Origin of the sequence: Brevibacillus laterosporus, assembly GCF_030489605.1 — a bacterium.
Taxonomy (GTDB): domain Bacteria; phylum Bacillota; class Bacilli; order Brevibacillales; family Brevibacillaceae; genus Brevibacillus_B; species Brevibacillus_B laterosporus_E.
In genome coordinates this window covers 57,672-115,342 of record NZ_JAUKFY010000013.1, presented here as the reverse complement: position 1 = coordinate 115,342, position 57,671 = coordinate 57,672, and the positions used below count along the sequence as shown (strand labels likewise).

At 42.0% G+C, this 57,671-nt stretch carries 50 protein-coding genes (1 of these 50 only partly in view); 32 read left to right on the top strand and 18 right to left on the bottom strand.

The features are described 5' to 3' along the window. Positions 1–221 carry the end of an efflux RND transporter periplasmic adaptor subunit gene (locus tag QZ995_RS15180; RefSeq protein WP_301808450.1) on the top strand. 1,000 nt of this gene lie to the left of the window's left edge, so only the last 221 of its 1,221 coding nucleotides appear in the window; its start codon lies beyond the left edge, outside the window; the stop codon is at positions 219–221. Between the two features lie 12 nt (positions 222–233). Then, entirely contained in the window at positions 234–1,859 is a 1,626-nt protein-coding gene (locus QZ995_RS15175; protein ID WP_301808449.1) for a DHA2 family efflux MFS transporter permease subunit, read from the top strand. 199 nt (positions 1,860–2,058) lie between these two features. Here the strand turns inward: QZ995_RS15175 and QZ995_RS15170 are convergent, their stop codons facing one another. Together QZ995_RS15170 and QZ995_RS15165 are read right to left on the bottom strand one after the other, a co-directional pair. Next, entirely contained in the window at positions 2,059–2,838 is a 780-nt protein-coding gene (locus QZ995_RS15170) for an AIR synthase related protein (RefSeq protein WP_301808446.1), read from the bottom strand. A gap of 31 nt (positions 2,839–2,869) precedes the next feature. After that, a complete protein-coding gene (locus QZ995_RS15165) occupies positions 2,870–3,568 on the bottom strand; it encodes a class I SAM-dependent methyltransferase (RefSeq protein WP_301808445.1) in 699 nt (232 codons plus the stop codon). 186 nt (positions 3,569–3,754) lie between these two features. Here QZ995_RS15165 and hppD point away from each other — a divergent pair, with 186 nt between their 5' ends. The 3 genes from hppD to QZ995_RS15150 all read left to right on the top strand — a co-directional run bounded on the left by hppD (position 3,755) and on the right by QZ995_RS15150 (position 7,759). After that, entirely contained in the window at positions 3,755–4,846 is a 1,092-nt protein-coding gene (hppD, locus tag QZ995_RS15160; protein WP_301808443.1) for a 4-hydroxyphenylpyruvate dioxygenase, read from the top strand. Positions 4,847–5,074: 228 nt separating this feature from the next. Beyond that, the gene (locus QZ995_RS15155) at positions 5,075–7,159 is read left to right on the top strand and encodes a carbon starvation CstA family protein (protein WP_301808442.1); all 2,085 of its coding nucleotides are present in this window, start codon (positions 5,075–5,077) and stop codon (positions 7,157–7,159) included. 387 nt (positions 7,160–7,546) lie between these two features. After that, complete coding sequence (locus tag QZ995_RS15150) at positions 7,547–7,759, top strand: CstA-like transporter-associated (seleno)protein (RefSeq protein WP_031413057.1); 213 nt, start codon at positions 7,547–7,549, stop codon at positions 7,757–7,759. Between the two features lie 43 nt (positions 7,760–7,802). Here the strand turns inward: QZ995_RS15150 and QZ995_RS15145 are convergent, their stop codons facing one another. Next, entirely contained in the window at positions 7,803–8,096 is a 294-nt protein-coding gene (locus QZ995_RS15145) for a hypothetical protein (RefSeq protein ID WP_301808438.1), read from the bottom strand. Positions 8,097–8,262: 166 nt separating this feature from the next. On the opposite strand from QZ995_RS15145, the gene QZ995_RS15140 reads away from it, so the two are divergent. Continuing rightward, complete coding sequence (locus QZ995_RS15140; RefSeq protein WP_437124741.1) at positions 8,263–9,108, top strand: inositol monophosphatase family protein; 846 nt, start codon at positions 8,263–8,265, stop codon at positions 9,106–9,108. A gap of 302 nt (positions 9,109–9,410) precedes the next feature. On the opposite strand, the gene QZ995_RS15135 is transcribed toward QZ995_RS15140, so the two are convergent. Continuing rightward, positions 9,411–10,526: an FUSC family protein gene (locus QZ995_RS15135; protein WP_301808433.1), complete on the bottom strand. Its 1,116-nt coding sequence runs from the start codon at positions 10,524–10,526 to the stop codon at positions 9,411–9,413. A gap of 345 nt (positions 10,527–10,871) precedes the next feature. Between QZ995_RS15135 and QZ995_RS15130 the strand changes: the two genes are divergently transcribed. The 5 genes from QZ995_RS15130 (at position 10,872) to QZ995_RS15110 (ending at position 14,185) form a co-directional block, all read left to right on the top strand. Continuing rightward, positions 10,872–11,294 (top strand): hypothetical protein, encoded by a 423-nt coding sequence (locus QZ995_RS15130; RefSeq protein ID WP_301808431.1) that lies wholly within the window; start codon positions 10,872–10,874, stop codon positions 11,292–11,294. A gap of 425 nt (positions 11,295–11,719) precedes the next feature. Next, positions 11,720–11,983, top strand: coding sequence for a hypothetical protein (locus tag QZ995_RS15125; RefSeq protein WP_301808429.1), 264 nt, complete (start codon positions 11,720–11,722; stop codon positions 11,981–11,983). A gap of 57 nt (positions 11,984–12,040) precedes the next feature. Further along, entirely contained in the window at positions 12,041–12,169 is a 129-nt protein-coding gene (locus QZ995_RS15120; RefSeq protein WP_301808426.1) for a hypothetical protein, read from the top strand. Positions 12,170–12,518: 349 nt separating this feature from the next. After that, positions 12,519–13,145 carry a YitT family protein gene (locus QZ995_RS15115; RefSeq protein ID WP_064017268.1) on the top strand — a complete coding sequence of 209 codons (627 nt, stop codon included), beginning with the start codon at positions 12,519–12,521 and terminating at the stop codon, positions 13,143–13,145. Positions 13,146–13,318: 173 nt separating this feature from the next. Then, positions 13,319–14,185 (top strand): ABC transporter ATP-binding protein, encoded by an 867-nt coding sequence (locus tag QZ995_RS15110; protein WP_301808421.1) that lies wholly within the window; start codon positions 13,319–13,321, stop codon positions 14,183–14,185. A gap of 133 nt (positions 14,186–14,318) precedes the next feature. Here the strand turns inward: QZ995_RS15110 and QZ995_RS15105 are convergent, their stop codons facing one another. Then, positions 14,319–15,080 (bottom strand): DUF3050 domain-containing protein, encoded by a 762-nt coding sequence (locus tag QZ995_RS15105; protein ID WP_301808419.1) that lies wholly within the window; start codon positions 15,078–15,080, stop codon positions 14,319–14,321. A 305-nt stretch (positions 15,081–15,385) separates the two neighbouring features. Here QZ995_RS15105 and QZ995_RS15100 point away from each other — a divergent pair, with 305 nt between their 5' ends. Beyond that, on the top strand, positions 15,386–16,207 hold the full coding sequence (locus QZ995_RS15100; RefSeq protein ID WP_301808416.1) for a stalk domain-containing protein: 822 nt from the start codon (positions 15,386–15,388) through the stop codon (positions 16,205–16,207). Between the two features lie 52 nt (positions 16,208–16,259). On the opposite strand, the gene QZ995_RS15095 is transcribed toward QZ995_RS15100, so the two are convergent. Together QZ995_RS15095 and QZ995_RS15090 are read right to left on the bottom strand one after the other, a co-directional pair. Continuing rightward, entirely contained in the window at positions 16,260–17,291 is a 1,032-nt protein-coding gene (locus tag QZ995_RS15095) for a DUF418 domain-containing protein (RefSeq protein WP_301808413.1), read from the bottom strand. A gap of 169 nt (positions 17,292–17,460) precedes the next feature. Further along, positions 17,461–18,657: an MFS transporter gene (locus tag QZ995_RS15090; protein WP_301808410.1), complete on the bottom strand. Its 1,197-nt coding sequence runs from the start codon at positions 18,655–18,657 to the stop codon at positions 17,461–17,463. Positions 18,658–18,811: 154 nt separating this feature from the next. Between QZ995_RS15090 and QZ995_RS15085 the strand changes: the two genes are divergently transcribed. The 7 genes from QZ995_RS15085 to QZ995_RS15055 all read left to right on the top strand — a co-directional run bounded on the left by QZ995_RS15085 (position 18,812) and on the right by QZ995_RS15055 (position 26,836). Then, complete coding sequence (locus tag QZ995_RS15085; RefSeq protein WP_301808407.1) at positions 18,812–19,207, top strand: hypothetical protein; 396 nt, start codon at positions 18,812–18,814, stop codon at positions 19,205–19,207. Next, a complete protein-coding gene (locus QZ995_RS15080) occupies positions 19,208–19,417 on the top strand; it encodes a YqgQ family protein (RefSeq protein ID WP_301808405.1) in 210 nt (69 codons plus the stop codon). 189 nt (positions 19,418–19,606) lie between these two features. Next, positions 19,607–21,613, top strand: a complete 2,007-nt coding sequence (gene tkt, locus QZ995_RS15075; RefSeq protein ID WP_301808403.1) for a transketolase — start codon at positions 19,607–19,609, stop codon at positions 21,611–21,613. 329 nt (positions 21,614–21,942) lie between these two features. Then, on the top strand, positions 21,943–22,839 hold the full coding sequence (locus QZ995_RS15070) for an EamA family transporter (protein ID WP_301808399.1): 897 nt from the start codon (positions 21,943–21,945) through the stop codon (positions 22,837–22,839). 163 nt (positions 22,840–23,002) lie between these two features. Then, the gene (locus QZ995_RS15065; RefSeq protein ID WP_301808397.1) at positions 23,003–23,602 is read left to right on the top strand and encodes a DUF4269 domain-containing protein; all 600 of its coding nucleotides are present in this window, start codon (positions 23,003–23,005) and stop codon (positions 23,600–23,602) included. Between the two features lie 85 nt (positions 23,603–23,687). Then, on the top strand, positions 23,688–26,231 hold the full coding sequence (locus QZ995_RS15060) for a transglycosylase domain-containing protein (RefSeq protein WP_301808395.1): 2,544 nt from the start codon (positions 23,688–23,690) through the stop codon (positions 26,229–26,231). Between the two features lie 257 nt (positions 26,232–26,488). Next, positions 26,489–26,836: a hypothetical protein gene (locus QZ995_RS15055; RefSeq protein ID WP_003334785.1), complete on the top strand. Its 348-nt coding sequence runs from the start codon at positions 26,489–26,491 to the stop codon at positions 26,834–26,836. A 169-nt stretch (positions 26,837–27,005) separates the two neighbouring features. On the opposite strand, the gene QZ995_RS15050 is transcribed toward QZ995_RS15055, so the two are convergent. The 3 genes from QZ995_RS15050 to ilvD all read right to left on the bottom strand — a co-directional run bounded on the left by QZ995_RS15050 (position 27,006) and on the right by ilvD (position 30,335). After that, positions 27,006–27,338 carry a hypothetical protein gene (locus tag QZ995_RS15050; RefSeq protein ID WP_301808389.1) on the bottom strand — a complete coding sequence of 111 codons (333 nt, stop codon included), beginning with the start codon at positions 27,336–27,338 and terminating at the stop codon, positions 27,006–27,008. A gap of 497 nt (positions 27,339–27,835) precedes the next feature. Next, on the bottom strand, positions 27,836–28,510 hold the full coding sequence (gene trmB / locus QZ995_RS15045) for a tRNA (guanosine(46)-N7)-methyltransferase TrmB (RefSeq protein ID WP_301808386.1): 675 nt from the start codon (positions 28,508–28,510) through the stop codon (positions 27,836–27,838). 151 nt (positions 28,511–28,661) lie between these two features. Next, on the bottom strand, positions 28,662–30,335 hold the full coding sequence (gene ilvD / locus QZ995_RS15040) for a dihydroxy-acid dehydratase (protein ID WP_301808384.1): 1,674 nt from the start codon (positions 30,333–30,335) through the stop codon (positions 28,662–28,664). Between the two features lie 227 nt (positions 30,336–30,562). Here ilvD and lepB point away from each other — a divergent pair, with 227 nt between their 5' ends. From lepB to QZ995_RS15010, 6 genes are all read left to right on the top strand, one after another. Beyond that, complete coding sequence (gene lepB / locus QZ995_RS15035) at positions 30,563–31,081, top strand: signal peptidase I (RefSeq protein WP_301808382.1); 519 nt, start codon at positions 30,563–30,565, stop codon at positions 31,079–31,081. Positions 31,082–31,390: 309 nt separating this feature from the next. After that, the gene (locus tag QZ995_RS15030) at positions 31,391–32,344 is read left to right on the top strand and encodes a DMT family transporter (RefSeq protein ID WP_301808379.1); all 954 of its coding nucleotides are present in this window, start codon (positions 31,391–31,393) and stop codon (positions 32,342–32,344) included. Positions 32,345–32,569: 225 nt separating this feature from the next. Then, the gene (locus QZ995_RS15025; RefSeq protein ID WP_301808375.1) at positions 32,570–33,052 is read left to right on the top strand and encodes a PaaI family thioesterase; all 483 of its coding nucleotides are present in this window, start codon (positions 32,570–32,572) and stop codon (positions 33,050–33,052) included. Positions 33,053–33,128: 76 nt separating this feature from the next. Next, positions 33,129–33,911 (top strand): inositol monophosphatase family protein, encoded by a 783-nt coding sequence (locus QZ995_RS15020; RefSeq protein WP_301808372.1) that lies wholly within the window; start codon positions 33,129–33,131, stop codon positions 33,909–33,911. Between the two features lie 88 nt (positions 33,912–33,999). Beyond that, the gene (pyrH, locus tag QZ995_RS15015; protein WP_301808369.1) at positions 34,000–34,743 is read left to right on the top strand and encodes a UMP kinase; all 744 of its coding nucleotides are present in this window, start codon (positions 34,000–34,002) and stop codon (positions 34,741–34,743) included. A gap of 186 nt (positions 34,744–34,929) precedes the next feature. Beyond that, positions 34,930–35,538 carry an HD domain-containing protein gene (locus QZ995_RS15010; RefSeq protein WP_301808367.1) on the top strand — a complete coding sequence of 203 codons (609 nt, stop codon included), beginning with the start codon at positions 34,930–34,932 and terminating at the stop codon, positions 35,536–35,538. A gap of 56 nt (positions 35,539–35,594) precedes the next feature. Here QZ995_RS15010 and QZ995_RS15005 read toward each other — a convergent pair whose 3' ends face one another. Beyond that, entirely contained in the window at positions 35,595–36,926 is a 1,332-nt protein-coding gene (locus tag QZ995_RS15005; RefSeq protein WP_301808366.1) for a hypothetical protein, read from the bottom strand. Positions 36,927–37,254: 328 nt separating this feature from the next. Between QZ995_RS15005 and QZ995_RS15000 the strand changes: the two genes are divergently transcribed. The 3 genes from QZ995_RS15000 (at position 37,255) to QZ995_RS14990 (ending at position 41,605) form a co-directional block, all read left to right on the top strand. Continuing rightward, positions 37,255–40,248 carry a DNA translocase FtsK gene (locus QZ995_RS15000; RefSeq protein WP_301808365.1) on the top strand — a complete coding sequence of 998 codons (2,994 nt, stop codon included), beginning with the start codon at positions 37,255–37,257 and terminating at the stop codon, positions 40,246–40,248. A 40-nt stretch (positions 40,249–40,288) separates the two neighbouring features. Then, the gene (locus QZ995_RS14995) at positions 40,289–40,693 is read left to right on the top strand and encodes a hypothetical protein (protein ID WP_301808363.1); all 405 of its coding nucleotides are present in this window, start codon (positions 40,289–40,291) and stop codon (positions 40,691–40,693) included. 168 nt (positions 40,694–40,861) lie between these two features. Beyond that, positions 40,862–41,605, top strand: coding sequence for an IclR family transcriptional regulator (locus QZ995_RS14990; protein WP_301808358.1), 744 nt, complete (start codon positions 40,862–40,864; stop codon positions 41,603–41,605). Between the two features lie 68 nt (positions 41,606–41,673). Here the strand turns inward: QZ995_RS14990 and rsgA are convergent, their stop codons facing one another. The 4 genes from rsgA to moaD form a co-directional block, all read right to left on the bottom strand. Continuing rightward, positions 41,674–42,738, bottom strand: coding sequence for a ribosome small subunit-dependent GTPase A (rsgA, locus tag QZ995_RS14985; protein WP_301808356.1), 1,065 nt, complete (start codon positions 42,736–42,738; stop codon positions 41,674–41,676). A 347-nt stretch (positions 42,739–43,085) separates the two neighbouring features. After that, positions 43,086–45,803, bottom strand: a complete 2,718-nt coding sequence (gene acnA / locus QZ995_RS14980) for an aconitate hydratase AcnA (RefSeq protein ID WP_301808353.1) — start codon at positions 45,801–45,803, stop codon at positions 43,086–43,088. 159 nt (positions 45,804–45,962) lie between these two features. Beyond that, positions 45,963–46,991 (bottom strand): ThiF family adenylyltransferase, encoded by a 1,029-nt coding sequence (locus QZ995_RS14975; RefSeq protein ID WP_301808351.1) that lies wholly within the window; start codon positions 46,989–46,991, stop codon positions 45,963–45,965. A 39-nt stretch (positions 46,992–47,030) separates the two neighbouring features. Beyond that, positions 47,031–47,735 (bottom strand): molybdopterin converting factor subunit 1, encoded by a 705-nt coding sequence (moaD, locus tag QZ995_RS14970; RefSeq protein ID WP_301808348.1) that lies wholly within the window; start codon positions 47,733–47,735, stop codon positions 47,031–47,033. A gap of 255 nt (positions 47,736–47,990) precedes the next feature. On the opposite strand from moaD, the gene moaC reads away from it, so the two are divergent. After that, positions 47,991–48,479: a cyclic pyranopterin monophosphate synthase MoaC gene (gene moaC / locus QZ995_RS14965; RefSeq protein WP_301808347.1), complete on the top strand. Its 489-nt coding sequence runs from the start codon at positions 47,991–47,993 to the stop codon at positions 48,477–48,479. A 96-nt stretch (positions 48,480–48,575) separates the two neighbouring features. Here moaC and QZ995_RS14960 read toward each other — a convergent pair whose 3' ends face one another. From QZ995_RS14960 to QZ995_RS14950, 3 genes are all read right to left on the bottom strand, one after another. Beyond that, the gene (locus QZ995_RS14960; RefSeq protein ID WP_301808346.1) at positions 48,576–50,207 is read right to left on the bottom strand and encodes a YcdB/YcdC domain-containing protein; all 1,632 of its coding nucleotides are present in this window, start codon (positions 50,205–50,207) and stop codon (positions 48,576–48,578) included. Beyond that, positions 50,191–50,730, bottom strand: a complete 540-nt coding sequence (locus QZ995_RS14955) for an RNA polymerase sigma factor (protein WP_301808344.1) — start codon at positions 50,728–50,730, stop codon at positions 50,191–50,193. The genes QZ995_RS14960 and QZ995_RS14955 overlap by 17 nt, the downstream gene beginning before the upstream one ends. An 83-nt stretch (positions 50,731–50,813) precedes the next feature. Continuing rightward, positions 50,814–52,286: a YcdB/YcdC domain-containing protein gene (locus QZ995_RS14950; protein WP_301808342.1), complete on the bottom strand. Its 1,473-nt coding sequence runs from the start codon at positions 52,284–52,286 to the stop codon at positions 50,814–50,816. Positions 52,287–52,798: 512 nt separating this feature from the next. On the opposite strand from QZ995_RS14950, the gene QZ995_RS14945 reads away from it, so the two are divergent. The 3 genes from QZ995_RS14945 to QZ995_RS14935 are packed head-to-tail and all read left to right on the top strand — an operon-like array spanning position 52,799 to position 57,635. Continuing rightward, positions 52,799–53,269, top strand: coding sequence for a MarR family winged helix-turn-helix transcriptional regulator (locus QZ995_RS14945; protein ID WP_301808341.1), 471 nt, complete (start codon positions 52,799–52,801; stop codon positions 53,267–53,269). Beyond that, positions 53,244–56,372 carry an efflux RND transporter permease subunit gene (locus QZ995_RS14940; RefSeq protein ID WP_301808340.1) on the top strand — a complete coding sequence of 1,043 codons (3,129 nt, stop codon included), beginning with the start codon at positions 53,244–53,246 and terminating at the stop codon, positions 56,370–56,372. The genes QZ995_RS14945 and QZ995_RS14940 overlap by 26 nt, the downstream gene beginning before the upstream one ends. A 21-nt stretch (positions 56,373–56,393) precedes the next feature. Continuing rightward, a complete protein-coding gene (locus QZ995_RS14935) occupies positions 56,394–57,635 on the top strand; it encodes an efflux RND transporter periplasmic adaptor subunit (RefSeq protein ID WP_301808339.1) in 1,242 nt (413 codons plus the stop codon). The last annotated feature ends 36 nt before the right edge of the window (positions 57,636–57,671 follow it).

The window sequence follows — 57,671 nt, the reverse complement described above, 5'->3', positions numbered from 1 at the left end:
TAGCTACAGGGGTAGAGATTCCGAAAAGCTCTGTCATTGATCAGGATGGTAAAAAATTTGTTTATAAAGTAGATGGAAATACCGTTCACATGATTCCTGTTGAAGTAACAGAGAAAAATTCTGATTGGTTATATGCAAAATCAGGTGTTGCTGCTAACGATCAGATTGTTACACAACCAGCTACAGATCTGCATGATGGTAGTCAGGTCCAAATAAACTAGGAGGCGATCAATTTGTCTGCTTCTAACAACAAGGAGAACGCTTCTTATAAATGGTTGGCGTTGGCTGCTATTGTAATGGGGACTTTCGTGGCCGTTTTAAATAATAGCTTAATCAACATTGCCCTGCCTAAACTAGTAGCTGTATTTGGTTCCACCACTGACACTATTCAATGGGTGCTAACAGGGTATATGCTTGCTTCCGCGGTTGTGATTCCCATGAGCGGTGCGCTTGGAGATAAGTTTGGTTATAAGCGGGTATTCGTAACCTCACTTGCTTTTTTTACAATCAGCTCAACGTTTTGTGGATTTTCATGGAATGATAGCAGCATGATTTTTTTCAGAGTGGTGCAAGGGCTAAGCGGTGGTTTCATTATGCCAATCGGGATGTCAATCATCTACACGATTATGCCGCGGGAACAAATAGGGACAGCGCTTGGCTTATGGGGGATTTCAGCCATGGTAGCTCCTGCTGTCGGCCCTACGTTAAGCGGGTACGTCATTGAATATTTCAACTGGCGGTTTCTCTTCTTCATGGGTGTGCCAATAGGGGTTCTAGCGGTAATTATGAGTAGCATGATTTTAAAAGAAACACCACTAAAAAAAGATTTAAAATTTGATTTTCCCGGGGCCATCTTATCTATCATTGGTTTTGCTTCGTTATTGCTAGCCTTATCAAAGGGACAATCAGAGGGTTGGACATCATTGTACATCGTCAGCCTATTATTTGTGGCCGTATCTAGCTTAACGTTATTGATCTATGTAGAGCTAACTACTGAGCAACCATTGATTGAGCTCCGTATTTTAAAGAATGGAACATTTTCACTTAGTTTGTTGATTGTTAGTTTTCTTACCATGGGAATGTTCGGTGGTATTTTTATGATGCCGTTGTATATGCAGAATATCCAAGGTTTATCTGCCATGCAAACAGGTATTTTATTGATGCCCCAGTCAATTGCCATGGCATTAATGATGCCGTTAGGCGGTAAATTATTTGATAAATTCGGTGTTGTTCCATTAGGATTAATTGGATTGACTCTCGCGGGGATAACCACCTTCGAGCTCCAAAATTTAGCTCAGGATACCCCCCATCGTTGGATTGATGTGTTATTAACCATTAGGGGCTTGGGAATGGGGCTCTGTATGACACCACTTTCAACAGTGGGGATGAACGCCATCGAGAAATCTATGGTTGGCCGTGCTTCTTCGTTATCTAATCTGATTCGCCAAGTGATGGGCTCCTTTGCTATTGCTATTTTGACAGCCCTGATGAGTAACCGGCAATCCTTCCATGCCGTGCGGATCAGTGAAAATGTGCAAATGACCAACGATACAGCAAATCAAATGCTGAGCATGCTATCAGGGGTATATGCACAAAGTGGGGTAGACTCGGCTACTTCAATGGGAGGCGCCTCTGCCATACTAGCTGGTTTGATTCAAAAAGAAGCCTTCACGAGAGGGATTGCCGACACCTTTATGGTATCTGCGTTGCCAATTCTTTTGAGCATTCCATTGGTGCTGTTTTTTCTAAAAAAACGAAAAGTGCCAGATGATTTCGTGGCGGCCAAAAGAGTTCCTGTTGAAAAAACAGCAGGGGCAGCGCCTCAAACCTCAGGTACTGCCTCACCTGTGGAAGGATAAATGTAATACTTGCTACCTCAGTTTGTTTTCGCTAACTGAGGTCTTTTTTTGCACAGAAAGAGAGAACAGCTTCTTCTAAACTAAAGATAGAAGGCAGCTGTTCTCTCCCTTGCCATGAATACAGTCCACTGCTCTGCACTTGTTGGACGAGCTGTTTTCTTACTTAGTAGGCAATGCCCTTCACGCTGTCCCTTTTACTTTATTCAAGAATAGCTAAAACATGTACAGGACAACGTAATTGATTTCGAAATTCTTCAAGCAGCTCAACTGCGGCTGAAAAAATTACACAAGTAGAAGGGCCGCCAGATTGCTTCAAATCAAGAGGAAGAGGAGCGGTGAGACGATATGTAAGCGAGGCACTTGCAGCTAACTGCTCCATTTCATAAGCGATTCCTTTTGAGCCAACAGGCAACAGATCATGAACACCGGGATGAGCACGCAGTTGGATTAAGTCAGCTAGGGAAAGCATCTCGGGATCATTTAATCGAACCTCGTGCTTGGGGCCGCTTTTTGGAATACCTGCACACATGATAGCTTCTTTAGGCAGGGCTGTTCCCGGAGAAAACTGAGATTGCTCAACCAGCCCAAGTACGGTTATACCAATCCCTGTTTGCGTGGTTGGAATGTTTTCCTCCGTACTTCCTGTAAACTGTACATCCTCTGTGACGCCTGCTTCTTGCGCATATTCCTTGATTCCACGGAGAATTTCTTCCCCGTAGCCTTCGAGCTCTACTGATAGCGTATCGCATATCATAAACGGAGTGGCTCCACAGGCAATCAATTCAAAAAGCGGTACACGAACAGCAAACCGCCCTAACAAATCGGGTGCTATTTGGACAATGTCCTGTGGTTTGGTGCCGATGCCGCCATCTGAATCGCAGGCGATAACAATGCTTTGTGCTTCATTGATCCGAAGCAGCGTCAGATCACGTACCTTTTGCAAATGGTGTAATGGATTTGTGAGATAGGGTACTTGCATAGCTGGCTCCTTTACAAAATGAATGATTTGTTTAGAGATCTGGGTGCTTGCGCAAGGCAAACAAGGTTACAAAACTGACTGCTTCACGTAATTCCATGCTTAGGGAATGAGCGAGGACAGGAGGAAAATCGTCTTTATACACATGTGATTCCTTTTGCAGAAAAAATCCATTCTCCTGTGCTAGCTGTTTTGCTTCCCAGGGCATAATCGTGTTCTGGATAGTGGCTTTTCCATACAAACGTGGATAGCTATGTGCCCGCGGACCTGCTGTGGGTCCCAATACCCCCAGTAGCAGCAATCCATCCGGCTGCAGGATGCGTTGAAATTCTTGAAGGACAATTAGGGGAGAGGAAGTAAACTCCATCGCGTTAATTGATAGGATGCCTGCAAAGGATTGGTCTGGATATGGCGTAGCAGAAATATCTCCCTCCATAAACTGTAGAGAAATCGAATCGGTAAGCTGTTTGGCCTCTTTGGTGGCATAGGCTATCATTTCTGAGGAAATATCCAAGCCTGTTACATCATACCCTACAGAGGCTAGCTTGAAGCTAGCATATCCATCTCCACAGCCAGCATCCAGTATTCGACCTTTGCTGGAAGGAAGAAGCTCTGTAAATAAAGGTAGGATCGTTTTCCGACTGCCCTGTTCCCACATTCTCTTGCTACGCTCATGCCAATCACCTGCCATTTGATTCCATTGCTGTGAAACAAATCTATTCCACTCCTGCATCCGCACTTCGCTCCCTTCAAATATCCTTTTACCTATCATAACTGATTGGAGCAGATAGACAGAAGACTATTATTGATACTGCATGAAAGCGTTTAAGCGTTACTCCATATTCTTGCATGAAAAAAACAGACCATGTAATCTCAAATAAATAGGTTTAAAATTCAGAATAATCGGAGGTTGAGCGGTGTGAGCGTAACAGACTTTTTCCCTATTCAAGATTGGGACTATGTTGAGTTGTATGTAGGAAATGCGAAACAGGCAATGTACTATTACGCAAAGGCATTTGGATTTGAGCCGTATGCTTATCGTGGTTTGGAAACAGGGAGTCGCACTCAAGTCTCTTATGCATTAAAGCAAAATCACATTCGTTTGGTGTTGACAGGAGCATTAGAGCCTGATCATCCGATTACTGATTTCATTAAGCTACACGGAGAGGGAGTTAAGGACATTGCTCTTCGCGTTGAAAATTGTGAAAAGGCTTACCGGGAAGCAATTTCCCGTGGCGCTACATCTATCATGGAGCCTACGGAATTTAGCGATGAGCATGGAACCGTAAAAAAAGCAACGATTGCTACTTATGGAGAAACAGTCCATTCCTTTATTGAACGGAAGGATTATAAAGGGGTGTTTTATCCAGGCTTCCAACCTTATCAAGCTCCATTTGCCTGTCAGTCTACAGGTCTGATTGGCATCGATCATATCGTAGGGAATGTAGAGGTTATGGATGAATGGGTTGAATTCTATGAGAAAGTTATGGGCTTTACGTCTTCCCAAAATTTCAGCGACGATGACATTTCTACCGAATACTCTGCACTCATGTCCAAGGTTATGCAAAACGGTACTGGGCGAATTAAATTTCCGATCAATGAGCCTGCGGAAGGAAAACGCAAATCGCAAATCCAAGAATATCTGGAATTCAACAAAGGACCAGGGGTTCAACATATTGCTGTATTGACTAATGATATTTTGACAACCGTTTCGCAATTAACCGCAAACGGGGTTGACTTCTTAAGTGTACCGGACACCTATTACGAAAATTTAGCAGAGCGTGTAGGGGCAATTGAAGAGGATATAGAGAAATTAAAAGAGCTAAAAATTTTAGTGGATCGCGATGATGAAGGCTACTTATTGCAATTGTTTAGTAAGCCTGTAGTAGATCGTCCGACATTATTCTTTGAGATTATCCAGCGTAAAGGTAGCCGTGGTTTTGGAAATGGTAACTTTAAAGCATTATTTGAAGCACTGGAGCGGGAGCAGGAGTTGCGTGGAAATCTATAGCGATCCCATAACCAAATAAGCAGGGAAGCCACTTTTTATGTCGATAGGAAAAGTGGCTTCCTTTTTTATAATCAGCTTTTTTGAAAAAAATGTATATTTTTCTAAAAAAAGCTTTTCAGCTTATCTGCAAGTAAGGTATCATAAATAAAGATTCTGTTTATTTTGTTAAAAATCAGATAATTTAGATTATTGTTGTGTGTCTTATATTCTGAAAGGAGGAGAACTTTTATGAAGCGAAAGATACTTTCCATAATCATTTGGACAGTCATTTCTGCATTAGGAGGCATTGGATTTGGAGCGTTGGCTTTATCCAAGGGAGAACAGGTAAGCTCTTTTTGGTTATTAACGGCTGCTTTATGTACATATGCAGTGGGTTATCGGTTTTACAGCCGTTTTATTGCCCGTAAAATAATGGGCTTGGACGACAGACGAGCCACACCTGCCGAAATACATAATGATGGCAAGGATTTTGTGCCAACCAATAAGTGGGTTTTATACGGACATCACTTTGCTGCCATTGCAGGTGCAGGGCCGTTAGTAGGACCTACGTTGGCAGCTCAAATGGGATATTTACCCGGTACAATCTGGATTATTGTAGGGGTTGTATTGGGGGGAGCGGTGCAGGATTTTATCATTCTATTTGGATCGATGAGACGCAATGGAAAATCATTAGGTCAGATTGCTAAGGAAGAGATCGGACCTATTGGGGGCGTCCTTGCGATGATTGGAATACTAGCTATTATGGTTATTCTTATTGCGGTATTGGCGCTTGTTGTTGTTAATTCTCTTACTCATTCTCCATGGGCAACCTTTACGATTGCCATGACGCTACCAATTGCTATTTTGATGGGGTTGTATATGCGTTATTTCCGACCGGGAAGAGTGCTGGAGGCCTCTGTTATCGGAATTGTGCTGTTGTTTGCATCTCTTTATTTTGGGCAAGCAGTGGCAGAATCGCCTACCTGGGCCCCCTTGTTTGATTATGAAGGTACGCAGCTTGCTATCATGATTATTATTTATGGTTTTATCGCCTCTGTTTTACCGGTATGGTTCTTATTAGCCCCGCGCGATTACCTCAGTTCTTTTTTAAAAATTGGTACGATTGCTTTTCTAGCCATTGGAATTGTTTTCACATTACCTAATCTACAAATGCCGGCTTTAACAAAATTTATTGATGGTACCGGGCCAGTATTTACCGGTAACCTTTTTCCTTTCCTCTTTATTACGATCGCTTGCGGAGCCATCTCCGGCTTCCATGCCTTAGTCGCTTCAGGCACAACGCCAAAAATGATTATCAAGGAAAGCGACGCTCCTTTAATTGGCTATGGAGCAATGCTGACTGAGTCTATGGTGGCGATTATGGCGATGATCGCAGCCTGCGTATTAACACCAGGCTTGTATTTTGCAGTAAATGCACCTGCATCAGCAATCGGAACTGATGCGGTAACAGCGGCAGCTACGATTACCAACCAGTATGGCTTCCCAATCACACCGGAGCTATTAACGGAAACAGCCAAGGATGTAGGAGAGACCAGTATTTTATCTCGAACGGGAGGGGCCCCTTCCTTTGCTTTGGGAATGGCACATATTTTTTCAGGTTTTATCGGCGGAAAAGCCTTTATGGCCTTTTGGTATCATTTTGCCATCCTGTTTGAGGCGGTGTTTATCTTAACTACCATTGATGCTGGAACACGCGTTGGCCGTTTCATGGTACAGGACATGCTGGGTAACGTGTTTCCAAAATTAAAGCGCATGGACTACCTGCCGGGCAATCTAATCGGGTCTGCTGCTGTGACAGCAGGATGGGGCTACTTTTTGTATCAAGGGGTTATTGATCCATTGGGCGGAATTAAAACACTTTGGCCACTCTTCGGTATTGCCAACCAAATGCTGGCGGCAATTGCTTTTGTAGTTGGTACTACGCTCATTATCAAAATGGGCAAGGCTCGCTACGCTTGGGTGACGCTATTTCCAATGGCATGGCTTTCATCGGCCACCTTGTATGCGGCTTGGCAAAAGATTTTTTCTAATGATATTACGATTGGATTTTGGGCGCATGCAAACAACTTCAAGGAGAATTTAGCGTCAGGGCTGTTGCCAAAAGGGGTAACATCTGTCGAAGCAGCGGAGAAAATGATCTTTAATGATATGATAGATACCATTGTCTGTGCGATCTTTTTGCTTATTACAATAGCCATTATTGTTGATGGAATACGTCTATGGCTCTCTATTGCGAATGGTAAGAGATACGAGCTAAAAGAGGAACCTTTTGTGCTAACCAAACGTGATCATAAGGGGAATCTAATCGTTTAGCGAGACCAATAAAAAAGCGAAAAACCGTTCATGCGCTGGTTTTTCGCTTGCTTTTAGCTTCAAAGGCTTGTTGCCAGTCCGCTTTCAGAACTGTTCAAAAAATGCTGTGAAGGAGAACTGTAGGGGTGCGTTTTAACGCAGTTTGGGATAAAGTTCTACACTTTAGGAACAGAGAGCGGACTGACAACAAAATTAAGAAAGTGCTCAATCTCTATCATAAAACAGTCTCAACAAAGAAATCTACATGTTTCCCCAAAGAAACTTTTAAAAAATATAGTTAAAAATAATATTTTGATATTAGTAGAAATGTTTTATAAAGTTACGTTGTATAAAAAAAGAAAGACAGTCAATTGTGGATATTATGTTGGAAAAGTGAGGTGTGTGAGGATGCGAAAGAAAATAAGATACTGGAAACGGCGACTCAAAAAGGTGCGTTCCATCATTAAAACGATTTTTGGCATGCCTGATTACGATCGTTATCTGGAGCATTGGTATACGACACACGGAGCTCCTGGAATATTTCCGATGACAGAGAAGGAATTTTATCTTTTCGCCTTAAAAAACAAATATGAAAGCGGTGAAGTGAATCGCTGCTGTTGAATGGAATAGGGCTATGTAGCAAAAGGGAGGAGCTACACGGGCCCTATTTATTTTTATGCCAAAAAGAACGCAGGAAGATATGTGCCTGAGTCTCATCCTTGTGCAGGACTTCTACATAGGAGAGCCTTTTGTTCGGAAAAAGATGGTGATCTTCAAACAAAGTAGCGGTTACAGAATTACGAATGCGACAGCGAATGCCCTGCTGTTGTAAAAACGTATATAATTCAAATGCTTCCCACTCAGGTCCCTCGTAAACCATGTGATAGCGATACGCACCTATCATATCCATTATTTTCAGGCTACTAAATAGTACGACTATCAATACAAAAAAGGTCAAGTATAATCACTTCCGTTCTAAATATGTCGCGAAATGGAGATAGTATTACTAGTGTAGCATTTATGATAGATAAACTATTCATCGCCGTTGTTTAGGAATGGAAGGTGTAGGAGAAGGGGAAATATGATACACTAAAGAAAATTGGATGGGTTGGGTGGCGATATCTTTGCAACCGAATGAACTGGAACAGTGGAAAGAATTGGCGATCACATGCGCCAAAACAGCCGGTAAGCTAAGTTTGGAGAAAATGAATCAGCCCTATACAGTCAACTATAAAACCTCTGCCTCTGACTTAGTCACGGCCGTAGATGAAGAAGTAGAGCAGATGGTTATTGATATGATTCTTAAAAAATATCCTGAGCATGGCATTTTGGGTGAGGAAAATCGTTTTCAGGGTATGGCTCCTTCTGAATATGATACCCTGTGGATCATTGACCCTATTGATGGAACAACTAATTTTGTTCATCAGCAAATTAATTTTTCTGTTTCAATCGCCGTTTATCACAAAGGGGAAGCGGCTGTTGGTGTTGTTTATGACCCATCGCGTGACGAGCTGTTTTATGCAACCAAAGGTGGAGGGGCTTATTTAAATGATCGACAGCTGCGTATTCACCGTCAAGTAAAATTAGAGGAAGCCTTACTTTGTACAAGTGTGTTTTGGAATAAACGCGCTGAGCAGATAGGCATTGATGTTATTTTCAAAGAGCTAGCGGGTAAAGTTCGGGGTATGCGCTTGTTAGGAAGCGCGGCCTTGGAGCTATCTTACGTAGCAGCAGGACGACTGGATGGTTACGTCAGCTTGCAATTAAATCCATGGGATTTTGGAGCAGGCAAGCTTATTATTCAGGAAGCGGGCGGTACTGCTACCACAATGGAAGGCAAGGAGCTTCCATACGATGCTAAAAGCAGTGTAATGGGATGTAATCCGACGTTTTATGAAGAGTTACAACAATTTATTCGTAGTAACATGAACCTGATTCGTTCCGCGCAAGATGCAAAAGATCATACATAGGTATTTTTCCATAGCAATCTGCCTTTTTTTCACTTTTCTATGCGCTTATCCAAGCATCATGTGACCGAAATTCATAGGGTACTAGCAGGAGTTTGTGAGTCCATGCATTCTCCGCTACTAGACCGTGAGAAGGAGGAAGGATCATGGGATGCGGTAGAAGAGGTGGTATATTCGGCTTTAATGGCGGCTTTTTATGGATTATCATTCTTATTGTAATATTGGTCTGTTTCTGTGATGATTAATCACACGTAGTTTGCAGAAATAAAAAAGCCTTACCCTTTTTGGGGTAAGGTTTTTTTCTACTATCCTTTGTATGCGTAATTTGTTGACACCCGCTCCTCAGCGCAGTCTTTAGAAGCTGCGGATAACTCCCATACATGAGCGGAATATTCCATCTCAACAATCATACGATTTATCTCTGCGTATAGGCAGCCAACCTCTCGTAAACAGGTGATGCCGGCTGTTTCTATTGATGTGATGAACTGCTGAGATTGTTGTTGTTTTACTCTGTATAACAGATTCAGCAGCTCCTGATGAGCCTCTGGGGACGGATTTGCAACAAAGGCGCCATATGTTGAAATGGCGGCACTGGCATCAAGCAAAGGCTGGTCAAGAGTATGCCGAAGAGTAGGGAGATATTTTAATTCCTGAGCAGTGTATAGGATACTACATATAGAGATCAACATCTTTTGAACGGAATCAATTTGTTGTTCCAGATAATAGAGCGTGTTAAGGTCTTTCCGGCAAAATACATTATATTTTAAACTTTTCTTTGCATGCTTTAATGAAGCCTCCAGTTCATTATTCCATTTTAAAAGGGAGGCGGGGTCGACAATCGGAGTAGTTGCACTATCAGAGTGATTATTTAGTGCAGTGGCCATTATTGTTAATGTCTGTGCCAATTGCTTACAAGATTCGGCATGTTTCTTTTGAACAGTGGGAACATAGTTCTCTGGTCGAATGATCATTTGAATGAAAACAGCCACGATTGCCCCGATAATGGTTTCTAAAATCCTGCCAGTCGAATAACCTTGCATTTGTTGAAAGGTCATTACCATCACAGAACTAACACCGATTTGTGAAATAATTTGTGGATTTAAGCGTAAAGCGGTAGCGGTACCCATACCTACCAATAGAACAAGGACAAGACCTAGTATTCCATTTTCAAAATAAGGAAGAATAATAATGCTAGAGACAACTCCGCCAATGACGCCAATTACACGATAAATTCCCTTTTCCAGAGTGTCTGCAATGGTAAGTTGCATGGTTAATACCGCAGCAAGCGGAGCAAAGTAGGCAAAATGATTGCCGAACAATAATGAGGCGATCAGCAATGACAAGCCGGATGCTAAGACGGTTTTACACACATGAAACGTGAGACCAAAGCGAGCGCACCAATTCATACTGCGCTGCACCATGGAACTCACCTCCTTGTTTTTCTAAGCTGTTTTAGTGTTTGTTACAACCATCATGGTAAACCAAAAATGTTGATACAAAAGCTTATAATTTTGACAGATTTTCGATAAAGTTCTTTTTTTCACAATTATTCATAAATGAAAGCGAATACATTTACAAACATGTGCAGTATTCGCATTTTTGTACAGGAGAGCTTGCTTCGATATGCTAAAATAAAGGATATCTTTTGACAATCAGTCTAAAATGAAACAAGCAGAGCCGAAGATAATATCTGTTATTGATGTTGGATTATTTTGAACAAAATTACTTTTATAAGGTTGAACATAATTGATAAAGGGGCGAGGCGATTGAACGATTGGCGCATGTACACAGACGAACGCAAAGAAGAAAGAAAACATGTGTCTTGGCACGAGGTGCTGCGAGAAATTGCGAGCTTGGATGGGAAAATGAGAACGTTGGTGCATGCTGCCTATGGCGACCATGTTGATTTGGTTGTGTCGGGCGGTGACGAAGGATACGTCTTAGTTCAATGGAAAGAGTATGCACGTGACATCAGTCATTATGTACTTACCACTAAGCAGGTTGATGCGGAAGTGACGGGAAGAATTATCACCGTAGAAGGAGAAGGGCTGCCAGTACCAGCAGATTGGGCTATTTCACTTGAACAAGCCATTCCTTTACTTGGGGATTTGTTGCAAACCTGCGAGCAAAAAGAGAATGAAGATTTGCAATGGTTATTACTGGAGACAGAACCCGGGCAAATGTCATAGGAGCAACAGGCATAATCTTAGAATTTCACCATACTATTGTATTGTACAGAAGGGAAATTCGCTTGACCCTTGCACCATTGTGTGGGTATGGTGGCTGTCATTATTGAAATAGGGGCAATGATTGGTCCGAATGAAACCAGCCACTGATGATGCTCGCCAATTGTTGATTACCATTATTATCAACGCAGCCGTTCTATGCATCATTCTTTGCAGTCCTATGTAAGGTGCCTATGAATAAGGAAAAGAATTTTCCTTTATTGCTGGACTGGGCAATACCGGATTTATCGGGCTTCCTTTATGTGTCGGGCTGTTCGGGCCGACAGGGGGGCTGCTTGCGGCTGCTTATGATGCTGGTCTTGATCTGATGATCTGGACAATCGGTGTTATGGTTTTGAAAGGGAAATAGAGGATGTACATGGAAGAATATGAGGAGCATTGTAAATATTCCAATGCTGGCTATTGCAGTTGGGATGCTTTCGGCGTTAATGGAATGGCAACCTCCAGAGATAGTTAAATCATTTACTGCTATGTTATCTTCTATAGCTGCTTCCTTAGCCATGCTGTACATTGGTTTATTAATTCCCGATCTGTTGGTACGTAAACAACAAACAGCACAAACACTCCCAATTTTAAGTTTGTCTATGATTGGTAAGCTTTTCTTGTATCCAGGTCATTGTTTTGCTGGTTAGCTTTGGAGCTTTCACTTAGCGACAGAGATTAGCCAAGTCACTTTGGTGTTGGCAGCAATGCCTACAATGGCGCTAGCCACCATGTTATTCGCCAAATATGCGGCTGAGGAAGATTTAGGAGCGATGGCGACCGTTAGTTTCACAATTATCAGCTTCGTTACCATTCCTTTCGTTAATTTATGTTAGGTCAAATTATCTTGTCTGTATCACTTTTTTAAAGTACGTAATCATGTAGAAAAAATATAAAAAAGAGCCTAAATTACCACTTGTTTGATTCATGAAGCGATTTTTATGTTATAATGAAAATGTAACTTTACAATGAAAGGATCGGATAGTGATGTTACCGCGAAGGACAATCTGGAAACGGTTTGATCTCTCAGATACGTAGCGTAGTAGTTAGAGCGTTCCACTCTTGACCTGTGAACACTAACTACGAAAGAGAGATGCTTTATGATACAAGCAAGCGATCCTGTCAGGACCTGCTTCGTAGTTAGTGGAGAAAGTGACTAACTAACTACGAAAAGGGGAAGCCTCGATGAGGACAAAACCATACCAACAAACCTTCATGATTTTACTGGGAACTTTTTTATTGGCCTTTAGCTATTACCACATCAACTTTCAGAATAATTTAAGTGAAGGCGGATTTGTGGGGTTATCATTACTTGGAAAATACGCTTTTGATTGGTCACCGTCTATTACGATGCTAGCATTAGACATTCCAGTCATTTTAGTTGCAATGATGATCAAGGGACGTAAGTTTTTGATTAATACCATTGTAGCAGCGACATCTTTTTCCTTTTTCTATGAGCTATGTGAGCGTTTTTCGCCGCTAGTATTTGACTTTAGCAATGCCATGTTGCTCGCTGTTTTATTATCTGGAATCAGCACAGGCTTCGGTCTAGGATTGGTTCTTAGATTCGGTGGGGCAACAGGTGGAGACGATATTTTGTCTCTATTCATAAGTAAGTGGACGGGTATGTCAGTAGGTACCGTTTTATTAATATTTGACGTCCTTGTGTTACTGCTTTCGTTATTTTTCTTGCCGGTACCTCAAGTCTTGTACACACTTCTAGCAGTTTCAATCGCTGGTAAAGTGGTTACATGGACCTATGAATATGGTACAAAAGAAAAACAAACGAAGCTGGCACACAGTGCGGCGTAACGAAAAAAACCAGTTAATAAGGTGAATGTTAGTCTGCTTGACAGCTAACAATGCCCCTGTTAATTGGTTTTTTTATAGAAAATGTTTGACAATGATAATGAGAACCAATATCATTTTAAGGGAAGGTATTATAATTCAGGATATTATTGCGTGACATCGAAAGGAAGATGATCATGGTTCGCTTACATACACAACAGTTAAACATTGGCTATAACGATAATCTCATTGTGGAAGACTTAAACATATCGTTACCTGATGGAAAAATCATTGCTCTGGTCGGTGCAAATGGATCGGGTAAGTCTACCATTCTAAAAACGATGGCACGTCTGTTGAAACCAAAAAAAGGTGGAGTATTCTTAGATGGTAAATCCATTCACCAACAGGATACTCGCAAAGTAGCCAAGGATTTAGCTATTCTGCCGCAAAATCCAGTAGCTCCGGATGGACTTACTGTAGAAGAATTGGTTTCTTATGGACGCTTCCCTCATCAAAAGGGGATGGGGAGCATGACGCCAGAGGATAAAAAAATTGTACAATGGGCGCTGGAAGTTACCGGTATCATTGAATTTGCTACAAGAGGAGTCGACCAATTGTCAGGTGGTCAGCGTCAACGTGCATGGATTGCAATGGCGTTAGCCCAGCAGACGGATATTTTGTTCTTGGACGAACCAACCACGTTCCTTGACATGGCTCACCAATTAGAAGTATTACAACTCCTAGCTAAGTTAAATACAGAAGAGAAACGTACGATTGTTATGGTTGTTCACGATCTAAACCATGCTACTCGTTATGCCGATCATGTTATCGCTATTAAAAAAGGGAAAGTAATGGCTCAGGGGACCCCTGCTGAGGTTATGACGCATCAAATGCTGTGGGATGTATTTGGGATTGAAGCTGACATTATTCCAGACCCTCGCAGTGGTGTTCCTCTATGCATTCCATACGGATTGGCTTCAGGAAGTGTTACTGGTAAGCCAAAGAAGGATAGTGTCATTTTAGATTCAAATGAAGAGAGCGCGGCCTTGGCTGTAGCTCGTTAGCACCGCAGATCACCAGAAGAATATCAAAAGCAAAGAGCTTGTTACCTCGAAAAAGTGAAGAGGTGACAAGCTCTTTTTAGTAAGGATTATCTGCATACCACCATTACAGGGGAGTGCGAGCCCTCCAGCAGGATTATTTTTGAATATCTGCTAGAACCCCATCCCATAAGGAGATGCGGCTGTTAAGGGATTGAATAGCTGTTTCTTCTGCTTCTTTCCATTTTTGAGCATCATCTTTACAAAGGGAAGCTAGAAGTTTTTCAGCTAAAGGTCCATGTTCATCTCCATCTAGCTCAATGTGGCGATTTAGATAGTACAGCAGGCAAGCAGGAGCTTCTCCTTTGGAGGTCAACTCCTGTACTAGTACCTCAAACATGTCTGGTATAATATCTTCACGACCAAAGAAAAAGGCAGCACAAACCTCGTGGGTTCCTCCCTCCTTAGCCAAGTGAAGGGTTTGCTTTACAAAACGCTGCACACTGTCAGGAGCATTGCATAATGCCAGAGCTTCATCAGGAGAGGCGCCATTTTCCAGCAACGCCAGAAAATGTTCGATCTTAGATGTATCAGCTTCTACCTCCTTCATAGCCTGCAAGTACAGCTCAAAGTGACTGGTAAAGCCGCCATTGCCATCTTCATCAGTTTCTTCACCGAGTACAATTTCATTAATGAAACGAGCATATTCAGCATGAGGAGCAGGAAGCCAAGGTACACTTGTGCAAGTTACATCTAATTGTAAACGTTTTAATAAACTCATAAAATCCCAAACAGCAAACACATGGTGTTCCATAAAGGTGCGAACGCTTTCCGGTGTTTGCATAGCAATCGAAATTGGATGAGAAATCAGTTGTTGGCGAACCACGTCAACCTGTGGCATGGGCATAAGTGTTGTCATTTGAAAACTCCTTTGTTATCGATCTTAGTTGGTAAAATCTTCTTCGTACCTATAATTATCGCATAAATAAAAATAGGCAAAATAGCAGTGCGACAATTGTCACTCATTTGTCTTATTTATGTAGCCGATTGGTAATAATTGTGGATAAATAGTAATATCAGCATGAAGAGAAAAAAAGATAATAAGATGTAGGGAAGAAAATGAAACATTATGGGAAATCTTTAAGTCAAACAAGTAGCATAAGAAAAATGAACAAAGTAATAATAGCGTAACCTGACGAAAAAAAGCGAAGGGATTGATCACAAATGTTACGAAAAACGACAGCAGCAGCCGTAATGGGGCTTACACTTGTAGGCTCAGCTATACCAGGCATGGCTCAAGCAACAGTAAAACCGGTGTCCACTTCTCTTATGATAAATCAGCAGAAGGTAATCAAGCACTCACCATTGATTAGTGTTAACCAACGAACAATGATTAACCTACAGGAATTAAGTAATCTAACAGGCGGTCAGCTTACAGAAAAAGCAGGAGCCTATCAATTGAAGGTTCAGCAAAAATCTCTGATATTTCAGACTGAAAAATCTACTGTAATTGTTAATGGAAAAGAACAAAAGGTAGAGCAGGGAGCTGTGCTGTATCAGGGCAAGGTGTATGTTCCCCTGCGCTGGACAATGGAATCCTTGTCTGCACATGTAAAGTGGGATGGCAAAACAGATGAAATTCAGGTTACAAATTTACCTGTGGTTCAGGGAGAGAAGCCTGCTTCTGCATTCCAAACCCTGACAGAAGAGCAATTAAGCGCGGAGCAGAAAGCTTTTATAGAAAGCGTTAAAGGGGAACGCGGGGTTCATCAACAGGGTGAGTTGTATGTGATTGCCTATGGAGAAGCTCCTAATCCTGGGTATGGCTTAGTTGTGGATCATACTGAACAAAGCTGGGAAATGCTAAAAGTATATGTAAAACAGACCAAGCCAGAGGCAAATAAAATGTATCCAATGGTCATTAGCTATCCTTATGTCGCGGGGAAGATCAGTACACCGCCTTATACAACGGTCACTTTCTATGATGTAGATACAGGCAACGTGCTATTTGAAGGAGAAAAGAACACCCCTCAGAAAGGGAAGTAAGGTGTGTTGTCTGAGGAGAAGCTTTATAATAGTCGAAAACGCATCCGAATGCTCAGGATGCGTTTTTGCTGTTGCGTTTTATCAGCGGTGTCAATGTTCCATAAGTCAACACACGCCAGCCCCATTCCAGTGGACCCATGGTAAAAACCGACAGCCATAGGTAGCTGACTAGCATTTGTAGTGCATAAATCCCAAGACAGATTAACGTAGTTTGCAAATGGCCCAGCTTTCCTGAAAGATTACATAAATCACGCAACGCGATAATGATCAGAGTCTGCCCGATATAGTTCGTTAAAGCCATGCGGCCGTAATACTTTAAGGGAGCTAGCCATTTCTGAACAGTTGTTTGCTGTAGGAGGCGGATAAGTGTAGTTACATAGAATACAGCCATCACGAGTCCAACAAAGACAATGCACAGGCCGTAATTGTGCAAGGCATGAATATATGAGTCATCGAAGTCAGTTGGAGCTGTTTTTGTCAAGAGCATATATTGGACGGAAAGCCCGATTACCGTGAGAATGAGAGAAACCATTTGCCATTGCTTTATTTTGGGCATAAATCCTGGGATATTTCGGAAGACTCCGTATTGTCCGATAGCAAGCCCTAACAAAAATAATGGGAAAACAACAAGAACCTTTCCTCCCAAAATAGAGGTAGGAATAAGCAGAAATAATGAAAGCAGTAGATTTTTTTTGGCTGATAAACGGTAAAAAGGCAGTAATACAAAGCCAAAAATAGCATAGATGAATAAAGCTTCTCCCGGCTGCAATAGCTGATGAAGATAGCCAATCGCGAATAGGACTAGCAACCGCCGAATAAATAGCAATGTGCTTTTGTGCTCTTTTGCTTGAGAGCGGCTTTTAAAAATATAAAATCCTACTCCAAATAAAAATGAGAAAATAGCAAAAAACCGAGATTCTACTGTGAAGTTAAGCATGTGCTCAATAAAAGCATTTGTACTGCTAACAGGGGCTGACTGTACTTTCATTAAAGTTAAGATATTAACAAGAAGAATACCCATCAGAGCAAATCCGCGCAGATAATCAAGGGTATCGATCCGATCTTTTGGTGTGAAATCGTTCATTACTTACTCCTACTAATGTGATGTCATCTCTAATTTACTATAAGGAAATGCAGTGTTTCGTAACATCGATCCAGCTTACCCTAAGCTTACAGGTATGTAAGCATCAAAAAAGGAACCAACTGGTGCATCCCAGCTCGTTCCTTTTTTATGTATACAGAAAATGAATCGGTTACTGAGAGGCAGGAGAATACGCGTCCGACTCAGTTTCTGGCTCTGGTTCCGGCAGGTGATGCACTCTGCCTAAATAGACCGCTAAAAGACAGATGCACAGTATGCCGCTGATTATAAATGGCAAGCTATGTGAGAAGGTAAAGAGCCACCCGGCTAAAATTGGACCTGCAATTCTCCCCATGGTATCCATGGCGCTCATGTTCCCGGAAGTAGCCCCTTGTCCATCGGGCGTACGTTGTGAAATCATGGCGGTGTTGGTGGTTCGCATCATACCTTGACCCAGACCAAATAAGCAAAGGGTGAGTGCAAATTCTAGGAACGTAGAAGCTAGTAATACACAGAAGAATCCTAGGACATAAAAGAATATTCCTGTAGCTAGCAATTTTGATTCACCAAATCGTTTTACTAATTTGCCAATCCCGCCCTGTAAACTAGCAGAGATTAAGCCCATGATAAGAAACATATAGCCCATGTCCTTGGAGGTCAGATTGAATTCATATGATATGTATAAAGCAAAGACCGTCTCCATCGCTGCAAAAGCAAGCGATGTAACCAGCATGATCTGATACAATAATCCAAGGTTACTAAAAATGGCTCCCAATGAACTGAGAGGCTTTTTCTTAAGGTATTTACCGCGCTTTTCCTTAGGTAAGCTCTCTGGAAGTAAAATCCAGGTAAAAACCAATGTAATAAAAGCTAGGCCTCCTGAAACGAAGAATGGCAGTGACAAGCTAACGTCTCCTAGGATACCGCCGAGCGCTGGGCCGAATACGAAGCTCAAACCTACACCTGCTCCTACAATCCCCATTCCCTTTGCCCGTTCCTTTGGAGGAAAAATATCAGCTACCATTGCTGTGATGGTTGGGATACCCGCAGCGGAAGTAATCCCAGCAAGTACACGGTAAAACAGCATTTCGTAATAGCTGGTTGAAAATCCAAATAGAATAAAGCTGGCAGAAAATCCAAATAGGGCTAAAAGGATAAAAGGCTTTCGTCCATAGCGATCCGATAAGCGTCCCCAGATGGGAGCAAATATAAATTGCATGATATTATAGCTGGCAGATAATATCCCCAATTGCGTTGTAGTCGCACCAATTTCCGTAACGAAAAAAGGCAAGATAGGGATAATAATTCCAAAGCCAAGCATCATTAAAAAGATAATGCTAAAGAGAAGGAAGAGATGTTTCTTTTCCACAGGAAAAACCTCTTTTCTGTACAATAAAAAAGTTCAAGCTACTCTCCACCATACGAAATGGAGGGAAAGAAGTCAAGGTGAGAACTGGGGTCTGATGCAGTTGACATGTTATAATGAAAGCACTTGGAAGTAAGGCAAAAGGAGAATGAATGAAATGGCCAGTAAGATGTTATATTATCTCGCAGCAGAAGAGGATCATTGGTTGGACGAGCTGTTAGATTATTTTCCTATTATGAATGCAACGGTACCTACTAAGAAGTCACTTCAAATGATAGAAGAGCAGTTGAAAGCAGGGGAAATTACTCAGTCCGTACTTGTGATCAATGTCTCTGGATTGGAAGACCGTCTACCTGCTTTACTGGAAGAATGTCAAGATCTTGAACATGTGCAAAAGCAGCCTCTGTACCTGGTAGGCATAAAAGAGGGAGAAGAGGAACAGTGGAGAAGTAATTACCCACAGGCGAAAATTGTTGTCATTACTGGCTTCCTTGTCGAGTTTGACTTTGAAGCGGTATGCCGAGAAATGGAAGCTGATTTGGGAGGGAAATAAATGAGCGATAGAAATACGTTTAATCTTCCTGAGTTTTTGCGGCGTTTTCAAATCATGATTTATACCGGAGCTCCGCTGGGTGATTGGTTGATGATTGAAGATGAGATACGCGATCTACTGACATCTAAGGTCATTGATAAAGAAGAGTTTTCTCTAGCGATGAAAGAGATTGATAAGCGTAAAAGAATGTATGCTGATAAAACTCAGTGAAAGTAAGGCGTAGAACGCGGTTTCTTCTCATAAAAAAGCAAGTTATGAAACACACTAACCTAGCATGTCATGATAGGGAATTGTTACGTTTCATAGAAAATACTCTGTTTTTGTAAAGCGCTTTTACTCTATTAGCTTTTCCTATGTTATAATCACACTGCAGTTACTTGTAGGGGGGAATTAACCGTAATGACTACTCAACAAATGAATGTAGATCAATTGGCAATCAATACTATTCGTACACTATCAATCGATGCTATTGAAAAGGCGAATTCTGGACATCCAGGAATGCCAATGGGATCAGCGCCTATGGCACACGTGTTGTGGAGCCGTTTTATGAAAGTAAGCCCGAAAAATCCGTCATGGATTGATCGTGATCGCTTTGTATTATCTGCTGGTCACGGTTCTATGCTGTTGTACTCTATGCTACATCTCATGGATTATGGCGTAAGCATGGATGATTTGCGCAACTTCCGCCAATGGGGAAGCAAAACGCCTGGTCACCCTGAATTCGGCCACACTCCTGGTGTAGATGCAACAACAGGCCCATTGGGACAAGGAATTGCGATGGCTGTTGGTATGGCGATGGCTGAGAGACATTTGGCCGCAACATACAACAAAGATAACTATGAGCTAATTAATCATTTTACATATGTTATCTGTGGAGATGGAGACTTGATGGAAGGCGTTTCTTCTGAAGCTTCTTCTCTAGCTGCTCATCTTAAACTAGGTAAAATGATTGTTCTTTATGATTCTAATGATATTTGTCTAGATGGCGATCTAAGCCAATCCTTCACGGAAGACGTAGCTGCACGTTACAAAGCGTACGGCTGGCAATATATCCGTGTAGAAGATGGAAACAATGTGGATGCTATCGAAAAGGCTTTGGCTGAAGCACGTACAGATTTGGAGCGTCCAACACTGATTGAAGTGAAAACAACAATTGGTTTCGGTTCTCCAAATAAAGGCGGTAGCAGTGCCAGCCACGGTGCTCCACTTGGTGCCGATGAGGTTGTTTTAACAAAACAAGCGTATGCATGGGAGCATGAAGCATTCCACGTGCCACAAGAGGTAAAAGAGTACTACGCTACTCTAGTAGAGGCAGGTCAAAAGAAGGAAGCGGAATGGAACGAGCTGCTATCAGCTTATGAAAAAGCTTATCCGGAACTAGCTGCACAATTTAAACAAGCAAGTAATGGAGAGGTATCCAAAGACTTTGATGCTGATCTACCAACTTATGAGATTGGCAGTAAGCTAGCGACTCGCGCGGCTTCCGGTAATGCAATTAATGCATTGGCAAAACGTATGCCTAACTTAATTGGTGGCTCCGCTGACTTGGCGCACTCCAACAACACTTTAATTAAAGGTGCTAAAGACTTCTTGCCGGGTTCTTATGAGGGTCGCAATCTTTGGTTTGGTGTTCGTGAATTTGCGATGGGAGCGGCTCTAAATGGAATGATGCTGCATGGTGGAGTAAAAGCTTTCGGCGGTACGTTCTTCGTCTTCTCCGACTATGTTCGCCCGGCAGTGCGTCTATCTGCTCTTATGAAGCTGCCTACCACATATGTATTTACTCATGACTCTATTGCAGTTGGGGAAGATGGACCAACTCATGAGCCGATTGAGCATCTGGCTGCCTTCCGTGCTATGCCGAACCTTACTGTTTTGCGCCCTGCTGATGCGCATGAAACAAACGAGGCTTGGCGTTATGCGGCTATGAGCAAAGATGAGCCTATTGTACTAGCTTTAACTCGTCAAAACCTGCCTATCTACCAAGAGACCAAAGATTTGGCTCGCGAAGGTTTAGCGAAAGGTGCTTATGTTCTAAAAGAGGCATCTGATGGTGAACCTCAGGTTGTATTGATTGCTACGGGCTCCGAGGTATCTCTGTGCATGGAAGCTCGTGAAAAACTAGAAGCAGACGGCATTCCAACACGTGTCGTTAGCATGCCTAGCTTTAATCTGTTTGAGCGTCAATCTAAAGAGTACCGTGACTCTGTTATTCCTCCGCACGTTAAAGCACGCGTTGGCGTAGAGATGGGTTCTCCACTAGGTTGGGAGCGTTACACAGGTGAGCATGGAGCCATTATTGCTATTAACCAATTTGGTGCTTCTGCTCCTGGCGATATTATCATGAAAGAATACGGCTTTACTGTTGAAAATGTCGTGAAAACAGCACAAAGCTTAGTAAAATAAGAATTTCACCACGTGTACGAAAGCCTCCTCTCTTTTTAGCAGAGGAGGCTTTAGACATGATTTTTCCCCTATAGACATAAAAGCTTGAGCGCTTTTATCCGGTTTTCGCATCTTTTATCATTGACTTTTATTTCTGCTCTTCTTAAAATAAGTGAGAAACTTTTTAATTACAATGATGAGAAACTTGCTTGTATGACTACATGTAAGTGGCGAAATTTTCAAAAGAGATGGTCAGATATGCATTTCTTTTTTTCGTTCGCCCCCTATCCGTTGGATGGGGGGTTTTGTGTTTTCAAAAATCGATGTAAGCAGAAAGGAAGGCAACAAAAATGCTTAAGTATGCTCTGTTGGTTTTTTTAGGGGCCTGCAGCTATGGAGGATTGTCAACCATTATTAAGCTGGGTATGAAGGAAGGCTTTCAGGTAAGCCAGCTAGTAGGAAGTCAATTTTTTATTGGATGGTTACTGTTAATTCTTCTGACATTGCTGTTTAATAGAAAGCGTGTGTCCGTACGCTCTATTTTACAATTGATAGTAGGCGGATTTGCATTAAGTGGTACCACCATCTTTTATAATTTGTCTGTAGCCGAATTACCTGCTTCGATTGCGGTAGTCCTATTATTTCAGTTTACGTGGATTGGCGTCCTATTAGAAGCTATCGTGGATCGGAAAAGACCCAGCAAGGAAAAGATATTTTCCATCGTTGTATTGCTTACGGGAACAGCTCTTGCAGGAGGATTACTAGAGCGGGGATTTGAATCCCTTTCGTTAGCTGGTATCCTATATGGTTTATTATCGGCGGTGACATTTGCACTCTATATTTTTGCGAGTGGTCGATTGGGCTTGGATGTTCCCGTGTTTACAAAAAGCTTAACTATGGTTACAACGGCTGTGATTGTTGTATTTACGGTGTTTTCCCCATCCTTCCTAGTGGATGGAGCTTTAGGGCAGGGGCTGTGGATGTATGGATTGGCGCTGTCTTCACTAGGTATAATTATTCCCGTTGTCTTTTTCTCAATAGGAGTACCAAAGGTTGGCTCCGGATTGGGGACGATTCTTGGTGCAGCAGAACTTCCAGCCGCAGTGATTGCCTCTGTAACCGTATTAGGAGAACATGTAAGCACGCTCCAATGGAGTGGTATTCTGCTGATTTTATTCGGAATCGCTATACCTCCCTTGATGCTGAATAAGCAACAGACACGGCAGGCAAAAGCTGCTGTTCATTAACAGCAAATAGTTTATATATTCCATAGCTTTTTTCAGCTAAACGAACCTCTAAACGAAATTCTTTTGGCAGGAATTGTTTGGTGCAAAGCAGCCACTTTATACTATCATGGTAGAGTGGCTGTTTTGTATCTGTGGTTCAATTTTGGAAAGCAGGTGAATATACATGATACATCTAGACAAGCCAGATTATTTACAAACAGGCACTAAACGGCAAAAGCAAGCATTTATTGTGTTACAGGAGCTTGATTTGTTTAAACAGTTGTCTTCCTACGATCCCATACTGACAGGAACGATTCCACTTGGAATTGAGATAGCGACAAGTGATCTCGACATTGTTTGTCAGGTGGATGATTCCGATCTGGATCAGTTTACACAGCAGGTTGTAAAGGCGTATGGAGGTTGTGCAGATTTTCAACTGGAGTTTGTAGATGAACTACGAGGAGGAAGAGCCATCGTTCTATCGTTCTCTTATCAAGAGTGGCCCATTGAAATCTTTGGTCAATCGATACCTGTACGACAGCAGAATGCATATCGACATATGATTGTTGAAGAACGGCTGCTGCATTTGGCAAAGGACTCGGCACGTGCTGATATTCGGCTTTTAAAGGAACAGGGATATAAGACGGAGCCGGCTTTTGTTCACTATTTTCAACTGGGTGGGGATGATCCCTATGAGCGGGTGCTAGAGCTTTACGACTGCACAGACAGCCAACTGCTTAAGCTCATACACCCATCAAAAAGAACCGAGGGCAGTTCTAATTAGATGCTGCATTGTTTCGGGTCAGAAACTTTTTTTTGACTTAATCGTCTAAAAAGGTGGAGAGAGGAAAGAAATCTGGAGGTAATATATGGCTCAAGCCAAGAAGAAAAAAAAGAAAAAACAAGTAAATAAATGGATATTGCTTATTATTGGATTTGCTGTCTTTTTAATTTTATCCGTCATCGGAGGTTACTTCGCTCTCTTATATGCGGGCGGTAAAATGGTGGAGATGGATGAAAATAAATTAAGAGACATTAAACTGGAAGCAACCAAAATAATGGATGTGAACGGTAAAGAGCTATCCAAATTATATGTCCTAGAAGATCGTGAATACGTCACAATCGACAAAGTGCCTAAAAAGCTTGTGCAAGCATTTGTGGCTGTAGAAGATAAACGCTTTTTTGAGCACAATGGTGTAGATATGATCCGGATCGGTGGAGCGATTTGGAAGGATATTCGAGCAGGCAGTGCAGTTGAAGGAGCAAGTACAATAACCCAACAGCTAGCGAAAAATGTGTTTCTCTCTCATGAAAAAACGTTCTGGCGAAAAACGAAAGAGGTTAGTATTGCCATTAACCTGGAGAACAGATTCACGAAAGATCAGATTATGGAGATGTATCTAAATAAAATTTATTTAGGTCATGGTGCATACGGAATTAAGGCTGCCGCCAATTATTACTTCGGTAAAGAAAAGGCGGAGCATCTGGATACTTTAACAACCGCTGAGATTGCTCAGTTAGCGGCGATTCCAAAGGGACCGTCCATCTATTCTCCATTTAACAATCCGGCTAAATCGAAAGAACGCCGTGATACGATCATTCGCTTAATGGCCGAACAAGGAATCATTACGGTGCAGGAAAAAGAGGCTGCTCAACAAGAACCGCTTCCTACTAAAAAAGTCACCGAGAACAATTCGTATCAGGCATTCCTTGATTACGTAGTTGATGAGGCCGAAGAGCGCTATGGCATTGCTGAAAACGAGCTATACAGCGGAGGATATCAAATCTATACGACGCTAAATACCGATGTACAGGATGCAATGGTGAAGAACTTTGCTAATGCTAAGAATTTCCCGAAGGATGGGAAAACCAATCAGGTGGATGCAGGAATGGTAGTTCTCGATGCTAAAACGGGCGGTATTGCCGGTATTGTAGGTGGCCGGAACTATGTGCACAAGGGCTGGAATAATGCGCTGAGTCTGCATCAGCCGGGTTCTTCCTTTAAACCATTAGCTGTTTTTGCACCAGCATTAGATACGGGTAAATGGCATGCAGGCTCTCAGTTAAGTAACAAACGTCAAAGCTTTAATGGCTATGAGCCAAGGAACTGGAATAACCAATACAGCGAATCCATACGTTTGGATAAAGCTGTTCAGATGTCACTCAATGTTCCTACGGTCTGGTTGTTAAATGAAATTGGAATTGATAAATCCTTGAAGTACATCAAGGATTTTGGGATTTCGCTTGATCCGACCGACCGTAATTTATCGATTGCATTGGGTGGTTTGCATAAAGGAACATCACCGCTGCGAATGGCACAAGCGTATACAGCCTTTACAAATGGCGGTGTAGTAAAAGAAGCACATGCCATTGATAAAATTAAAGACCTCAGAACTGGAAAAGAAGAGATTAGACCTGTAAAAGAAACGCAGGTGATTTCACCTAATGCCGCTTGGGAAATGCACGAATTGCTGCGTAATGCTGTTCAAAGCGGTACGGGTACCAGTGCGAAAATGAAAAATTGGCCTGTGGCAGGCAAAACGGGGACCACGCAATCAGCCCTAAGCTCCAAGGCAAACAAGGATGCTTGGTTTGTTGGGTATAACCCTAGGTATATCGGCTCCATCTGGATGGGCTTCCCAAAAGAGGATAAGGGCCACATTATGTATGATGGTAGCAGTAAGACGGCGCGTATGTTCAGCATTGTAATGCAGGAAGCGTTAAAGAATGAAAAACCAATGGATTTTGAACGACCAAATGGAGTAAACGAACGTCACGAGGTGGAAGAGAATCAGGAAGTAGCAACCACACCACCTGCTCTTTCTGTTCGACTTACCATTGAAGGCTCTCAGCCAGTAGCCTTATTAATGTGGGATGATACTAATGAAAAAACGACGGGTTATGATGTAATGCGTTATTTGAATAATCCTGAGTCGGCTGAAAAGGTATCATCCAAGCAAAGCGGTAAAACCTTTGTTGATCCGGTTAAGGAAGGCGTCTTATACAAATACTTTGTTGTACCTTATGATGAAAATGGTAATCCTGGAAGCCCATCTAATATTGGAGAAGTAAATACCAAACAGTTAGAAGAGCTTCTGCAAAATGGCGAAAATCAGCATGAGGAGAACAATAGCGGAGATAATCATAACTCAAACGAGGGTGATCAATCTCCGAATAATGGTTCAAATGGATCATCTGATCAAGAAGGCCATGGCAACATGGATAACAGTGGCAATGGCAATTCGACACCTCAGGGGTTACCAAACGGCAATAACGGAGGAAATAATCAGGACAACGGACAGGGAAATGGACCTTCAGGCAATGGTACTGATCCAAATGCCAGTCAAAGACCAGCCGACATCCCAGACCCTAATCAATCAACTGATCCCTCCCAGCAAGGAACAGGTAATTAACAGCAAACTAGAGTAAGATAAATGAAAGGTACTAACGAACAAAGCTTGAAAAAGGCAACCGTAGCATAGGACGGTTGCCTTTTCTTCATAAACAAGGTATCCTGTTTTATTTCATATAGTTAGATTGACAAGATTATGACTATTTTCACAGACTGCAGTGCGTGTTAGAATGGTGATATAAGTTTTGTTGGTAACTCGGAATGACTTGGAATGATTCATACAACGAAACTGTAAATGGAAAAACTGGAGGGATTCATGTGTCTACCTTTTCTCAAAAGGATTTGCAATCTTACTTCCAGGAAAAACTGGAACACGCGAAAGTTCACTTTGAACGGGCTCTTGACTGTAAACATACAGAGTTTGATGATTTGTATCCATATATGAATGAACAGCCGCAATTTTTCTGGTATAAGCGATATGTAGCTTGGTCAGAGCTACTCACGGTAGTGAAGATGGCGGAGGAGCTTCATGTAGAATGGAAAACCTGTTTTTCTGCCAACCAGATCGAGTTTATTGAAGGACGTGTCCTTCAAGGGAAAGTATTGGATCATTGGCATCCGGAAGAGGAAAGAGAAGTTGAAGAAGTAAGCCAGCTAGAGGAATAACTTATACAGCTTTGCAGAGGGATATAAAAAAACGCGTAGCGAGATGTTACGCGTTTTTTTATTTTTGTAAGACAAGTATACATATATAAAAAGAGCCTCCGACAAGTGGAGGCTAATGACCAGTTTTTTAAAAAGAGGGTAAAAAAGAGAGAATTTTTACAGCAAGTAATTATCCGAAAATTACTGTGCTTTTAAAAACTTCACCTTTTGTTGCAGACTGGGTACCAGTTGCTGGTGATGTAGTATCTGTTACTTGAGTAGGAGCAGATACTGGAGTGAAGATAGAGAAATTTACTACTTCACCTTTTGTAGTGTCACTAGTAAATTCAGTTGGTACAACAACAGATGCAGGTGCAACTGTTTGTGGTGCTACCTGAACATTAAAGAATGTTTGTGGTGCTATTGTTTCGTTTTTTGTTGCGTTTTCCTCAGCAGCAAATGCAGAAGACGCAGAGAATACACAGGCTAGTACAGTCATGCCTAAAATTAATTGTTTTTTCATAGAGTCCACCTATCCTTCCAAAAGTACATATATTTTTTGTATTGACCAGTCAGCACAAAAGTCCTTCAGCAATTATTATTTTACTCCTTTTATTTGATTTGTAAAGTAGTTATCTGCTGAAAAAGTGCTGTTCAATAAATTTTAAAATTTTGTAAAATATGCAATTCATCATATGTTATGCGTAATTAATGGAAAATATATACTGGTTAAAACTAGTTAATACATTGAATACTTGGATTTTTATTGTTTACTTAGGAAATTTTACACTAATTTTGAGAAAATGAAACAGCTTGAGTGCAATAAAGTGCAAGTAACTATTCCCAATTTATTAGTTATTTTATTTTTCAGATAAATAGAGTCGGTATATCTTTATATTTGAAATATTTTTGACATTATGGTGATTATATACAAAAAAGCAACCATTCCAAAAGAATGATTGCTTCGAGCTTTGATCATGACTTTATACGATAAATGAAGAATGATAAGTAGAAGGCAGTCTATTCAGCTTTAGACGATTGATTTGTGGGTGCAACCGGTTTACAAAGAGCCTCTGTGCGGAAGATGCGTTGTCCGCGATTGGAAAAGCGTTCTTCATACTCGGTCATCACATTCGTTGCAGCTTGTTCGGATGAATGAAGATCAAATGTGATATGGCGCAATTGAAACAGTTCGTTAGCGAATTGATTTAGAGAGAATTCAAACAGATGTTGATTATCTGTTTTGAGATGAATTTCTCCATCTTGCTTTAGCACAGCTCGATATTGACGTAAAAAGGTGAAATGCGTCAGGCGGCGTTTGCTGTGACGTTTTTTCGGCCATGGATCGCTAAAGTTTAAGTAAATCCGATCTAGTTCCCCTTGCTCAAACAGTTCCGTAATTTTGAAAGCATCGAATTGAACCAATTTTAAATTAGGAATTTCCTTTTGTTCCGTACGTTGGGCTGTGCGATACAGCACTTCTGCTTTTAACTCGATTGCGATAAAATTGATTGAGGGGAAGCGAGCTGCCAATGTATTAATAAAACGTCCTTTGCCACTGCCAATCTCAACATGAATCGGATTGTTATTGCCAAAGCAGTCTGACCATTTTCCCTTATATTGACTAGGATTATCTGCATAGGTTGGAAATTGGCGCAGCATATCTTCTGCGCCAGGAATATTGCGTAAACGCATAAAAACCTCCTTGCGAGCATTTGCAATTCATCGGGTCTAACTCTTCTACTTTATTATGCATGGACGTTGGTTTCAAGTTAATTTTGTTGCCATTCTTTTTATTCTGGATGAAAAAAGACTCCCTTTTCATAGGGGAGCCCGGATATCAACGTTATATTTTTAATACGCCGCCAGTTGATGCATTGGTGACTAGCTTAGAATAACGAGCAAGATAGCCTGTCTTTACTTTTGGTTCGAATCCTGCCCAGCTTTCTTTGCGTTTTGCCATTTCCTCGTCAGAAATTTCTAGCTGTATGGTACGTGCTTCCATATCTATGCTGATAATATCGCCATCATGGACAAATGCAATCGGTCCGGCTTCGGCTGCTTCGGGTGAAACGTGACCAACACTAATTCCTCTGGAAGCGCCGGAGAAACGTCCATCTGTTACGAGAGCTACCTTAGTACCAAGCCCCATCCCGACAATCTGAGAAGTGGGTGCAAGCATCTCTGGCATACCTGGTCCGCCTTTTGGTCCTTCATAACGAATTACCACAACATGTCCTTCTTTAATTTTTCCGTTTGCGATGCCTTCTAAAGCTTCCTCTTGGGAGTCGAAGCAAATAGCCGGTCCCACATGTTTTTTAATGGAAGGGTCCACGGCTCCTGTTTTAATGATGGAGCCTTCTGGAGCTATATTTCCAAACAGAACAGCAAGTCCCCCGCGTTCACTGTAAGGTTTTTCAAGAGGATGTATCACAGCTTCATCTAAAATAGTTGCTTCAGCTACATTCTCACGCAGTGTCTTACCGGTAACCGTAATGCGATCAGGATGCAGGATTCCTTCTCGTTTCATTAGCTCCCGTAAAATGGCGGATACGCCTCCAGCATTGTGGCAATCCTCGATATGATAATCGGATGCAGGAGCTAACTTGCATAGGTGCGGTGCGCGTTCAGCTACCTGATTGATTCTTTCCATCGGATATTCAAAGCCGGCTTCATGGGCGAGCGCTAACGTATGCAGAACAGTATTTGTAGACCCGCCCATTGCCATATCTAACGCAAAGGCATCATCTAGTGCATCCTTTGTAACAATATCGCGTATTTTAATATCATGTTTAATTAAGTGCATCAGGGCACTTGCAGTAGATTTAACAAGTTCACGGCGTTCAGGAGAGGTAGCCAAAATTGTGCCGTTTCCTGGTAGGGCAATTCCTAATGCTTCAGCCAAGCAATTCATTGAATTGGCTGTAAACATGCCTGAACAGGAACCGCAGCTGGGGCAGCCGTATTGTTCTAATTCCAACAGCTTATCATCATCAATCAGGCCTGCTTGGTGAGCTCCTACGCCTTCAAAGACGGAAGAGAGGGAGATTGAGCGCCCGTCGCTAGTTTTCCCTGCTTTCATTGGGCCACCTGTGACAAAAATGGTTGGAATATTAACACGCAAAGCTCCCATAATCATGCCTGGTGTAATTTTGTCACAATTCGGAATACAGATGAGACCATCAAACCAATGAGCCGCAACCACTGTTTCTAGACTGTCAGCAATCAATTCTCGGCTTGGCAATGAATACCGCATCCCGATATGCCCCATGGCAATTCCGTCATCTACTCCAATTGTGTTAAACTCAAAAGGAACACCGCCTGCTTCACGAACGGCTTCTTTTACTATCTTACCAAACTCTTGCAAATGGACGTGACCAGGAATAATATCTATATAAGAGTTGCAGATGGCAATAAACGGTTTATCGAAATCCTCGTCCCGTACACCTGCCGCTCGTAGTAAACTCCGGTGAGGAGCTCGGTCAAAGCCTTTTTTGATCATATCGCTTCTTTGTCTCATGTCGCCTATCCTCCAGTATGGTTCAGATATCGTAAGAGTTATTTCATTGGGAATGAAGCCGTACGACAACACCCTATCCAAGTATTTTCACTATTGTAGCACTACACGAAAGTATGAAACAAGCAAAATGATCTGAACATTTGTTCATTTCGGACAAGAAAAAAAGTGACAAAGAGTGAAATTGACCCAGTCTGTTGCTCGTATACTTAAGAGGAGGGATCTTTATAATGAAGAAGTTACCAAAAATAATGAGAGAGTGGCTGCCCATAATAGCTATTGCCCTTGTGCTGAGCTTTACAATTCGTACGTTTGTGGTTCAAGCTGTTTATGTTCCATCTACGTCGATGGTTCCTACCCTGCAAGTGAATGACCGTCTTTTCATTGAGAAAATATCCAATCCAGAAAACTTCCAATATGGCGATATTGTTGTGTTTTCCCCGCCAATTCAAGGAAATAAGGACTTGTTTATTAAACGCTTGGTTGGAAAAGGGGGAGATACCATCGAAATAAAACAAGGTTTCTTGTATCGCAACGGTGTAAAGATAGAGGAACCATACTTAAAAGAAGCGATGAATTATGATTTTGCTCCGGTCCATGTTCCGCCAGACCACTACTTCTTTTTGGGAGATAATCGGAACGGTAGCTTTGATTCACATTTATGGCCAACCCCATTTGTTGAAAAAAAAGCAGTGGTAGGCAAAGGCATCTTTTTATACTATCCGTTTAATCATATGCGAATCATGTAAAAAAAACAGGTTGAAACAGAAGAGAAAGCTCGTGAAACAGCAGTTTGTTTCGCGGGCTTTTATGTTGGTTGCTTCAGTATAATTATTCATTTTTTGTATTTATTATTCAGTTTTATTTTATTGGATATCTGCATAAACGTTGTAATAGCCCAATACATAAACGCTTTTGTGTATGAAAGCAATGAATAAACGCGTAATTTTTAAAAAATTCAGATACACTAAAAACAGTGTTTCGAGGTGATACAATAACAACGAAACAAATCTGTTTGTAACAAGTTCTACATATTTAATGGAAGGAAGGGGATCAGATTGGGTACTCAAGGTAAAAAAGCTAATCGGATCGTCTATTTGATTCCCCTGTTAGCAACTCTGTTATGGGGAAGCAATTTTTTGATTGGCAAAAATATTTTACATCACGTACCGCCATTTACTCTTAGTTTGTTGCGTTGGTCTTTTGCTCTTATCGTACTATTACCTTTTACATGGAAATTATTGCGTGAAAATTGGCAATTTTATTTGAGGTTTTGGAAAGAAGTAGTAGTGATGGGCTTCTTGGGAATTGCTTTATTTACGGGATTGGTATATTGGGGTATGGAGCATACCAACACGGTCAATGCATCTTTACTTTCATCCTTATCGCCCATCTTTATCACTGTCGTTGCTTATTTTATGCTGCATGAGAGAATTACCAGCAACCAAGTAATTGGTATTCTTCTATCGTTGCTGGGAGTTTTGTGGATTATCAGCAAAGGACACATCGGAACCTTTGCTGAAATTCGATTAAATAATGGCGATATCGTATTGATTTTAAGCAATCTCTTAATGGCCATTTATTCGGTTATGCTTCGTAAAACAGCGGACCGGCTACCGGGGTTGATCGGCTTTACATTGATTGTCTTTGCAGGTGTAATTACTACAGTGCCGTTGATGATGCTGGAGCTAAGCTATCGCCCTGTTCAGTTATTCCTATGGGAAAATCTATGGTCAATTGCTTATTTAGGTATCTTCTCGTCGGTAATAGCTTTCTTTTGCTGGACGAAATCAGTCCACTTTTTAGGACCAACAAAAGCTTCACCGTTTATGAATTTAGTGCCGGTTTTTGCTACCTTGTTTGCGGTATTGTTTTTACGTGAGGAATTGCTTTTATCTCAAATAGTAGGCGGGGTGCTCGTGCTGTTGGGTGTCTATTGGTCCTCGCGTCCGAAAAAGAGTCTTGCGTCGATTTCAAACACGAATCCGCAGGTGCAGGAGTTAAAATTATAAGCTTGCATGAATATCGGAATTAAATTACAAACTATACTCTAGCTATCTCAGATAGGCAGTCTTGATCCGAGGCATTTTCGGAAAAGAGATTGCCTGTTTTTCTATTCAGGGATAGGAATACCACATTTGGATATGCCTGCTTTTGTTTCTACTTCTTTTTTTGTATGATCGTAGAAGGTCATTGCCTATACCAATATGTCAGGATAGTAAAGGGGGCTTTATTAGATGCAGGAGGAGTGGAAACAAATTATGACGGAGGGCACCGATGAGGAACGTGAAATTCTTCGTTTAGCCCTACAAGCAATTAAGCAGAAGCGTGAGCGAAATAGTGCCTATCTATCTGGTTTCTTAGGATTACAAGGAGCCTTTATTGATGAAAGAACCTATCAATTTGAGGTTCCCATCACTCCATATATGCATAACTCCCTAAAGATTGTGCATGGTGGTGTTACGGCCACATTAATCGATAACACGATGGGGTCACTGATCAATAAGGTAATGGCTAAAGAGGGAAAGGCTGCAGTTACGAGCGATTTGCAAATACGTTATCTACGTCCCGGTAAAGGTCAGAAGCTAAAGTCAGTTGCTAAACTGATTCATCGAGGTGGGTTAATGGCCGTAATGGAGGGATTTGTCTATGACGATCAGGATCGGCTAATTGCGCATGGTACTGGAACCTTTGTCATAATTGACCGAGGAAGAATCTAGCTTATCAAATAGAAAGTCTGGAATAAAAGATAGAGATATGAATATGAAGATGAACAAAGAGTGAGGAGAATTAGCCATGCTAGAAATTGCAAAAGAGGCAGCACTTACAGCTGGAGCTTATTTAAAGCAACGTTTTTCACAACAATTGTTCCCTGAATTGGAATCGCACAATGATGTCAAGCTAGTAGAAGATAGAGAGAGTGAAAGCCGCATTATTGAAGTAATTCACCGCCACTTTCCCGATCATTCTATTTACTCTGAAGAAATCGGTACGATTAGTCGGGGTGACGAGTATTTATGGGTGATTGATCCAATGGACGGAACCAATAATTTCTTTGTGGGACATCCTTATTTCTCTGTTTCGATTGCTCTAGAGCACCGTGGAGAGCTGATAGTAGGTGTTGTATACAATCCGATATCTGACCAATTATTTTGGGCAGAGAAGGGCAAAGGAGCCTATTTAAATGGCAGCCCTATGCGTGTCAGCAATAAGAATGCACTCGCCCGTGCGACAGGTTCTTACGTTCGAGGCAGAGAGGCATTGACAAAAGAGCAAGAAATAGAGACCACTAGAGATTTGTTCCTACACACGAAACGTTTAATGAGAAATTATTCTCCTGCTCTAGATTTTTGTTTGCTGGCAAATGGTTGGCTTGATTACATTGTAATGGAAAAAACCAACATGATGGATGTGGCGGCTGGCGTCTTAATTGCGCAAGAGGCAGGGGCGAAAATGACTGGCTGGTGTGCAGAAGCGTTTACATACGAAGCTTATCATCCCGAACTATTGGTTAGCATGATTGTGAGTGGGGGAGCGCTTCAAGATGAGCTATGCGATATGATGCGAGATTATTGTTAGCTGGTTTTTTTCTTGAAAAGATTGCCAAAACCCCTGATTTCTGATTACAATACGGAAGGAATTCTTCCACAAATTAAGGGGGAGAGCTATGTCAAGATATAAGCGTGTACTGGTCAAAATAAGTGGCGGTGCTGTAGCCGGAGACAAAGGATTTGGTTTTGATCCAGATAGGCTGACACACATTGCAGATGAAGTAGAGGCACTGTTACAGTTAGGCGTGGAGGTAGCTATCGTCATTGGTGGAGGCAATATTTTTAGAGGGAATATGGCCACTGAATGGGGAATTGGCCGTGTGGAAGCGGATAATATCGGAACGATGGCAACTGTTATTAACAGTCTTATGCTCAGAGGTGTGTTGAACAACAGAACGGATCATGAGGTACGTGTGATGACTGCTAATCCAATTAATTCAGTTGCCGAGCCTTATATTCGTCTGCGAGCATTGCATCATTTAGAGAAAGGACATGTCATTATCTTCGCTGGAGGAAACGGTCAGCCCTATGTTACAACAGATTATCCTGCTGTACAGCGTGCTTTAGAGATGGAAGCTGATGCGATCCTTGTTGCCAAGCATGGGGTAGATGGTGTACTCAATGGAGACCCGCGTATTTTGGCAAAAACCAAGCTGTATGAATCACTTTCCTATGATGATGTGATTCGCCAGGGATTGAAGGTAATGGATCAGTCTGCCGTCATTTTGGCGCGTGACTATGCTCTGCCTATCCATGTTTTTAATTTTGATAAGAAGCATGTCATGAAGCGGATTTGTGAAGGTGAGAATCTAGGAACACTGGTTTCGGATCGGGTCGGTACTGTACTTTCATCTCATTAAAAAGGAAAGACAGGCTTTTTGACGAATCTTTCTTTATAAAGGGAAAAAGAACCTCCTGTACATAGCGGGAGGTTTTCCTACACTCACTTACAATGAATCAAATTATTTATTATAAGTAAGAAAACTTTGAATCATCTGCAAAAAATACAGCGCTTACAACCAGAAAAGGTAGAGGGGAGTTATAACATGAATTTGAGTCAAACAGGAGTACGAATTGAACAGCAGCTCCAATTTTTAAGAGAAATTGATCAAATGAAGCATATCTACCGACAGACCTTACTGTTGAATGGCTCTAGGCGTGAAAATGATGCTGAGCATTCATGGCATGTAGCGATGTTAGCAACGGTTTTGCAAGAGCATGCTAGCGATGCAGAGGTGGATTTGTTACGAGTGATAAAAATGCTGTTATTGCATGATATTGTAGAGATTGATGCAGGAGATACATATGTGTACGACGATCGGGGGTATCTTGACAAAGAGGCGCGTGAGAGGGCTGCTGCTGATAGAATCTATGCCATATTACCTGACGATCAGGAGGCAGAGTTTAAGGGCTTGTGGGAAGAATTTGAACAAAGGATTACTCCGGAGGCCCGATTTGCTGTCGCTCTCGATCGTTTTCAACCCTTGCTGTTTAATTATTATACGGAAGGGGCTACCTGGAAAACCAATCATATTACAAGGGATCAGGTGATTAAGCGAGTGAAGCAACCGATTCAGGAGGGGTCTGAATCACTTTGGACATATGCTGAAGAGCTGATTAACAGTGCGGTAGAAAAGGGATATCTACTGGCGTAATAGATCAAGAAAGACCGTAGAGGAATCGCTCTACGGTCTTTTCTTACATCAAATGCTTATTTTGTTTTTGTTTCAGGAGCTTTTGGTTTTGCCTCAGGAGCTTTTGGTTTAGCTTCAGCAGCTTTTTCTTTTGCTTCTAGGGCTTCCCTTTCAGCTTCAAATGCTTTCATTTCTTCTTGTTGTGCTTGTACTTCTTTAATGAGCTTATGGAAGAAGCCTTTTTCATCAAAGTTTTTGATGGCTTCTTTATCTTTAGTTAGATCAGCCAAATTAACCACGTCGTTTTTGCTAGGAACTACGAATGGTGTTGCTTTGCCAAAGTTCCATTGGTAGCTATCGCCAATGAAGCCAAATGTAATTGGAGTTGCATCCTTCGCTGTAGCATTTGGGTCTTTCATAGTAACATCAATTGTTACAGTAGAACGTACCGGTAATTTTTCCTTGTCGATCCAGTAGTCCAATTTCAGCTTCAGATCTTGCAGACCGCCTTTTGTTTTCGCTAGCTCTACTAGTTTTTCAGGGCTGTTTTCTTTTTCAAAATCAGCAATGCTTACTTTTGCAGCAGCGATCATTAAGTCTACTTGATCAGTGGCATTTTTACGATATTCTTCGTCTTTTAGAAGAGTTTTCTTAGCTTCAATAGCTTTATCTGAGAACTTGGTAGCCATTGTGGTCAAATCAATAGCAAAAGAGCGAACCTCTGGATTAACTGTTGCATCTTTTGCAATGTAGTAAGCAAGTTCGATCAGATTTTTCGTATCTAGCTCAATGACCAGATGGGTTGCTTTCAATTCCTCGCCGTTTGGTAATTTAACCGTTTCTTCGCCTTTGTTTTGTACAGAGGAGCCTTTAAAATCGAAGCCCTTGATATATCTGTTAGCGAATTTCATTGAGAGGTTGTTTACATCTTCGCTGAATTTTTTTACAAGCTCCGGATCTACGTTATTCGTTTCAGCCAATTGCATATCTTGTGCATATTTCAAATATTTCTTATCGATAGGCGATTTCACATAGATATCTTGTTTATCTACGATCATTTCAATCGATGCTTTGTCTTTGCCTTCCCATACTTTGTGGTCGCGTAAAGCTTTATCGTTGTTCAGGGACATTGTTAGTTTAGAACTTGCAGTGTCGCCTTTCACGCCTTCAAACGAAATGCCTTCTTTTATGCTTTCTAGAATTCCTGCTTGCTCATCTGTTAACGTCTTTTGTTTTTTCAAAACTTCATCAAAATTCCCAGTAAGTTTAAAGGAACCAGCAAGATTGTAGCTTCCTTTTTCCATGCTATTTACGGTTGCATCTCGAAGCAGTGTCCCATCGGTTGAGCACCCTGTCATTACTAAAACAGATGATGCCAATACAGCAGCCCCTACAGTTGTTTTTTTCATAAAAAAAGCACCTCTTTTCAAATTGGGTAGTCATGGATGAATATTCTAGGTTGTAAAATAATTTCCTTCAAAAGGTTATACGCATGAGAATGCAGATGGTTTCGAAATTTGTTCAAAAAATTGAATTGACGCCTCTGTTTGCACTTTTCGTGATAAAATGGATGACGTACCCTTCTGTGCAACAATAGGAAGCAGAAGGACGAGGAGTAAACATAGATTCCTCCATATCGCTTCTCTGAAGTTTATCGGGAAAAGCAGCCAGCGACACAGTGAAAAGACAGAAAAGCCAGCTTTTCTAAATTAACAGAGGAAGAGAGGACTAGTAGAGATGGCTAGTTTGTTTGAACGTCTAAAGAAATTTTGGCAAGAAATGATGGAAGTAGAGGTAGAAGTACATGAACAGGATGATAATCGGGAAGCTAAACACGTTCCTATAGATGAAGAGCAACCGATAGAATTTGTCAGCCGTCAACCAAGGCAGACTTCTTCTACGAGGGCTCGCACCAAAAATATTTACCCAAGGAATCATAACGAACAGGAGTTAAATGAGTTCATGGAAAGAACGCGTCCTCGATTTTTCCGATTTCCTGTGGTGCCGGACAGCGAGTTTGAAAAGCAGAGGAAAACGAAAAGGCGTTTAACTGATATTGCTTCCGATAAGATCCCGTCCCAGTATCAGCGCAATCAGCATAAAAGTGGTGAGCAGGGGCTATGGGATTCCAGAGAAAGCAGGAACAATACAGATTATGCTTTTGCACAACAGGAACGATTTGCTTCGGAATCAGAAGGGCGCCAGAGATGGAAAGCGGGTTCTTCAGAAGAACCTGTGACAGATAGCTACGCGCCTCGAGGACAAAAGGAATCCGACTCACGCTACAGTAGACATTCCTCTCAGGCTACTTATCCAAAAGAGCATATGCCTAGCTCGACAACAGGGGATAGTTACAATCAATCTGAGCCGTACAGCTTTAAAAAGCCTTTTGCACCTACAGAGCTGTTCTCACCGATCTATGGGAAAATTAAAGAAGGGGATAATGCGGTTAAAAAGGAACAGATTCGACAAGCACGAATTAACGAGGACGGGCAAATTGTGATTGTAACGGTGGATGAACCGGTTCGGGAAGCAAAACACGAGGAGCATGAAAAGCCAGAAGTCGATTCTTTAAGAGAACAGGCTGCTACTTTGGCAGCTCAACGATTGCAAGCAGCAAGACAAGGTAAAACGTCTGAGCTAAGCGTACAAGAGGAAGTAAATCGTACAGAACTGAAAGCAGCAGAAATTCGTAAACCTGAGAGAGTGGAGCAAGCTGAATCAGAAATGTCAGAGGCTGTTAACCCAGAGGCAGTTAAGCAAGCCGGTCCGGAAATGTCAGAGGCTGTTAACCCAGAGGCAGTGGAAGAAACAGAACCTGAAATGCCAGAGGCTATTGAACCAAAAATAGCGGCCTATGAGCAGCTGAATACACCAGCAGTTTCTAACGGGCTAGTAGATTTTGAGGAACAGGAGCCAAAAAATGTTGTTCCCGTTCAACATGAAACGAACGGGGAAGTTCATGCTGGTGATGTAATGCTCAAACAGGAGCATGTGCACAACCTCACCATATCGGATGAGAAGAGAACGGTGGAGGAAAAGCAACCAGTCTTACCTATTCCCTCCTTTTCCTATGTAGCAGCAGAAGAGGACAGTACCACTGTTGAAGCCCATATAGATCGAGTAGAACAGGTACAAACAGTTGAGGAGCCGAAAACAACAGCGATATCTTCTGTTCAACCAGAAGCGCCTGTTTTTCCAGCAGCGCAATTAACAGAGTCCGAGCTAGTAGGAGAAGCACCCCTAAAGATATCGCCTAATGTTTCCCAAAATCATTCGGAAAAGCTGACATCTGGAGAAGACTTGCCCGAAGAACAACCAATGTATGAATTTCCGTCGACCTCGCTATTAACTCCTGCTGAGTCATTAAGTGAGGATGATTACGAACATACATTGGAGCAAAAGAAATTACTAGAGGAAACGCTGAGTAACTTTAACGTAAATGCAAATATAGTGAATATAGTCAAAGGTCCGTCAGTAACACGCTTTGAATTACAACCGGCCCCTGGGGTTAAAGTCAATAAAATTACCGGTCTTTCGGATGACATTAAATTAAATTTGGCTGCTAAGGATATTCGGATAGAAGCTCCTATTCCTGGACGAAATGCGGTCGGCATAGAGGTTCCAAATAATAAAAGCGAGCCGGTATTTATCCGCCGTATACTGGAATCAGACAAATTTAAGAACCATCCTTCGCCTCTTGCTATAGCCCTTGGAATGGATATTGGTGGAGAGCCGATCGTAGCTGATATTAAAAAAATGCCACACGGTTTAGTTGCAGGGGCTACTGGATCAGGGAAAAGTGTTTGTATCAATTCGATTATTATTAGTTTGTTATTTAAGTCCACACCGGAACAAGTACGATTATTGCTGATTGACCCGAAAATGGTAGAATTGGCGCCCTATAATAATCTGCCGCATTTGGTTACCCCTGTTGTGACAGATGCGAAACAAGCAACTGCGTCTCTTAAATGGGCTGTAGAAGAGATGGAAAAACGGTATGCTCTGTTCGTTGAGGCTGGTGTTCGGGATATTGAACGCTACAACCAAACGACAGATGATAGATTACCATATATTGTCATTATTATAGATGAGCTAGCCGATTTGATGATGGTCTCTCCGCAGGATGTTGAGGACTGTATTATCCGTATTGCTCAAAAGGCGCGAGCTTGCGGTATTCATTTATTGCTTGCTACGCAACGGCCATCTGTAGATATCATCACTGGGAATATCAAGGCTAACGTTCCTACTCGTCTTGCGTTTGCTGTGTTCTCCCAAATTGATTCCCGGACGATTTTGGATCAGAGTGGAGCGGAAAGATTACTTGGAAGAGGGGACATGCTCTTTTTAGAAAGCGGAGCGGCTCCGATTCGGTTACAAGGAAATTATGTCAATGATGACGAAATTGATGCAGTAACATCTGTAATCAAGAAACAACGCAAGCCAGAATATATTTTTACTAGGGAAGAATTAGAGGCTCAAGTCTCATCCATTGAGATGGGAGATGACCCACTATTTCATGAAGCACTTGTATTTGTAGCCGAACAAGGGCAGGCATCGGCATCCAGCTTACAGCGCAGATTCCGCATCGGATACAATCGTGCTGCCCGCTTAATTGAAATGATGGAGGCTAGCGGTTACGTTGCAGGACAAAATGGAGGAAAGCCCCGTACGGTGTTGATTACGGCAGAGGATGCCCAAGCGTTAGGGGAAGGAAGTAATTTATTTTAGCGGTTCATAAAAAAACGGCCAACTATTAGGAGGTTGTGAAATGGAAGTGAATCATGATCGAAAGTCGTACCAGCTTGTTACTGATGAGCTGGCGCTATTTAATGAAGAGTACTATCTTTCTGTTTGGCGTATCTCGATTCCTACAACTCAAGACGTGACAACCTCTGAACGATTTAACACACTGTTTGCTTTTGAAGATCCTGATATCGAGCTTTCGGTAGATGTATCGGAGGAGGCGAAGGGAATCTGGTACTTTCAACTGCTGGTGCCAGCCATGCTGACAACACCTGATGCCGCTATACGGCGCATGGAAAAAGGAACAAAAGCCCTATCTGAATATCTATCGCAGCATAACATCCTAACTGAGTATGACGTTTTACAAAAACAGGAAATATTTCATTACCTCAAACGCTACAATCCAGGTGTAACCATGGAGGTACAGTAATCAAGAGAATGCTTTAAGGTATCCAACAGTGATCTGCTTCCAAGGAAGGGATCACTGTTTTTTTGAGAAGGGAAAAATAGTTACAGCGGCCAATAAATCAGTTATACTTATTAAAAATAGAACATGGTTTCACTAGGTGGAACGACCGTGAGGAGGAAGGGAATAGTCATGGAAGAACCCAAGGCAACCGTTCGTAGCGTAGAAAGGGCTTTAGATGTCCTCCTTTGTTTTACGGATGCAACGGAATTAGGATTAAGTGAAATCGCTGCTCGGATTGGTTTGCATAAAAGTACAGTACATCGGTTGTTGGCCGCATTAGAAAGCAAGGGATTTTTACAACGCAACGTTCAAACTGAAAAGTACCGTTTGGGATTTCGAGTTTGGGAGTTATCAGCTAATTTGACCCGGGAGGATGATCCGGCAGTCATTTTATTGCCGGAGATGGAAAAATTGCGCGATCTACTAGGAGAAACGGTGAGCCTGTATGTCATAGACGGGCTTGAGCGCATTCGCATTCAGGCAGTGCAAAGCAATCAACCGATTAGAAGAGTAGCTCCCGTGGGGGCTAAAATGTCGTTGGCGGTAGGCGCTTCCAGTAAGGTACTGGTGGCTTTTGCAGATCAGAGACTGCTGCAAGAACTATTGACGTCTCCGAATTGGCCTGATTCGGTAGAGAAGCATCAATATCAAGAACAGCTAAAACAGATTAAGCAAGTTGGATTTGCTACCAGTAGTGAAGAACGGGAGATAGGAGCGGCAGCGGTGTCTGCCCCCATTTATGACAAACAGGGAAAGGTATTTGCTGCTTTATCTGTATCTGGCCCATCAAGCCGATTAACGGAAGAGAAGATGAAGGAAATCGCTGCTCCCGTCATGCATGCAGCCTTTCGGATGGGGAAAATGCTTATGTAGGCATAAAAAAAGACTCGAGTTTATTATCTCGAGTCTTTTTATTAGTTGAAGACAGAAAAAGTACAGGACTATCGCTTTTTAGGAATATCGCGCATCGATTTGTGTATCTTTTTCCAGCGATTCTTTTCTGCGGCTTGCGCCTGTCTGTTCTCCTTACGTGCTAGAAAGGCTAGCTCACGCTGTAGCTTTACATAATTTTGATAGCGCTTGTCTGTGAGTGTTCCTTCTTCCAATGCTGCTTTAATAGCGCATCCCGGTTCAGTTGTATGCTTGCAATCGTAGAAGCGACAGCGTTCTGCCAGCTCCTCTATATCTTTAAAGGTATCTGCTAAGCCTTCATTGGAATCCCAAAGTTGGAGTTCGCGCATTCCCGGAGTATCAATCATTAGGCCTCCAGATGGCAACAAGAATAACTCGCGATGGGTGGTCGTATGCTTTCCTCGATCATCACCGCTGCGGACTTCCTGTACAACCTGAAGCTGTTGATTGCTTAATGCATTGACTAGTGAGGATTTTCCAACCCCAGATGATCCAAGCAAGGCAACGGTCTGCCCAGTTTGCACATAGGGGAGAAGCTGCTCCAATCCCTGATGAGCGACAGTGCTGATTGCATAAATCGGTACTCCCAAAGCTACCGATTCCACTTCAGCGATCTTGCTTTCAGCATCCTCACATAAATCAGCTTTGCTAAGCACAATAACAGGATTAGCGCCAGATTCCCATGTGACCAGCAGATAACGCTCAATACGGCGAAGATTAAAATCTAAATTAAGAGCATTAACTAAAAATACAGTATTTACGTTGGCTGCAACGATCTGTTCTTCGAGAGCATTGCCAGCCGCTTTACGCGAAAACTTACTTTGACGTGGTAAAATAGCATGAATCGTAGCTTTTTGCTCTTCCCAGCGAGGCTGCATTACGACCCAATCGCCTATTGCTGGATAATCTTCTCGATCAAAAGCCTGATATCGCATTTTTCCACTAATTTCAGCCAGCAGCTCCCCGCCTTCAGTCATGACGCGATAGATACGTTTATGCTCTAAGGTTACTCGGCCTACAATAAATGTAGGATCAGAATATGCTGCAAATTGTTGTTCAAAGTGTTGATTCCATCCTAATGTTTTGAGATCCAAAGTAGGACTCCTCCTCTAATCATGTATAAAGCTTTAGACATGACCACAGAAGAATCCAGTTTTAGGAAGATATGCCCATGTTAACAGGATTCTCTGCGATCCCCACCAACAATTAAATTTTTGACAATGCTATTTCTCATAGTACGCATCTCCTTTCTGGTAAAAGCAGTTTGTTTCCAACAACAGTTTACTACATTTTTCTTATAAAGGAAAAAGGGAGATATGCCTTTTTTCGGAAAGTTATTCGAGCTTTTTTACTCTCATTCATTGCAAGGCTTTTATTCCATAAATCCTTTGTATAAAAAAATCCCCCGCTTCTCAGCAGGGGATTTAACAACTCACAAAGATTATTTGCTTTCATCAAATAATTGGCGAAGAACTGTTTGAAGAATACCGCCATTTCGATAGTAGTCGATATCAACTGTGCTATCTAGACGAGCAATGGTTTCGAATTCAAATGTAGAGCCATCTTCGCGAGTACCTATAACTTTCAAGATCTGGCTTGGTTGAACATGATCACTTAGGCCAAGAATATCGAAGGTTTCGCGTCCTGTTAATCCTAGGGTATGCCAGTTAGTACCTTCCAGGAATTGAAGCGGAAGGACGCCCATACCTACCAGGTTAGAGCGGTGAATACGCTCAAAGCTTTCGGCGATAACGGCTTTTACACCTAATAGGAATGTACCTTTTGCCGCCCAGTCGCGGGAGCTGCCAGTACCGTATTCTTTTCCAGCAATAACCACTAGGTTTTTGTTGTCAGCTTGATACTTCATAGATGCATCATAGATTGACATCACTTCATCGGTAGGAAGGTATTTCGTTACTCCGCCTTCAGTACCTGGAGCTACCTGGTTACGAATGCGGATATTGGCAAACGTACCACGCATCATGACGTCATGAGAGCCGCGACGAGCACCATAGGAGTTGAAGTCTTTTCGTTCTACACCGTTTGCTTGCAGATAAACACCAGCAGGGCTAGTAGGTGTGATATTACCAGCTGGAGAGATGTGGTCGGTTGTCACGGAATCACCAAGGAGTGCTAGGACGTTAGCGCCTTTGATTTCTCCAATATGACCAACTTCTCTTTCCAGATTTTTGAAGAATGGTGGCTCTTGAATGTAGGTAGACTTGCTATCCCACTCATACAGATCTCCAGTTGGAGCGTCAATTTTGTTCCAGCGTTCATTTGCTGTAAATACATGCTCGTATTCAGCACGGAACAAGTCTGGATTCGTCGCTTTTTTCATCGCTTCATCCAGTTCAGATGGAGTTGGCCAGATATCCTTTAGATATACAGGCTTACCATCGTTACCAATACCGATAGGCTCTGCAGTTAAATCGATATTTACTGTACCGGCTAATGCGTAGGCGATAACCAATGGAGGCGATGCTAAGTAGTTCGCTTTTACCTGCGCATGGATACGGCCCTCGAAGTTACGGTTACCAGATAGTACAGCCGCTACTGTCAGATCATTGTCAGCAATAGCCTGACTGGTCTCTGCAGGCAATGGACCAGAGTTACCAATGCAAGTCGTACAACCAAAGCCTACAATATTAAAGCCAATTTTATTTAAAGAATCGATTAGCCCTGCATCTTCTAAGTATTGAGCCGCTACGCGAGAACCTGGTGCCAAGGAGCTCTTAACGAAAGCAGGTTTGGTTAATCCGCGTTCAACTGCTTTTTTCGCTACGATCCCTGCGGCCAGCATTACGCTAGGGTTAGACGTATTTGTACAGGAAGTAATCGCAGCAATCACCACGGAACCTGTTTTCAGTTCAGCTTTTTCCCCATTCGCATAGGTAACGTTAGCAGAAGCGTTGATTTTTTCTTCACTTAGTCCAAATCCGCCTTTTTCAATTGGAGTGCGGATGCTGGAGTTAAAGGATTCTTTCATATTCGTAAGTTCAATGCGATCTTGTGGACGTTTTGGTCCTGCAAGGCTTGGTACTACTGTAGATAAGTCAAGGGAGAGCGTTTCTGAATATACAGGCTCTTCTGTGTCATCTGTGCGGAACAAGCCCTGAGCTTTGGTATAGGTTTCAACTAGATTGATTAGCTCCTCACTACGGCCTGTTTGACGCATATAGTCTAGTGTCAGGTGATCCACCGGGAAGAAGCCCATTGTTGCACCGTACTCTGGAGCCATATTGGCAACGGTTGCACGGTCAGCAAGAGAAATATTAGATAGACCAGAACCGTAGAATTCAACGAACTTGCCTACAACGCCTTTTTTGCGAAGCATTTGTGTGATGGTAAGAGCTAGATCAGTTGCGGTAGAACCTTCTTTTAAAGTACCAGTCAATTTAAAGCCAACGACTTCAGGAGTAACGAAGTAAAGCGGTTGTCCAAGCATACCAGCTTCTGCCTCGATACCTCCGACACCCCAGCCAAGCACGCCTAATCCATTGATCATGGTAGTATGGGAATCGGTTCCCACCAAGGAATCTGGATAAGCAAATGTTTCACCATTCACTTCACGGCTAGCCACAACAGATGCTAAGTACTCAAGATTAACCTGATGAACGATACCTGTAGCTGGTGGCACGACGCGGAAATTATCAAATGCTGTTTGGGCCCAACGTAGGAAGCGATAACGCTCCTCATTGCGTTCAAATTCTAAATCCATGTTCGTTGCCAAAGAATTAGCTGAACCGAATGAGTCAACCATAACAGAGTGGTCAATTACCAAATCCACTGGGACAAGTGGGTTGATACGACGCGGATCTCCGCCGTTATTCTTCATTGCCACCCGCATGGCAGCCAAGTCTACAACCGCAGGTACGCCGGTAAAGTCTTGAAGAACGATACGAGCAGGCATTAGCGGAACCTCTTGGTTACTGTCGCGGCCCTTCGTCCAGTTTGCGAGAGATGTAACATGCTCCTTAGTTATTGCACGATTATCAAATTGGCGAACAGCTGCTTCCAACAAGATTTTAATGGAGAAAGGTAATTTAGATACCTCACCGATTCCTTGCTCTTCCAAACCTTGCAAACGATAGTACTTATAGGTTTTGTCACCTACTTGCATGGACGATTTTACTTTGTACTCATCTTGAAAAGCCAAAAGAATAACCCCCTTCGAGCAAATAAATTCAACTGTTACATAATTCCTTACCCGTTTGTTTCACTAGATGAAACCACGTTTCGTTTCCGTTGCAAATTTATTATACTCGAAAGCTTGTTACTCTTCCACCCTATTTTCACAAAATAGTAACAAAATTACCTAATTACCGATAAATTTGGCAAATAAGCTCCGTGCAGTGGCGATATTGTCGGTATTTTGAACGAGCACACGTCCGTCTGGAAAGATTACCAGTGTGTAGGGATCGATGTGGAACCGCAGTAAGAAACGATTCTGTTCCACAGTTCCTAAAGGAGCAAGTCGTTCTGCTAGTTGGGACAAATCAAGCGTAATTGCTTCACGGGGACTTAGTTGTACCGTATCTCGGCCACATAAGGCTGTAGCTAGCTCATCATCAGGGCTAGTCTCCAGAAACTCAAATTGACGTTGTCCACAAGTAGGGCAGTCAGGGCGCTTCGCCTTGAGAACTTTAACTTGCTGATGGGTATTATTCCATAAATCAAAATGCTCCAGATGAGGATTGTAGGCATTTGTTGCCTGCAAAAGAATTTTAAAAGCTTCTGCCGCCTGATAGGAGGCAACCACATGTATGATTGGGCCAATTACGCCGGCTGTATCACATGTAGCGGTTGTGCCTGGCTTCGGTGCTTCGGGAAATAGGCAACGTAGGCAGGGTGTTTCGCCAGGACGAATAGCAGTATATGTTCCAGTTGCGCTGACAGCTCCGCCATAAATCCACGGGATATGATGTTTAACCGCTACATCATTAATAAGATAGCGCACCTGAAAGTTATCGGTAGCGTCTAAAATAAGATCAACATCTGATAAATATTTTTCGGCATGAAAAGCAGTAACATCTGCTACGATAGGCTCCAATGCTACATCTGAATTTATTTTAGATAATTTCTCATAAGCGGCTATCGCTTTTGGCAAATGCTGTCTCGCATCTTCCTCGTCATATAGCATTTGGCGTTGTAAATTGCTTGGTTCTACAAAATCTCGATCTATAAACCGTACAAACCCGACACCAGCACGAACGAGATGATTGGAGAGCACTGTTCCCAGCGCTCCCATCCCAACAATGGCAACACGACTGTTGCGCAAACGTTCTTGTCCAGCCAATCCGATCGGGGCGAATAAAATTTGTCTCGAATATCTGTTCTCATTCATGGTTGCTATGCTCACTCCATCCTAACAATCAGAAATACACTACTTTTTCTCACTATCCAAGTCAGCGGTTGGATTCCAAGGCCCTAGCTGATGCCCCTTCCACTCGGTTCCATCCTCCCATATTTCCTTTTTCCAGATCGGGACGATTTGTTTTAAACGCTCAATCGCATAGCGACCAGCTTCAAAGGAATCATTACGGTGCGGGGAGGAGACGGCAATGACTACTGCCATTTCTTCAATTTGAAGATCGCCAATTCGATGATGGATGGCTACACGTACATTTTCCCAGCGTTCATGAATTTCTGCCTCGACCTGTTTAAGCTTTTCGATGGCCATGGGAATATAGGCTTCATATGAGAGATAGACAGTACGCTGACCTTGCGTCATTTCACGTACTGTGCCGATAAAGGTTAAAATGGCTCCACAGTTACGGTGAGAAACTAGTTTGATTAAAGGTTCCACAGCCAGAGGGGCTTCTGTTATCACAAAACGTGGCTCTTCGCCTCCGCTTACGGGAGGAAGAATAGCTACTTCGTCGTTTTCCTTTATAATAGTATGGTGATCTGCGTACTCTTGATTAACTGACACAAAGCAACTGGATAGCAGTTCCTTCAAAGCTGGATATTCATGTGGCAGCTTATCAAGTAAATCTTGTACGGTGCTAGAATCGGGTAATTCGATCTGTATGCTATTTTGTCCGGCGCGTTCTGCTAAACCGGCGAATAATAATAGGGTAACCTGCATGTTATTAGCCTCTTTTCTTTCGTTCTGCTTACTATTTTCCGTTTCCCTCTTGAACATACCATATCACTATGGCGAAATGAAGGGCGGAAGCTAAGTCATGAAACAATCGCTTCCTTCTTTTAGCGGAAAAAGACAAAGAAGGAGAAACGTGGAAGAGAGTAGTAGGAAGGATTGGGTTATTTGATTAGTCAAATCGAATACATTAGCATAGAATCAAGGAGACCTAGTACGTTTGTAAAAAAGGAGAAATCATTTATGTCTACACATGATCAGCTTACACATTTTAACGAACAAAACAGAGCGCGAATGGTTGATATCTCAGATAAAGATATTACGAAACGTGAGGCGGTTGCTAGAAGCCGTGTTGTGATGAAGCCAGAGACCTTGCTACGCGTAAAAGAAGGGAAAATCAGCAAAGGGGATGTACTGGCTGTAGCACAAGTAGCGGGTATTATGGCAGCCAAAAAAACCTCAGATATGATTCCAATGTGCCACCCTTTAACCTTAACGGGCGTAGATGTTACATATGAATTTGAAGGGGAGGATACCATCGGGGTATGGGTTAAAGTGAAAACAACAGGGAAAACAGGAGTAGAAATGGAAGCATTGACAGCTGCTAGTGCTGTAACACTCACGATCTACGATATGTGTAAGGCGATGGATAAGGAAATGGTTATTGGTCCTACCTATCTGGTGAAAAAAACGGGCGGCAAGAGTGGGAACTATGAGCGGGTAGAGGGATAGATGCACATCATGCAGAGAGAGTAGCCATCATTTAATTATGAATTCATTTATAAAAGGAGCCACCTTTTCTAGCAGAGAGAGAAGGTGGCTGATTTATTATTTGTTTTCCATTTTAAGTAGCTGCCCAGTTTTTGCATCTATAGTTTTTGCTACGGTATCCTCTGGTAAGACCGTATATACTAACCGGGGGATACCGTTTTTGGGGGATAAGATATAAGCTAATTGAAACGGATAGCTCTGAATATAAGCCTGCGTAGCTTCCTTAATTGACAATATGCTGGATTTTGTAGGTAATAATGCTGGATCAAAAGAACTGCCCTTATAATCCGTGATTGTACCAGTATCCATATCGACTGTGACATAGTGAGGATGACTAATCACAGGAATGCCTTCCTTGCTAGGATAAAAGGTAAAAATAATAAAATTTTTATCGATAGTTTCCTTGTTGGTGTCCCAATAAAGCTCCCGTATTTGTGAAGAGACGATTTGTTCTAGGAAAGCGATCGCCTTTTGCTGTGCTTTTACTTTATTGATTGGAGGAGAAGTAAGATTTGTTTCTGATTCTGATTCATAAGAGTATTTAACAAGTTGGCCACTGAAAATATCTATTTCAACCTGACCAAGCTTACCTGTTTTATCGTTCCAGTAATACTTTTGTTTTCCCTGATAGGATGAGCCATTCTGTATACTAAGTGTTTGTGAGTCCAAATTGAACAACTCAACTAATATGGCATGTACGTCTTCTTCTGACTTGGCAGAGAAATGTTTTCTTGAAGTAAGGGATATTGTCACTCCGCTTGATTTATCAAGCTGTTTATAGGAAGAATGTAACCATTCGCCGCTCGTAGCATCAATATATCCATAGATAGCCGGTTGATAACCCAATACGTATTGATTTTCACCTATTTTTTGATAAACAAGGTGCATTTCCTTTTCCAAAAGCTCATCTACTTTTGCTTTTGGCAATACATTCTTAGGGAGAGGAAAGCGAAGTGGATCAATCTCTTCCATAATATTACCCTGAATAGAAGAAAATACGTCTTCTGTTTGAACATTAATGGATAGATTTATATTTTGATCGAGAATAGGAGTATTGTGAACCATTCGATAATACACTATTTTAGAATCTGCAGTTTGCTCTGGACTACTAAAGCCCTGAAAGCCATTGATAGAATCGCCAAGTCTTGGCTTTAGAAAATCGTATGCGATTTGTTCAAGCTTGGTCATTTGATGCTGTTCTACAAGAGGACTCTCTTTTTTTCCGACAACCGGCTCAACTGGCTTTTCTTTGACTGGTGCAGAATCGGGATTTCGTGCTGGCTTTTGATCTCGATCTTTTATTAGAGGTGGTGCTGGCACCCGATCTGGTACTTTGATCGGAGTATGGGTAGGGACCTGAACAGTTGGACGAATCGTTGGACCTTTTCTCTTTATAGGAGGCTTGGAAATAGACGGCTCGTTGTGTAACGGTTCTTTGACAATAGGCTCTGTTTGTGACCATTCCATTGGTTGTTGATGTAGAGGGGAGCCGAGCCAAACGACTAACATGACGGCAACACCAATACAGGATATTTTTACAGTGCGAAGATACCAGATATGAGCTCTTTTTCTTTTTGTGAGACTTTTCATAATCGCTGCTTCACACTCTTCAACAAATTCAGAGCGTGGCTTTAAATCTTCTCGTTGCTTTAAAGCATGCAAGATCTCTTTTTCACTTGGCAAGTTCATCGTATAATCCTCCCATCGTGGGAATAAGACATTTTTTTTGCATAATCTTCAGGGCACGATGGTAATCGACTTTTACTTTTGCCTCGCTGCACCCTAAAATTTCTGCGGTTTCCTTTATAGAAAGCTCTCGTAAACCGCGGAGGATGATGACCATTCTATGCTTCGGCTTCAGTGACTGAAAGATTTGCTGTAGGTTCTGCTGTAATTCCTTTTGCTGCAGTTCTTTTTCAGGCAGTCCAAATGTGGCCGGTATTTTTTTTATCCACAAGTCTGAAAAGACATATTTGAACTTTTTTTTCCGATAATGATCGATTGCGGTATAACGTGCGATGGAAAGTATGTATAGTTTTAGCGGAGAACGTCCATCGTAGCCGGACAAAGAACGGAATAAGCGAATAAATACCTCCTGAGTCAAATCCTCTGCTTCGTTTTGATCACCTGTAAAATAGACTAGAAATTGATAGATGTCCTGATAATGAGTACGGTATATATGCTGGATATGCTCCTTTTCGTCTTCTGTCAAGGCATAATTCCCCTCCTGGATAAAAGCCATCCTCAACAGGTAAGGATGGCTTTGTGGAGTAATTGCTTCATTAAAGAAAAGAATTATTCTTTTACTGGTTTTCCTGTAATTCCATCGATTCGTATATCATTATCTACTGTGTAGGCAAGGTATGCATCCCCATCTTTGCCAGTTGTGCTTGCGGTTACGTAAACAAGCTTAAGCGGAGTTTCTTTTAAAATGGCTTTTACAGCTGTTTTTGCATCAATAATTGAATCCTTGTCTGGTAGTATTTTAGAACTGTCACCCAATCCACGGATGGCGGTTACTTTACCAGTAACTCGATTCACTGTTACTGTATAAGAACGGTCAAAAATCTCAATACCTGCATGAACAGGACTTATATTATAACCAACGACAATGTTATTCTCACTAAGCGAACCCCATGACTGATTAATCAATTCTTTTACATCGTCACCTAGGTATTTTTGTAGAGTATTGACAGCAAGCGATTGACCTTCTTCTACAGTAACCGTAGCTTTTGCCCCTTCAGGCATTCTTTTATTATCGATTACTACATCTACTACCTGATTTTCCTTTGTCGAAACCACGGCCATCCTTTCTTTATTTTTGTACCACATGTATAGTTTTTGTCCATTGTCCATCTGTTCATCTAAGGTTAATCCAGTTACATCAAAATCAAGTACGGACTTTAGAACTTTGGCTGCTTCATCGGATGTTTTAGCTGCCAATTTTTCTCCATTTTGCTTTGTCGGATATGGATCAGAATAAATTCTGTCACCGAAGCTGATGATTCTTTCTCCTGTTTCGGCATTCACATAAGGAGTAGAAGAGAAATGATAGATTACTTCTCCATCATTAGCTGTAATGAACGGGTGAATTATTTTAGCTAATGCCTCTTCCGCTTGTTCCTTACTGATTATCTTTTCCGGATTTGGAAGGTCTTCATCAGAGCTAGTTGGGGATTCCTTTACCATTCCGATAATATCTCCATTTGGATTGATGCGAAGATAATAATAATCATCTTTAAGTGTAATGTCGCCGATCATGCGATTAAAGGTGATATTAATCCAAGAATAGGTGCCATCGTTCTCTCCTCCTGCAGGTTTAATACTTCCGCTAACCTTATACTGATTGGCACGATCACCCAGTAATTTTTTCAGAAAAGCCTGGCCTTTTTCCGTTGCCATTTCCTTGTCTACGGGTTCTTTAGAATAAATCTCTTCTTTATCAATGTCGAATTCTTCAATGACTCCTGACTTAGAATTAAGTTTGATGTTAATTGATGGGGACAACTGGCCTTTTTCTTTAGAAAGGATAATTTTGGCTCGGTTTTCTGGAAACTGTTTCATCTCAATTTGAGTAAACTCTTTTAATTCAGGAAGAACTTCAATCAATTTTTCGATTGATTTTTTTACTACCTGATCTAACTCCTGAATAGTTTGAACTTTTTGAGGTTCTTCTGAAACGGTTTTGGCACTAGCCCACACCGGAGTGGATGAAAGCATAAGGGCTGCCATAAGACTTAAGACTGTTTTATTTGTTGATTTTTTCATATTATCTTCCTTTTCTTTTAATTTTTCTTGCTCACATACAAGGTCGAGAATAAAAAAAGAAAAGTTACAATTATTTTTTAAAGAGGAAATTTTATAAAAACGAACTTCTTAAGGGAGTGACAATAGATGGGGGGCACACGGTTGTAAGAAGGGGTTCCCCGCTTGTTTTCAAGCTGAAGTTACTCAGATTTCATTGATATCAGGAAAAAAGGAAACGCGGGTAGGGGTATTTATCTGAGTAAAACTGTATTGAAAGGGCATGTTGTTTAGGCGTGTTTGTCGATATTCTAATGAAAAAAAGATAAACTTTTCTATAATTCACACTAAAAAGCACATCAATTTATTGGAAAGAGAAATTTTTTGTAAGGAGCTACGTATTATCAGTTAGACCAATGACAGAAGCTGCTTTTGGACATAAATAGCTTTGGAAAATTCTTGATACAAGGTAATCATCATGACATAATGTTTCGTATAGCGAAATAAAAACAGTAGGAGGAGGTTGCCGTGATTCTATGAATGAGCTCACTGATCGATTGATGGACATGTGGAATTTATACATCGGGATTTTTACACAAGAGCTGGTGAAGAGCGGCATTACTAAACCTCAGATCATGGTGATTCATCAAGTAAAAGATAATCCGAAGACAATTGGAGAAATCAGTAAAAGTCTAGAATTATCCTATAGCACCGTTTCTGGCATCATTGATCGTTTGGAAAAAGCGAACTTAGTGATTCGTAAGCGAGATCATAACGACAGACGCATAGTCTGGGTTTTTCTTGCTCAAGATTTTTCTCAGCTTCAAAAGCGATTTCCGCTAATGAAAGATCAGTATTTACCCGAATTATTTGAGGGGATGAAGGAACATGAACGAAAACAAATTACTCAATCTTTAGAATTGCTCAATCATTATCTTGAGAAAAAATATCATTCCTTATTAAAGGAGAGAGGGAACAGAGATGAACATTTCAAGGTTTGCGATTAATCGACCCGTAACCATCGTGATGCTGGCATTAGCCGTCCTCATTTTTGGATTCGTGTCGCTACCCAAATTGGCGGTAGAACTCTATCCTAACCTGAACCTGCCGGTTGCTGTTGTTGTAACCTCGGTTGAGGGCGGGACACCTGCATCAGTGGAAAAATTAGTAACAAAGCCTGTAGAGGAAGCATTAGGGACTGTTCCTAATGTAAGTAAGTTATCGTCGTTTTCTATGAGTGGAGCCTCACAGGTTATCGTCCAGTTTAACTGGGGCACAAACATGGACCAAGCCACGCTAAACATGCGTGACAAGGTAGACCAAGTGCGGGGAGCATTGCCGGACACGGCTAAAGCGCCGCGCGTCCTTAAGCTGGACCCAAATAGTGAGCCAATCATGACGTTTGCACTAACAGGTAATAATGATATTACGAAGCTAAAGGAATTAGCTGATAATGTTATTAAATCTCGAATTGAACGTATTGATGGAGTCGCTTCTGTCGGAGTTAACGGCGGGAAGGAACGTATCATAGAAGTAACGCTTGATTCTGACAAAATCACTGCTTACGGTATTACTTTGGAACAAGTGCAGCAGGCTCTAATGGGGACTAACCTTTCTGGAGCAGCTGGCATGGTACGTGAAGGGGATAAAAAGCTAAGCATTCGCGTCCAAGGAGAATATACAACGATTAAAGATATTGGTGAAACACCGATAGTGGTTGGTGCTTCAACTATTCCGCTAAAAAATATTGCTTTTGTTGAGGATACGTATAAAGAACAAACCCAGTTCAGTTATTATAATGGGAAACCGACTGTAGGAATTTCTGTTACAAAAGCTTCAGGTGGAAATACCATTAAAGTTGCAGATGCAGCCAAATTGGAGATTGAAAAGCTAAAGGAGAATCTGCCGCCAGGAACTGAGATTTCCATGATCACGGATTCTTCACAGTTTATTAAAGATTCAATCTACACAGTGGCTGAGCATGCCTTGGTAGGGGCGGCATTCTCGACCATTATTCTGCTCTTGTTTTTAAATAGCGTTCGCTCTGTTTTAATTATTGCAGTTGTAATTCCGATTTCCGTAATTGCTACCTTCTGCTTAATGTATTTTACGGGTCAGACAATCAACCTGATCTCGCTTGGTGGTTTAACACTTGGACTAGGCTCGTTGGTTGACTTCGCTGTCGTTATCCTGGAAAATATTTTCAGGCATCGACAGGAAGGCAAATCAATGGTGCAGGCTGCTCGCTTTGGTTCCCAAGAGGTGGGAACAGCGGTCATGGCTTCTGCTCTTGCGCAAATTTGTGTATTCTTGCCGATCATGTTCGTTGAAGGATTAGCTTCTCAATTATTCGGGCCATTGGCACTAACGGTTGTGTACTCACATATAGCGGCACTTTTAGCATCTATTGCACTTGTGCCTATGATGTCAGCACGAATTTTGAAACGCATCCCGGATGAAGAAATTTACCATTCTGGAACGTATCGGGGCTTCAATCCGATCACATGGTTTAACATTGGCTTTACGAAACTTTCTCATTACTATGGAAGATTCCTAAAATGGGCAATCAATTGGCGTAAGACCGTTTACCTTGCTGTAGCCCTTATGTTTGTGGGTGCTATCATTTTGACACCGTTTATTGGAGCGGAATTTATTCCTTCCATGGACCAAGGAAAAATTACTGTAGCTGCAAAACTACCTAATAACACGCGCATTCAGGAAACGGAAAAAGTCATTAGCAAACTTGAAGGAATAGTGAAAAAGGTACCTGAGCTAAAAGAATTGTATGTATCCATTGGGAGTGCGGGTGTATCTGTGCTAGCGAATAGTGCTACGAACCGCGGAGAGCTGCAGCTTACTCTAGTAGATGCAAAAGAGCGTACACGTACAACAGATCAAATCATTGATGACTTACGTAATCAGGTCAAAAATATACCTGGTGCAGAAATTACAGTTAAACATTTGGATGGCATGGGTGGCATGGGCGGCACGCCACTGGAAATAAGCTTGCGCGGTGATGATTTAGAAGTCTTAGATGATATCAGTAATATTATTATGGGTGTGGTCAGCAAAGTTTCTGGAACGGCAAACATAACCACCTCCTTAGAGGAAAAAGACCGAGAGTTCCAGGTAGTAGTCGATCGTGAAAAGGCAAGCCAATATGGTCTAAGTACGCAACAGGTTCTGTCATATGTACGGACGGCTTTTGAAGGGCAAACCTTAACTCGTTATCAGACAGGCGACGATGAGGTTGATGTAAAAGTTCGTTTGCCAAAAACGATTCAGGATGAACCAAAGCATATAGATCGTCTGACGGTTACTACTCCTAGCGGGGCTCAAGTATCAATAGGTGCTATTGCTAAAGTGGAAAAAGTGGAAGTAGCACAAATGATTAAACGTGCGGATCAGACTCGTGAGGTTACAATTACCGCTGATACTAGTGGTCGTGATCTGAACTCGATTATGGGTGAGGTTCAAGAAAAACTGGCACAATTGAATCTTCCAGATGGATACCATATTGAGTACGGCGGTCAGTCTAAAGATATGGAAGAATCCTTTGGCAGTCTAGGTCTGGCGATTCTCTTGTCTATTGTTCTTGTCTACATGGTTATGGCGAGCCAATTTGAATCCCTATTTAGTCCGTTTATCATCATGTTCTCTGTGCCGCCTACCTTTATTGGGGTTGTGGTTGGATTGTTTGTGACAGGTCAACCATTGTCAGTACCAGCCCTGATTGGTTATATCTTGTTAGTAGGTATTGTTGTAAATAATGCGATCGTTCTTATGGATTACATTATTACAGCTCGCAAGGACGGTTTAGATCGAGATGCTGCAATCTTAAAAGCTGGTCCAATTCGTCTGCGTCCGATCATGATGACTACCTTAGCGACTGTTCTAGCAATTACTCCACTAGCATTTGCAGGCGGTTCCGGTAACGAATCCCAAGCTCCAATGGCAGTGGTGGTTATTTTCGGTCTAACATTCTCCACGCTAATCACTCTTGTACTTGTCCCTGTCGTATATGTCACATTTGATAACTGGGGCCGTAAGTTCAAGAATCGTTTTAATCGGAAAAAGAAGAATACGCCAACTGTAGTAGAAGAAGTGTAATGAGGTAAAGGAGGATTAACAATGGTAAAAAGTAAATGGGGCTTACCGCTTATACTCGTTGCTGCTTTGACAGTAACGGGGTGCACGGGCGAAGAACCGGCTGCAGCTCCTCAGGTTGCCGAAGCAGAAGCGCCTACTCCGGTGCAAATAAGCCCAGCAATAGAAGATTCTATCGCTTCAGGAGCAGGTTATACTGGTAAATTGGCTCCGAGCCAGGAAGTAAAAATTTCACCAAAAGCACCAGGTAAAATTCAAACCTTAAACGTAAAGCTGGGTCAATATGTACAAAAAGGCTCTGTGCTATTTACGCTAGACCAAGATGACCTCAGAAATGCGGTTCGTCAGGCAGAAGCCCAGTACCAGGTATCGGTAGCAGGACTTAACCAAAGTGGTACTAGCACAGCTCAATCTGTTGAAACAGCTAAGAATGCATTAGCACAGGCAGAGCGTGCCTATCAGGACGCAAAGCGTGACGCCACCCGAAGCCAGGAGCTTTTTAATCAAGGGGCTCTGTCTCAGCAGCAGAATGAACAAGCGCAAGCAGCCTTGAAAAATGCGGAAACTGCTCTTAATAACGCAAAGGTAGACTATAACTCAGCCTCTAAAAAATCAGGCATCGTGGTTTCAGAAGCATCTGTTAACCAAGCGAGAGTTGCGCTTGCCAGTGCCCGTGAGCAATTGAGCAATTCTACAGTAACAGCTCCAATCTCTGGCTTTGTAGCTCAGGTGGGCGGTCATGTGGGAGAAATAGCTTCCGGGCAGGTGCCGGTTGTTGTCCTAGTTAACACCAATCCACTCTTAGTAAAAGCAAACTTGTCAGAGGATGAAATTACGAAGATAAAAGTAGGGGATCGTACAACGGTTGAATTGACTGCCTTGAATAAAAAAATAGAGGCTACCATTACTGCCATAAGTCCTACAATGGATCAACAGTTGAAAGCATATCCAATCGAAATAACCGTGCCAAATCCGAAAAACGAATTAAAGGCAGATATGGTTGTTAATTTAAAAATCCAATCAGCCTCCAGCAAAGCTCAGAAAGCTGTCGCCATTCCACGCAAAGCTGTATTCGATGAAAACGGCAAAAAGTATATTTATAAAGTGGAAGGCGATATCGCTAAGAAAGTAGCTGTAGAAACTGGCGAGGAATCAAGCGATCTCATTGAAATTAAAAAAGGTGTTTCTTTAGGAGAAAAAGTAGTTATCAGAGGCCAGTCCATGCTTAAAGACGGAGGAAAAGTTGAGATTCAAAAAATGGATTGACAAAAACCAGCTACACTAACTAGTATAAAATCATTG

What these genes read in the sequence shown, in the direction of transcription:
- QZ995_RS15170 (WP_301808446.1), bottom strand. Translation starts at nt 2,838, where the DNA reads ATGCAAGTACCCTATCTCACAAATCCATTACACCATTTGCAAAAGGTA.
- QZ995_RS15165 (WP_301808445.1), bottom strand. Translation starts at nt 3,568, where the DNA reads ATGCAGGAGTGGAATAGATTTGTTTCACAGCAATGGAATCAAATGGCA.
- QZ995_RS15155 (WP_301808442.1), top strand. Translation starts at nt 5,075, where the DNA reads ATGAAGCGAAAGATACTTTCCATAATCATTTGGACAGTCATTTCTGCA.
- QZ995_RS15150 (WP_031413057.1), top strand. Translation starts at nt 7,547, where the DNA reads ATGCGAAAGAAAATAAGATACTGGAAACGGCGACTCAAAAAGGTGCGT.
- QZ995_RS15135 (WP_301808433.1), bottom strand. Translation starts at nt 10,526, where the DNA reads ATGGTGCAGCGCAGTATGAATTGGTGCGCTCGCTTTGGTCTCACGTTT.
- QZ995_RS15125 (WP_301808429.1), top strand. Translation starts at nt 11,720, where the DNA reads ATGAGGAGCATTGTAAATATTCCAATGCTGGCTATTGCAGTTGGGATG.
- QZ995_RS15120 (WP_301808426.1), top strand. Translation starts at nt 12,041, where the DNA reads ATGCCTACAATGGCGCTAGCCACCATGTTATTCGCCAAATATGCGGCT.
- QZ995_RS15115 (WP_064017268.1), top strand. Translation starts at nt 12,519, where the DNA reads ATGAGGACAAAACCATACCAACAAACCTTCATGATTTTACTGGGAACT.
- QZ995_RS15110 (WP_301808421.1), top strand. Translation starts at nt 13,319, where the DNA reads ATGGTTCGCTTACATACACAACAGTTAAACATTGGCTATAACGATAAT.
- QZ995_RS15105 (WP_301808419.1), bottom strand. Translation starts at nt 15,080, where the DNA reads ATGACAACACTTATGCCCATGCCACAGGTTGACGTGGTTCGCCAACAA.
- QZ995_RS15100 (WP_301808416.1), top strand. Translation starts at nt 15,386, where the DNA reads ATGTTACGAAAAACGACAGCAGCAGCCGTAATGGGGCTTACACTTGTA.
- QZ995_RS15095 (WP_301808413.1), bottom strand. Translation starts at nt 17,291, where the DNA reads ATGAACGATTTCACACCAAAAGATCGGATCGATACCCTTGATTATCTG.
- QZ995_RS15085 (WP_301808407.1), top strand. Translation starts at nt 18,812, where the DNA reads ATGGCCAGTAAGATGTTATATTATCTCGCAGCAGAAGAGGATCATTGG.
- QZ995_RS15080 (WP_301808405.1), top strand. Translation starts at nt 19,208, where the DNA reads ATGAGCGATAGAAATACGTTTAATCTTCCTGAGTTTTTGCGGCGTTTT.
- tkt (WP_301808403.1), top strand. Translation starts at nt 19,607, where the DNA reads ATGACTACTCAACAAATGAATGTAGATCAATTGGCAATCAATACTATT.
- QZ995_RS15070 (WP_301808399.1), top strand. Translation starts at nt 21,943, where the DNA reads ATGCTTAAGTATGCTCTGTTGGTTTTTTTAGGGGCCTGCAGCTATGGA.
- QZ995_RS15065 (WP_301808397.1), top strand. Translation starts at nt 23,003, where the DNA reads ATGATACATCTAGACAAGCCAGATTATTTACAAACAGGCACTAAACGG.
- QZ995_RS15060 (WP_301808395.1), top strand. Translation starts at nt 23,688, where the DNA reads ATGGCTCAAGCCAAGAAGAAAAAAAAGAAAAAACAAGTAAATAAATGG.
- QZ995_RS15050 (WP_301808389.1), bottom strand. Translation starts at nt 27,338, where the DNA reads ATGAAAAAACAATTAATTTTAGGCATGACTGTACTAGCCTGTGTATTC.
- trmB (WP_301808386.1), bottom strand. Translation starts at nt 28,510, where the DNA reads ATGCGTTTACGCAATATTCCTGGCGCAGAAGATATGCTGCGCCAATTT.
- ilvD (WP_301808384.1), bottom strand. Translation starts at nt 30,335, where the DNA reads ATGAGACAAAGAAGCGATATGATCAAAAAAGGCTTTGACCGAGCTCCT.
- lepB (WP_301808382.1), top strand. Translation starts at nt 30,563, where the DNA reads ATGAAGAAGTTACCAAAAATAATGAGAGAGTGGCTGCCCATAATAGCT.
- QZ995_RS15025 (WP_301808375.1), top strand. Translation starts at nt 32,570, where the DNA reads ATGCAGGAGGAGTGGAAACAAATTATGACGGAGGGCACCGATGAGGAA.
- QZ995_RS15020 (WP_301808372.1), top strand. Translation starts at nt 33,129, where the DNA reads ATGCTAGAAATTGCAAAAGAGGCAGCACTTACAGCTGGAGCTTATTTA.
- pyrH (WP_301808369.1), top strand. Translation starts at nt 34,000, where the DNA reads ATGTCAAGATATAAGCGTGTACTGGTCAAAATAAGTGGCGGTGCTGTA.
- QZ995_RS15010 (WP_301808367.1), top strand. Translation starts at nt 34,930, where the DNA reads ATGAATTTGAGTCAAACAGGAGTACGAATTGAACAGCAGCTCCAATTT.
- QZ995_RS15005 (WP_301808366.1), bottom strand. Translation starts at nt 36,926, where the DNA reads ATGAAAAAAACAACTGTAGGGGCTGCTGTATTGGCATCATCTGTTTTA.
- QZ995_RS15000 (WP_301808365.1), top strand. Translation starts at nt 37,255, where the DNA reads ATGGCTAGTTTGTTTGAACGTCTAAAGAAATTTTGGCAAGAAATGATG.
- QZ995_RS14995 (WP_301808363.1), top strand. Translation starts at nt 40,289, where the DNA reads ATGGAAGTGAATCATGATCGAAAGTCGTACCAGCTTGTTACTGATGAG.
- QZ995_RS14990 (WP_301808358.1), top strand. Translation starts at nt 40,862, where the DNA reads ATGGAAGAACCCAAGGCAACCGTTCGTAGCGTAGAAAGGGCTTTAGAT.
- QZ995_RS14975 (WP_301808351.1), bottom strand. Translation starts at nt 46,991, where the DNA reads ATGAATGAGAACAGATATTCGAGACAAATTTTATTCGCCCCGATCGGA.
- moaD (WP_301808348.1), bottom strand. Translation starts at nt 47,735, where the DNA reads ATGCAGGTTACCCTATTATTATTCGCCGGTTTAGCAGAACGCGCCGGA.
- moaC (WP_301808347.1), top strand. Translation starts at nt 47,991, where the DNA reads ATGTCTACACATGATCAGCTTACACATTTTAACGAACAAAACAGAGCG.
- QZ995_RS14960 (WP_301808346.1), bottom strand. Translation starts at nt 50,207, where the DNA reads ATGAACTTGCCAAGTGAAAAAGAGATCTTGCATGCTTTAAAGCAACGA.
- QZ995_RS14950 (WP_301808342.1), bottom strand. Translation starts at nt 52,286, where the DNA reads ATGAAAAAATCAACAAATAAAACAGTCTTAAGTCTTATGGCAGCCCTT.
- QZ995_RS14945 (WP_301808341.1), top strand. Translation starts at nt 52,799, where the DNA reads ATGAATGAGCTCACTGATCGATTGATGGACATGTGGAATTTATACATC.
- QZ995_RS14940 (WP_301808340.1), top strand. Translation starts at nt 53,244, where the DNA reads ATGAACATTTCAAGGTTTGCGATTAATCGACCCGTAACCATCGTGATG.
- QZ995_RS14935 (WP_301808339.1), top strand. Translation starts at nt 56,394, where the DNA reads ATGGTAAAAAGTAAATGGGGCTTACCGCTTATACTCGTTGCTGCTTTG.